This is a genomic window from Campylobacter sp. RKI_CA19_01121 (assembly GCF_025771295.1).
In the GTDB taxonomy this organism is placed as follows: Bacteria; Campylobacterota; Campylobacteria; order Campylobacterales; family Campylobacteraceae; genus Campylobacter_D.
Genome location: NZ_JAKMQA010000010.1, coordinates 1 through 57,671, shown reverse-complemented (window position 1 = coordinate 57,671; position 57,671 = coordinate 1). Strand labels below are relative to the sequence as shown.

The following is a 57,671-nucleotide window of genomic DNA, read 5'->3' as shown; positions in this document are numbered from 1 at the left end:
TATACTGTTAGGATTTTTATGTTACCTGAATGGGATAAAAAATATAGCATTAATAATGAAAAAATTGATGAACAACATAAAAAACTTTTTGAACTTGCTGCTAGAGTTGAAGAAATTTCAGATAGACCAATTTATCAAGTAGAACTTAAAAAGATAGTTGCTGAATTTTTTCACTATATTAAAATTCATTTTCAAGATGAAGAAAACTACATGACTGAAATTAATTATCCTTACTTAAACCAACATAAACTCATGCATAAACAAATCACAAAATCTATGATAAAACTCATACAAAGCATAAAAAGCACTAATGATTTAAAAGAAAAATTATACATAGTGGTTAATTCATGGCTTATAGAACATATCATTCAGCATGATATGATGATAGAGTATTGGAAACAAAGTACACAAATACAAAATTCTTCAGATAGCTTTGAAGAAGAAAAACCAAAAATAAAAAATTTCTTATATCAATGCCAATGCGAAGGTAGAATTCATAAAGTTCCTTATGAAATTCATTTAAAAATGCAGTATTCTAAAGTACAATTTAAATGTAAAAAATGCTCTACTAATTTAATTTTATGTAAAGAAAAAACCGAAATTTAATAAAAATTAATCATAATTTAAAATATTGTAAATTATAATACATCAAGAACTCTCCCACAAACCAAACAAGGGGTTTTAGTATGTTACCAAAATGGTGCGACAAATATAGTATTCACAATGAAGAAATCGACAAGCAGCACCAAAAACTTTTTGAACTTGCTGCTAATGTTGAGATGATTTCAGATAAGCCTATTCATAAAGGACAGATTAAATTTTTACTTGCGGATTTTTTCAATTACATGAAAGAACATTTTGCTGAAGAAGAAAAATATATGGCAAAAATAGGCTATCCCGAACTTGCTAATCATCAAAAAATTCATAAAAGTATCATACAATCCATGATAGATTTGATCCAAAATTTAAAAAGCACTAATGATTTAAAAGAAAAACTCAATATTATTGCATCCAAATGGCTTTTAGAGCATATTTTAAGAGAAGATATGAAAATAGAAAAATGGCACCAAGCCCAACTTAGTAAAAAAGACAAAAATACAAACTTAGGAGAATTGCAAGAATTTTATGAATACATTTGTTCTTGCGCAGATAAAATTCACAAAGTTCCTTATGAAATTCACCAAAAAATACAAACAACTAACACAAATTATAAATGCAAAGCTTGTCAAGAAGCAATAAGACCAAAATAAAGGCTAGACAATGAATAAAAGATACACTCTAACTCTTTCAGAGGAACTTTACGAGCGCTTAAGTCAAACTGCAAAATTTTCTAAAAAGAAAAAGGCTGAAATTTTACGCAATGCTTTAGAAAATTATCTTGATGAAATGGAAGATTTTGTTCCTGCTATAGAGGCTTTAGAAGATTTAAAAGATGGAGATAGTAAAAAATTAGACAGTGTTATTAAAAAATTAAAATGCTAACTCAGTTTCCAAACATTAACTATCAAAGAGCATAATTACATCTGTAAAAGCAAACATTCATAGATAACTCCTTAGTTTTTAAAGATCTAGTTTTTTACTAGATCTTTAAAGATATATAGTTTTAAATATGAATGAGATTATTTATAAAATATAAAATTAGGAATAAAATTAAATTATAATTTTAAAGATTTAATTTAATATAGTTTGATTATCTAAACTATAATCATTATATACTAATAATTTATAGTATAACAACACACTACAACTTCAAATATATCCCAATAAATATATATTTTTGTTTACTTTAAGAATTCTCATATAAAACTATGATATAATACAAGTCATAGTTTTAATTTTAATAAGGAGAATTCTCATGAAACTAGTTAAACTTAGTTTAGTAGCAGCTTTGGCTGCAGGTGCTTTTTCAGCAGCTAACGCTGTTTCACTTGAAGAAGCTATAAAAGATGTTGATGTATCAGGTATGTTCAGATACAGATTTGAATCTGATAGAAGAGACATTGGTAACACAATTGAAGATGGTTACAACAACTCTAAAGAAAACAAACACAGATTTAAATCTCAATTAAACTTCAAAGCAGCTTTAGATGATAATTTCAAAGCTTTTGTTCAATTCCAATACAGCACAAATGAAGCTGGTTTTGGAACAGGCAATGGAACAAACACTCACGATACTTTCGCTGTGCAACAAGCTTACTTAGAATATACAAATGAAGCTTATGCTACAAATGTAACTTTCGGTAAAATGGAAGTTGGTTCAATTTGGACTGATGATTTAGTAGGAACAGGAGCTAAAGTTCTTAACAATTCTATCGAAGGTTTAACTTTTGCAGGTTATTGGTTTGATAGCTTTAACGCTGAAGATGATGGTGATACTGCTGCTTCTTTAAGCACTAAAACAAATAACAAAAACCAACATTTCCCTGTTATCAACATGGCTAAATCTTCACTATACGGTGCTGCTGTATTAGGTGATTTTGATCCATTTGCTTTCCAAATTTGGGCAGCTTACTCAAATAATTATGCATTCTTATACGCAGTAGATGCTAGCTATAAATTTGCATTCAATGATGCTAATTTTAAAATCCAAGCTCAATATTTAGGAAATAGCATTGATAGTGATACAGAAAAACGCTTAGATGCAGATAATAGCAACTTCTACGCTGCTCAAATTCAAGCAAATATTTCTGCTTTTGATTTCCAAGCAGGTGTAGTTGGCTATGGTGAAAAAGATAAAAACACCATTGTTGTATTAGAAGATAAAGGTAGAATAATCGCTCCAGGTGAGCAAATTTTCTATTCTCACGGTAGTAGACTAACTGGAGATATGGGTGAAAACTTCTTCTATTTTGCAGGTTTAGGTTATACTTTTGCTGAAACTGTAAGAGTAGGATTTGACTATATCGGTGGTAAAACTGAATATGCAGCAGGCATCTCTGATACAGATAAAAACGAATACATTGCAAGAGTATCTTATGCTTATAGTCCAAAACTCACATTTAGTGGTTTCTATTCTTACTTAACCGAAGACTTCAATATGAATGGTGTTCATGATAGTGATGATCAATTCATCAGACTTGAAGCTCTATACAAATTCTAATTATAAAAGCTAAGCCAAAAGGCTTAGCTTGCTATATCTAAAATTATCTCTTCTTTTAATCCTTGTATTTTAATTTCTTTTATTTTTAATTCATTAGGTAGATTTTCTAATAAAGCTTCTTTGCTATGTATGTTTTTACTTGCTAGTATTCTTAATATTTTACCCCTATAAGCCTTTGCAAAATGACTTAAAGTTTTGGAATTTTTTAAAAAAGTGAGGGTAAAGTGAGATTATTTATTTTTTTTAGATATAATCGAGCTTTATTTATATATTAAAAAAGGTTATATTTATGTTGCGCTTGTTTATTGTAAGTGTTTTGTTTTTTAATTCACTATTAGCTTTTAATGTAAAATCTTTATTTACTTATACTTTTAATGATAACATTAGTTATGACTTAGGAAAAGCTAAAGAGATATATTTTAAAAACAAATGTAATACTTGTCATGGAGAGAATGGAGAAAAAAATTCTTATGGCAAAAGAGCTCTTAAAGACTTAAGTCCAGAAGAAATCAAAGGTGCTTTGAAAGATTATGCTAATGGATATTTTAAAAATCAATCAAGCGATAATATCCAAATGAGTTTGTATGCTAAAAAATTAAGTGATAGTGATATGAATCACATCATAGCTTATTTAAAGGGACAAAATTTTTCTATAGAGCTTAATCAAAAAGATCTTTTAGAAGAAGAGCCAGCACCAAAAACTAAACACAATACATTTTTAAAATAACAAAAAGGAGTTTTCATGAAAAAAAATCTACTGTTAGCTAGCTTACTTTGTGCTAGTTCAATTTATGCTGCAGAGGTAAAAATAGGGGTTGTTTTGCCGCTTACTGGCGCTTTAGCAGCCTATGGTAATGATGTATATGAGGGTATTAAACTAGCCAATACTTTAAATCCAAATTTAAAAAATGGAGATAGTATTAAAATTATAGCTATTGATACTAAAGGTGATAAAATAGAAGCAGCAAATGCTACTACTAGACTTATCTCTCAAGATAAAGTTTTAGGTCTTATAGGCGAAGCTGTTACACCAAATACTATGCAAGTTTTATCCATAGCCGAAGAAAGAAAAGTTCCTGCTATAGCTCCAGTTGCCTCAGGCGATAAGCTTTTAGATAAAAAAAGCTATGCTAGTAGAGTTTGTTTTATGGATAGCTTTCAAGGAGATAAATTTGCTAATTATGCCTATAAAGATTTAAATTTAAAAAGCGTGGTTGTTATAGTTGATCAAAGCAATGTATACTCATTGGGTCTAGCAAGAGCTTTTGAAAAAGAATTTAAGCAAAATGGTGGAAAAGTACTTAAAAAATTAACCATTTCTTCGGGCGATAAGGACTTTAAAGCTATTGTTTCTCAACTTAAAAGTATCAATCCAGACTTTGTTTATATGCCAATTTATCACCCAGAAGCTGCCTTAATAGCAAGACAAGCAAAAGCGGTTGGATTTAACAAACTTTTAAGCGCAGGAGATGGGGTAAATAATAAAACATTTATAGAGCTTGGTGGTGATGCTGTCAATGGAGTAGTATTTACTGATAGTTTTGATTATAATAATCCTCCAACAACTTTATCTAAAAATTTCATCAATGCTTATGAAAAAGATCATGGTACCAAAGAACTTCCAGCATTTTCTGCTATGGGAGCTGATGCTTATTATGTAATGGTAAATGCAATGAATGAATGCGCTAGTAATCTTAATGCACAATGCATTAATGAAAAAATTCACTCAACTAGTAATTTTGAAGGTGTGGGTGGGGTTATAAGCATAGATGCTAGTGGTAATGCGAGTCGTTCTGTAGTTATAAAAGAAATACAAGATCAAAAACAAGTATATAAAACTATTATCAATCCTTGAAAGGTAAACTATGAAAAAAATTAGTATAGCTATATTATCTGTCATAGCTTGCAATATTATACAAGCAAAAGAAATCAACATTGGCGTAGTTTTACCTCTAACAGGTTCTACGGCAGCATATGGACAAAGTGCTTTAGATGGAGTGAAAATTGCAAATTCCATGAAAAACACTCTAAGTAATGGAGATAAAGTAAATTTAGTAGTAGTAGATACAAAAGGTGATAAAATAGAAAGTGCCAATGCTAGCACAAGATTGGTTTCGCAAAACAAAGCTTATGCGCTAATTGGTGAAATGCTAACAGCTAATACTTTACAAGTGATAAGAATTGGCGAAGAAAAAAAAATCCCAGTGGTTGCTCCTGCAGCTACTGCTGATAAAATTTTAAATAAAAAATTATATGCTAGTAGAGTTTGTTTTATGGATAGCTTCCAAGGGTCATCTTTAGCTAATTATGTAAAAAATAAACTTAACTATACTAAAGCTGTGATAATTAGCGATCAAAGCGCGGATTATTCTTTGGGTTTAACTAGAGCCTTTGAAAAAGAATTTAGCAAGCAAGGTGGAAAAATTTTAGATAAATTTAGAATCACAGCAGGCGATAAAGACTTTAAAGCTATTCTTTCACAAATTAAAAATTTAAAACCTGATTTTATTTATCTTCCAGTATATTATACCGAAGCTTCTTTATTTGCACGTCAAGCAAAAGCAATGGGTATAAATATCCCTATGGGTTCAGCAGATGGAGTTGCTGATGAAACCTTTATTAATTTAGCTCAAGATGCTGCAGAAGGATATTTATTTACCGATAGTTTTGATTATAACAACCCACCAACACAACTTTCAAAAGACTTCATACTAGCTTATGAAAAAGAAAAACAAAGCAAAGAAGTTCCAAATTTCACAGCTATGGGTGCAGATGCGTATTTTGTGATTTTTGAAGCTATGCAAAAATGTGTCAATGATTTTAACAGTGAATGTATCAATAACAATATCCACTCTACTTCAAAATTTGAAGGTGTTAGCGGAGTAATTAACATTGACAAAACAGGCAATGCTACGCGTTCAATTGTTATAAAATCAATAGAAAATCAAAAACAAATTTATAAAGATACGATTCTTCCGTAAATAAAATTTTAAGAGGTTCAATGGATAGTTCTTTAATTTTACAGCAAATTATAAATGGTTTTAGCTTAGGTAGCATGTATGCACTTATTGCTATAGGCTATACAATGGTCTATGGTGTTTTAAGATTGATTAATTTTGCACATGGCGATATCATGATGGTAGGTGCTTACTCAGCTTTATTTTGTGTCACAAGTATGAATGTGCCTTTTCTAGGAGCTCTTTCTTTGGCTATGTTATTTGCAGCAGCTTTAGGTATAGCTATTGATAGAGTAGCTTATAAACCTTTACGAAAAGCACCTAGAATTTCTTTACTTATTACAGCTATAGGCATAAGCTTTTTAATACAAAATGTATTTAATGTCTTATTTGGTTCAACCCCAAAATATTTTCCTGTGCCAAATTATCTTGAAACAGTGATTAATTTTAATAATATCAGCATTAGCATTAATAGTATTTTAGTGCCTATTTTGACATTTTTTATACTATTAGTGGTTTTATTCATACTTTATAAAAGCAAATATGGCATTGCTATTAGAGCTTTAGCTTTTGATATTCATACTGTAAATTTAATGGGAATTGACGCAAATCGTATTATCGCTATTGTATTTGCACTAGGCTCAGCTTTAGCCGCTATTGGTGGTATTTTTTGGGCTGTTAGTTATCCTTCTGTTGAACCTAGCATGGGAACTCTTATAGGACTTAAGGCATTTGGCGCTGCTGTTTTAGGTGGTATTGGTTCGGTTGCTGGAGCGGTATTAGGTGGTTTGATTATAGGATTTACAGAAGTTGTTGTAGTTGCTATTTTCCCTGATCTTTCTGGTTTTAAAGATGCTTTTGCGTTTATCTTTTTAGTATTGATTTTGCTTTTTAAACCAACTGGAATTTTGGGCATAAATTTTGAAAAAAGTAGGTTTTAAGATGGTTGCAAGAAAAATTACACATTTAAGTTTTTTTATCATAGCACTTGCTTTTCTTTTTGTATCTCCTTATTTTTTCAATGATTATAAAATAGGAATTTTAAGCAATATTGCTATTTTTGTTATCTTAGCAGTAAGCTATAATCTTATCAACGGGGTTACAGGACAATTTTCACTAGAACCAAATGGCTTTGTAGCTATAGGAGCTTATGTTGCAGCTTTAGTATTACTTACAAGTGAAAGCAAAATCGACCAGTTTTCTTTAGAAGATCCAAGTAGCTTTATTTTGATGATACATTCACCAAGTTTTATTGTGGCTTTACTTGCTGCTGGGCTTTGTGCTATGCTTTTATCTTTAGTTTTGGCTTTTGCAGTATTTAGAGTTAGAGGGGATTATTTAGCTATTGTAACACTAGGTTTTGGTATTATCATTAAACTTATGGCGATTAACTTTGCTTCTGTTACAAATGGCTCTTTGGGCTTAAACGACATTCCTAAACACACTACTTTATACTGGAGTGGTGGGATTGCTATATTTTCAGTTGTTATCATCTTAAATATTGTTAGCTCAAAATTTGGTAGAGCTATGAAAGCCGTAAGAGATGATGAAGATGCGGCACTAGCAATGGGTATAAACACCTTTAATATTAAAACCTTAGCCTTTAGTACTTCAGCGTTTTTAGAAGGTGTTGGGGGAGGCTTGCTTGCTTGTGCGCTAGCTTCAGTTTCACCTGAGCAATTTGACTTTTTATTTACCTTCCAACTTTTAATCATCATTGTTTTAGGTGGCTTAGGTTCAACTACTGGTGCTATCATTGGGGCTATTTTAGTAATAGGCGGAAGCGAGTATTTAAGATTTTTAGATGAAAGTATGAATATTTTTGGTTATGAAACCCCTGCTATGCCTGGTCTTAGAATGGTTGTATTTTCCATTGTATTGATCTTGGTAATGCTTTTTGCAAGAAGAGGAATAATGGGCGATAAAGAACTAACAGATATTTTATTTAAGTTTTCTAAAAGGAAGAAGAAATGATTTTAGAACTTAAAGAAATTCATAAAAATTTTGGCGGAGTTAACGCTATAACAAATACTTCTTTTGCTATTAGAGAAAGTGAAATTTTTGGGCTTATAGGTCCAAATGGCGCAGGAAAAACTACGCTATTTAATATTATTACAGGAAATTATAAGCCAAGTAGCGGAGAAGTCTTTTTTCTAGGAAAAAAAATTGATCATTTAAAACCACACAAAATAGTTCATCTAGGCATAGCAAGAACTTTTCAAAACATCAGACTTTTTTCAAGCATGAGTGTTTTGGAAAATGTATTGATTGGTTTTGATCAAAGTATTAAATATAATATTTTCGAAGCCTTTTTACATCTTGGAAGATTTTCCAAAGCAGAAAAAAATGCAAAAAAAGCAGCTTATGAAATTTTAGAACAACTCAATATTGCTCATTTGGCTGATGAAAAAGCTACTAGTTTAAGCTATGGTCAGCAAAGAAAAGTTGAAATAGCAAGAGCTTTAGCAACAAACCCTAAACTTTTATTGCTAGATGAGCCTGCAGCAGGTATGAATTCTACAGAAAGTGATGATTTGGCTGAGTTAATTTTTGACATAAGAGATAATAAAAAAATTAGTGTTTTACTTATAGAGCATGATATGAAATTTGTAAATAAGCTTTGTGATAGGGTTATGGTGCTTGATTATGGTAAGACTATTTTTGAGGGAAAACCAAACGATGCGGTGCAAAACCCTGAAGTAATTAGTGCATATTTGGGAGATTTTAATGCTAGTAGTTAAAGATTTACATGTTTATTATGGTTTGATTGAAGCTGTTAAAGGTATTGATTTTACTATAAAAACAGGAAGTATAGTTAGCTTAATAGGCTCAAATGGCGCAGGAAAAACCTCAACACTTAATGCTATGCTAAATTGTGTTAAAAAAACTGGCGAGGTAACTTTTCTAGGTTATGACACTCAAAGACATTTACCGCACACTCTAGTTCAAAAAGGCATTGCTTTAGTACCTGAGGGAAGAAGAGTTTTTATCAATCTTACTATAGAGGAAAATTTAAAAATTGGTGCTTTTAATAATGCAGAAAATTATGAGCATTTAAAAAATCAAATGTATAGACTTTTCCCAAGATTAAAAGATAAAAAAAATGCCCTTGCAGGAACTCTAAGTGGCGGAGAAGCTCAAATGTTAGCTATCTCAAGAGCGCTTATGAGTGAGCCAAAACTTTTAATGCTTGATGAGCCTTCATTAGGTCTTGCTCCAAAAATAGTTGGAGAAGTTTTTGATATTATAGTCAAATTAAAAGAAGAAGGAATCACCATTTTATTAGTAGAGCAAAATGCATTTTCAGCTTTAAAAATCAGCGATTATGCTTATGTTTTGGAAAATGGCAAAATTGCTATGCATGCACCTGCAAAAGATCTTATCGGCAATGATGAGATTAGAAAAAAATACCTTGGAGCTTAATTCATGAAAAAACAACTTTTAGCTTTTGGGGATATAAAAATTTCTATTTTTTTGTTTTTAATTTTTGCCCTATTTTGCGCCCTAGCTACTTTCATAGAAAGTGCTTATAATACACCAACAGCATGGGCGATGATCTATGGCTCTTCTTGGTTTGGCTTTATACAACTCATACTAGGGATTAATCTTTTAGCTGCTCTTTTTAAATACAAAATGTTTAATAAGAAAAAAATACCACTTTTAATCTTTCATATCTCATTTTTATTTATATTACTAGGCTCAGCGATGACTAGATATATGGGATTTGAGGGAAATTTGCACATTAGAGAAAATGAAAAAAACAATATCATTGAAACTTCAAAAAGCTATATTTACATAGCAACCTTAAAAGATGATAAAGTATATAGCGCTTCAAAATCTGAATATATCGCAACCTTGCCTTTTGTAAATGATTTTTCATTTGATTTAATCTTGCCTGATGAAAAAGCTCAAATTGCATATGAAAATTTAATCTTAGATGCAAAAGAAGTTTTTATTGATGATAACAATTCTGCTCCACTTTTATCCTTAATGCTTTCACAAAATAATGAATCCAAAGAATTGCTTTTTCAAGCAGGAGATATTGAAAATATCAGTGGCGTTAATATAGCATTTTTAAATGACTCTGTTCCAAGTCCTTATATAAAAATCGATAAAGAATTAAAGCTTAGTGCTGATTTTGATTTAAAATACATGTCAATGAGTGATGGCAAAGAAAATATTTTAAAAGCAAACCAAAAAGCACAAGCTAAAGATTTAAGATTGTATTCTTTTAATGATATTAATTTAGTGGTTAAATTTGCTTCTTTGCATGGTAAAAAAACCTTAGAAGGTATCAATCAAGCCCAAGATGAAAGTTTTTTTACTTGGTTTAAAAATAGTTGGATAGAGCTAGGACGCAATGCTTTGATTTCTTTATTTGGCGAGGCAAAATACTGGAATAATTCTTTATTAAATAACTTCAAAGATTTTGCTCAAAGCACTAAATATATGCCAACTCAACTTTCAGATAATGCCATTAATGCTTTAAAATTAAAACTAAACTACAAAGGAGAATCCAAAGAAGTTTTCCTAGTAGAATACAACTCACCTATTCGCATTGATGTAGCAGGTCAACCTTTCTTTTTAAGATGGGGCCCTAAAGGAATAGAAATGCCGTTTGAAATGTACTTAAAAGACTTTGAATTAGAACGCTATCCTGGATCAATGTCGCCTATGTCTTATGCAAGTTATGTAGAAATTGACAATGCTAACAAGAAACTAGAGTATAAAATTTTCATGAATAATGTTTTAGATTATGAAGGTTATAGATTTTACCAAAGCTCATATGATCAAGATGAACTTGGTACCATACTTTCAGTCAATAAAGATCCAGGTAAAATTCCTACATACATAGGATATTTTTTACTCACACTGGGAATGTTTTTAAATGTTTTAAATCCTCATTCAAGATTTAGGACTTTAGCTAAATTAATCAATCAAGACACCTTGAAAAGAACAAGCGCGATATTGGCATTTATATTAGTTTTTTTTGCAAGCCAAAATACTTATGCAAATGAACCCATCAAGGTAGATGAAACACATGCTAAAGAACTTGCTTCTTTGATAGTGCAAAAGCCTGATGGTAGAATGGTTCCTTTTAATACTTTAGCCATGGAAGTTTTAGAAAAAATACATAAAACAACGACCTTCCAAGGACAAAGTGCTGAAGCAACAATCATATCAATGATTTTTGATGGTAGTGCATGGTATGATAAAGATATTATTTTTATGCCAAGCAGTCGTTTGGTTAATGAAGAAATTTCTAAAATTTTAGAAATTGAGCCTAGAGCCTATACTAGTTTTAAAGATTTTTTCACTACAGATTCATATAAACTACAAAAATATGTAGAAAATGCTAATAGAAAAAATCCAAACCGCAGAAGTGTTTTTGATAAAGAAATCATCAAGCTTGATGAAAGGGTTAATATTGTAAATTTAATTTTCTCAGGTGATATTTTTAGATTTATTCCTTTACAAAATAGCACAAATAATCAATGGGTGGCACCACGTGAAGCTTATATAGGATTAAAAGGTGAAGAAGGTGCAGAAGTTAAAAGTATTTTAGAAAACTATTTTAATGCAGTTAGTAATTCCATTGTACATAATAACTGGGATGAAGCAACTAAAAACTTAAATGCTATCAAAAATTACCAAGAAAAATACGGCCATGAAGTTATGCCTAGTGCTAAAAAAATTAGCACAGAAATCTTTTTTAATAAAAGTCAAATTTTTGTAAATCTTACCCCTCTTTATCTTTGTGCTGGATTTTTGCTTTTAATTATAGTTTTTGTTAAGATGCTACTGCCAAAAATACGCATTGATTTTATTTTTAAATGTGTTTATGTATTTAATATCGTGGCATTTTTCATCCATACTTTAGGTTTGGCTTTGCGTTGGTATATAGCAGGTCGCGCACCATGGAGCAATGCTTATGAGAGTATGGTTTATATAGCTTGGGCTTTATCATTATCTGGAATTTTCTTTTCCAGAAAAAGCCCTATTGCACTTTCTTTAACTTCTATTTTAGCAGGGGTTACTTTAGGTGTAGCTCATCTTAGCCAAATGGATCCACAAATTACCAACTTAGTTCCTGTGTTGCAATCATACTGGCTAACTATACATGTTTCAGTTATTACTGCTAGCTATGGATTTTTAGGACTATGTGCATTATTAGGTATATTTGTACTTGTTTTACTATGCATGCTAAAAATCAATGGTAAACATAATGAAAATATTTTAAGAAATATTACAGAAGCAACAAGAATCAACGAAATGGCTATGATCTTAGGACTTTGCTTACTTACAGTTGGAAATTTCTTAGGTGCTATATGGGCAAATGAAAGCTGGGGAAGATATTGGAGTTGGGATTCCAAGGAAACTTGGGCTTTAATTAGTATTTTAGTTTATGCGGCTATTTTACACATTAGAATGGTGCCAAAATGGGCAAATCAATACACTTTTGCAGTTTGCTCTATGTTTGCATACTGGGTGATTATTATGACTTATTTTGGAGTAAATTACTTTTTAACTGGTATGCACTCTTACGCAGCAGGAGATTCAGTAAAAATTCCTGATTATGTGTATTGGGGCTTTTTATTTATGGTGGCATTAAGCATAGCAAGTTATTTCAAAAAATCTTATGCAAAAAAATTATAGGAAAGTTTTAAATGAATAATTCTCTTTTTGTATTTTTGATTATTGCTTTAGTTATTGTTATTATACTTGGAATTCTTTTAGTTTTATTTTTTACACACAAAGATAAAAACACCAATAAATCAAATATCACTAAAACTCCAAAAATAATTAACATTGAAGATTTTATATCTAAAGCTAATGATGCAAAAAATTCTCAAGAAATTCAAGCTTTGATTTTGCAGTTTTTAAATTCACAAAAATTAGGATCTAATCCAAAAGATAGCGCCACTAAAAGAAAACTTGATTTTATTAGTGCTATTTCAGCAAATGCCAATGCCACTCCTAAGAATATTTCGTTTTTAAATAATGAATTAAAAAAAAGATATAAAACTTTAAAAAACGAAATAGATGCTTATGAGCAAATAGGTTTAGCAAAAAGAAAAATGAGACAATCTTAAGGTTTTTTGATGAAAAATATTAGAAATTTCTCTATTATAGCTCATATTGATCATGGAAAAAGTACACTAGCTGATAGAATTATTAGCGAATGTGGTGCAATTAGTGACAGACAAATGAGTGCCCAAGTAATGGATACTATGGATATAGAAAAAGAGCGTGGTATAACTATAAAAGCTCAATCTGTGCGTTTAAATTATAAATTTAATAATGAAGAATATGTATTAAATTTGATAGACACTCCAGGTCATGTTGATTTTTCCTATGAAGTAAGTCGCTCTTTGGCAAGTTGCGAGGGAGCTTTGCTTGTTGTTGATGCTTCACAAGGAGTAGAAGCTCAAACTATAGCCAATGTTTATATAGCCTTAGAAAACGATCTTGAAATCATACCAGTGATAAATAAAATAGATCTTCCTTCAGCTGATATAGAAAAAGTTAAGCACGAAATAGAACATATTATAGGCATTGATTGTTCAAATGCAATTTGTGTTAGTGCAAAAACAGGTATAGGTATAAAAGAACTCATAGAAACCATCATCATAAAAATTCCTGCGCCAAAAACCGATGATGAAGCACCTACTAAAGCTTTAATTTATGATTCTTGGTTTGATAATTATCTTGGAGCTTTAGCTTTAGTTAGAATTTATGAGGGAAATATAGCTAAAAATGATGAAGTTTTAGTTATGAGTACAGATAAAAAACATCTTGTACAAGATCTTTTTTACCCTCACCCATTAAGCCCTATAAAAACCAAAAAATTAGAATCAGGTGAAGTAGGTGTTATCGTGCTTGGACTTAAAAATGTTGCTGATGTTCAAGTAGGCGATACCATAACACTAACCAAAAATAAGGCAAAAGAAGCCATTGGTGGTTTTGAAAAAGCCAAAGCTTTTGTTTTTGCAGGATTATATCCTATAGAAACGGATAAATTTGAAGATTTAAGAGATGCTTTAGATAAATTAAAACTCAATGATAGTTCTATTACCTATGAACCTGAGACATCGCTAGCTTTAGGGTTTGGTTTTAGAGTTGGTTTTTTAGGTCTTTTACATATGGAGGTTATTAAAGAAAGACTTGAGCGTGAGTTTAACCTTGATTTGATTGCTACTGCTCCAACTGTTACTTATGAAATTTATCAAACCGATGGAGAAGTTTTAAAAATTCAAAACCCAAGCGAGCTGCCTCCAGTAAATAAAATCGATCACATAAAAGAACCTTATGTAAAAGCAACTATCATAACCCCAAGCGAATATTTAGGAAATTTAATCACTCTTTTAAATCGCAAACGTGGTATGCAAGTTAAGATGGATTATATCACCCCTGAGCGTGTTTTACTTGAGTATGATATACCTTTAAATGAAATCGTTATGGACTTTTACGATAAACTCAAATCACTTACCAAAGGTTATGCTAGTTTTGATTATGAGCCTATTGAATTTAGAGTGGGTGATCTTGTAAAGCTTGATATTAAAGTAGCCGGTGAAAATGTCGATGCACTAAGCATCATAGTGCCAAATGAAAAGGCACTAAGCAAAGGTAGGGAGCTAGTAAAAGCGATGAAAGAAATCGTCCCAAGACAGCTTTTTGAAGTTGCTATCCAAGCAAGCATTGGAAATAAAATCATCGCAAGAGAAAATGTAAAATCTATGGGTAAAAATGTAACTGCAAAATGCTATGGCGGGGATATTACTAGAAAAAGAAAGCTTCTTGAAAAACAAAAAGAAGGTAAAAAAAGAATGAAAGCTATTGGCAAAGTACATTTACCTCAAGAAGCATTTTTAAGCGTTTTAAAAATAGACTAAATCCCTAGTTTAAAACTAGGGATATAAATTTATGCATTGATATCTAAAGAATTTCCACCCAATTCATTGATTTTTTGAGTTACTTTTTCAATAGCTTTATCAATTGTTTCATAGCTGATATCAGGAAGTTTGCCACCCCACATTTTTTCCGCTTGCGCAAATCCTGCTTTTAGACCTTCTAAACCTTTTTGAAGTTTTTCCATATCATCACCAGCTCCATTAATAACAAAATCAGCCAATCTTTGAGATGTTTTTGCTACACCAAAGTACCCATCTTCCCCAATAAGCTCTTTTGCCTCATCAGCATTTAAACTAAGTATATCTTTACCTTCATACCCTATAGCTTTAAAATCTACATTTGATAAAATAGCCGTTAAAGAATCCTTAGACTGAGCTCCTTGAAAAATCCCAGCTTGAGATAGACCATTAGATGAACTCATGCTAAATGCTTGTTGCATAAAACTCATAGCATAAAGTTCTGTTATGCCTTTTCCGCCTATACTAGCAAGCTTACTAAGCTTATCCTCATCAATATCTTTTGTGCTATTAGCGCTTTTAGTATTGGCATCTTCAAGCTTAGTATTCGAATCAGCCTTCCTATTGCTAATCTGTGACTCCACTGCCACACGTGAATACGAATTTATTTGCATCCTTGCTCCTTTTTTTGTGGGTTTATAAAAATCGGATAAAAATTATTAAATTTTATATTAAGAAATTTATAACCACTACTATAATATAATTTCTTTTATTTATTGTATTTTTAAAATTTAGGTGATATAAATGCTTTTTAGAGATTTTTTTATAATCATTGTTGATCCGTATTTTAAAGATATCATAGAAGGTATAGAATCTCTTTATTAAATTTATTTTATCTGCATAATCTAAATAAAATAATTTTTAATAAGGAAAACCTATGTCAATACATAATTTTTACACTACATTAAATCCTACCAAACTATTTATAAAATGCGCCCTGCCAAATATGGCTAGTATGGCTTTTATTTATCTTTATGTGATTATTGATGGAATTTTTGTTGGAAAATATCTAGGTTCAGACGCGCTTGCTGCTATGAATTTAATGATGCCTTTTATCATGATAAGCTTTGCTTTGGCTGATATGATAGCCATAGGTTCATCAGTGCAAATAGCAATTAATCTAGGTAAAGGAAAAATTGAAAAAGCAAGGGCTATTTTTTCTTTTTGCATAGTTCTTATTTTTGCAATTTCTTGTTTAATGGGAATTTTAGGATTTTTTTTAGCAAAAGCATTAAGTGCTTTTATGGGAGCTGATGAGAATATTCAAAGCTTATCTACTGAATATATGCAAATTTTTGCTGTTTTTGCTCCCTTTACAATGTTAGCTTTTGCTATGGATAATTATCTTAGAATATGCGGAAAAACTTTTTATAGCATGGTAGTTAATGTTGTTACTGCTTTGAGTAATATTTTTCTTGATTGGCTTTTTATAGTGGTTTTTGATTGGGGACTTTTTTCAGCAGCTTTAGCAACTTGCATAGGTATGTTTTTAGGAAGCGTTTTGGGGATATTACCTTTTGTTTTTAAAGATTTAGTTTTAAAATTTAAAAAGCCAATAATCAAGCTACAAATACTAAAAAATATACTTTATAATGGCTCATCTGAATTTTTTTCTAATATTTCTAGCTCTTTTTATACCATCTTAGCCAATGCTTTCTTGCTTGAACTTTCTGGAAGTACAGCTGTTGCAGCATTTTCAGTGATTTTATATCTTAGTACTTTTGTTTTCATGCTAGTTTTGGCCATGTGCGATGCTATGCAACCTGCGTTAAGTTATAATTATGGACACAAAAATATTGCAAGAATTCAAGCTATTTTTAAAAGAATGTTTTTTGCTTCTTGGGGTATAAGTACAATAGTGTTTTTATTTGTTTATTTTTTCAATAACCTTATAGTAAATGTTTTCAACAAAGATAACAACCAAGATTTTATCCATATAGCACAAAATGCCTTAATATTTTTTTCTTTTTCGTTTTTATTTTCCTGGTTTGGAAAACTTTGCGCCTCATTTTTCACAGCACTTGATAAACCTTTGCTTTCTTTAGGAATTTCTATTTCCCAAAGTCTTATTTTTCCATTTTTATCTTTATCTATACTAACGCAATTTTTAGGGATTAATGGAGTTTGGCTAGCTACTTTAGTTGGCGATATTTGTATGATTTTTATTGCTTCAATTTTACTATATAATACTTTTAAAAATCTAAACTCTTAGCCAAATTTAAACAAGAGTTTAGATCTTGCTTTTCACATATATATAAATTTTTAAAATTATGGAGCTTTAAAGCTGTACTTTGACCTATAACTACAACTTTATCTTCGTTTTTTAATGCAAAAAATTTCAAAAATTGCTCTATACTTGAAGGAGCACTAAAGATAAAAACACTAGGATGTTGTATTTTTAACTCATCTTTTTTAGGCTCTATGGCTACGTTTTCATAAGCAATTAATTGTTTTAAAGAGATATTTTCATTTAATAAAACTTCATCAAGGCCTGAGCTAATTTTCTTAGCTCTTAAATAAAGACATTTTTTATTTTTAAACTCAGATAAAAACTCGCTAGCTAAATTTTTACCATAAGCTTTACTGGGATATTTGATATTTTTAAAACCAAGTTCTTTTGCAAAATCAGCACTTTTTTGCCCCACAGCATAAAGTTGAATATCAAAATTAATTTTACTTTTACTTGACATTAATGCTTTGAGTGCATTCTTAGAGCTAATGATCAAGCAATCAAATTCTTTTAAATTCACTTCAAAATCAAGAAATTTGATTTCATTTAATCTTATAGTCTTAACGCCATCAAATTCTTTATCCCCTATAAAATAAATCATTATTTTCCTATAAAAGTTTTATCAAAACTTGATCTTAAATTTAAAGTTGCCATATAAGGATCACTTGCTTGCATTATTGCTCTAACCACAGCTATACCTTGTATATTACAGTCTTTAAGCAAATTTAAATTAGTTTCATCTATCCCACCTATAGCTACAATAGGTAAAGAACTTAAACTAGCAATTTCTTTTAATCCATCTATACCAAGTACAACACAATCTTGCTTACTAGGCGTAGCAAAAACAGCCCCTACTCCAAGATAAGTAGCGCTTTGAGTGTTGGCAAGCTCACTTTTATGATTAATCGTAAGTCCTATGATTTTATCTTCGCCTAAAAGTTCTCTTGCTTTTTTTAAAGGCATATCCTTTTGTCCTATATGCACTCCATTTGCATTCACAGCCATGGCTATATCGATTCTATCATTTATCACAAAAGGCGTATTATATGTTTCACACAAAGTTTTAACTTTTAAAGCAAGATTATAAAATTCTAAAGTACTAAGATTTTTTTCTCTAAGTTGTAAAATATCAATCTTGGCTTTCAAAGAAGCTTCTAAAATATTTAAAAACTCACTTTCACTTTTCTCACCCTTGCTTGCAACAAGATAAATTTTAAATGATTTCATATTTAGCTCTTTTTTTAATTTCTTCATCATTTAAATTACTTAAAGCATCGATTAAATTCACTCTAAAACTACCACTCCCACTAGAAAGTTCTTGAGCGATTTCACTAGCTATACCAAAACTCAATAAAGCATATAAACTAGCTTGAAATTTATCTTCCAATGCTCCTGCAAAAACTCCACACAAAGAAGCGCACATACAACCTGCTCCAGTTATTTTAGTAGCCATGATTGAGCCATTATAAATTTTAGCAATATGCTCTTGATTTATAATATAATCAATTTTTCCAGTTATAGCTAAAACACGCTTAGTTTTATATGAGTATTCTCTAGCTTTTTCTAAAAACTCATCATTAATTACAAAAGTACTATCAACCCCTCTTGCTTTACCATCTAAACCTATAACACTAGCCATTTCAGATGCATTTGCTTTAACAATACTAATACCTTTTAGATTAAGCAATTCAAAATTAATCCCATCTCTTGCCTTACTCACACCCAAAGCAACAGGATCAAAAACTATAGGTTTATTTAATAAAGCATATTCTTTGGTTGCTTTTAACATAGAATTTGCTACAAGCTGGTTAATAGTGCCTGTATTTAATACTAAAGCTGAGCTTATTTTAGCAAAATCAGTTTGTTCTTCATAAAAATCAGCCATAGCAGCACTTGCTCCCATTGCTATAGTTACATTCGCACAATCATTAGCTGTAACATAATTAGTAATATGATGAATCAAAGGATTTTTTTCTCTTACTATTTTAATCATTTTTATTCCTTATCAAATTGATAAAAATGATTTGTTGGACCACAACCTTTTCCAAGTGCTAAGGAATTTAATATAGCCCCATATACATAATCTTTAGCAAGCTTTATAGCTTCATGCTTTTCTTTACCTAAGGCAAGATTACTAGCTATAGCTGAACTTAATGTACAACCTGTACCATGTGTGTTTTTTGTGTTGATTTTTTCTGCTTTAAAAATACTAAATTTCTTTCCGTCATAAAAAACATCATTAGTATTATCTTTACTATGCCCACCTTTAATCAAAACACTTTTTGCACCTTCTTTGAAAAGCTTTATAGCAGCTTTTTTCATATCCTCTTCATTAAGTATTTTAAAATCACATAAAAATTCAGCCTCAGGTATATTTGGCGTAAGTACATCAGCTAAAGATAAAATTTCATCTTTAAAAAACTGACAATTTTCCAAAGGCATTAAAGCATAGCCATTTTTTGCAAACATCACAGGATCAATCACTACATTTTTGGCTTTAAAGCGTAATAAATTTTCTTTTACACAAGTTATAATTTCTTTTGAACCTAGCATTCCAATTTTCACAGCAGCTGGCTCTATGTCTTCATAAACTGCTAGCATTTGTTCATCTATTATCTTGGTGGGTATATCAAAACAAGAAATCACTCTTGCAGTATTTTCAGCCACAACGCTTAAAACTACACTCATACCAAATAAATCATGAGCGCTGAAAGTTTTTAAATCAGCTTGTATGCCAGCCCCACCGCTACAATCACTTCCTGCTATAGTTAAGATAGGAATTTTAGTTTTTGTTTTTGCTTGTATCATTTTTATCCTTTTTTATAAAAAAGGAAAGTTTTTGCAAGAATTCAAAGTTCGCATTACCAAACTTCTCAAGGGTCGAAGTCTAACTTCCTCTCAGCAAAAGCTCCCCATTAATGAAAAATTATATCTTAGTTTTAATTAATCTTAAAAAATATTTTGAAATACTGCTATAATTTTGAAAAAACTACACAATTTTTGAGGAAAAAATGACTAAAATTATTTTTGTTTGCTTAGGGAATATTTGTCGTTCCCCTATGGCTGAATTTATTATGAAAGATCTTTTAATAAAAGCAAATTTAAACGATAAATTTATTGTTTCTAGCGCAGGCACTTCAGGTTATCATGATGGAGAGGATATGCACTATAAAACCAAAGCCATGTTAAATAGTAAAAATATCAACTCCAAGCCATTTTGCAGTCAAAAGCTAAGCTTAAAAATGTGTGAAGAAAATGATCTTATTATCGTTATGGATAATTCTAATTATAATGATGTAGTTAAAAATTTTCCAAATTTTAAACACAAAATTCACAAAATCACTTCTTATGCTTTAGAATTAGGATATGATGAAGTTCCTGATCCTTGGTATAGCGGAGATTTTAATGAGACTTATACTATACTCTCGCAAGCATGCTCTAAACTCTTAAAAACATTAATATAAAAATTTATCATTTAGATAATATTTGTACATTTTTGATTTTAATGTTATAATAAAACCAAATTTCAACATTGCAAATAAAAAAAGGAGGTTATTTAATGAAAAGTATTAAATTAAAAATTTCATTAATTGCTAATATTATAGCTATCATCTGTTTGATAGTACTTGGAATTATTAGCTTTATTTTTACAAAAAAAGCTTTAAATCATGAGGTGGTTAAGGCTGAAACTAACTATGTAAAAGTTGCAGAAAAATCAATGAGAGATTTTAAAAGTCTCCATACTCATTCTTTAGAGCAACTTTCTCAAGCTATTTTAAGACTTCCATATAACGAACTTAATACCCAAGAAAAGCTTATGGAAAACACAGGTGATTTACTTAAAACCGTTAGAGATATAAACAGCTATTTGGCTGTCTATATAGCTCAATCAAATGGAGAATTAATAGTAAGCGATCCAGATAGTGATAGTAAAGGATTAGACTATGGAATTTATGGAAAAGCTGACAATTATGATGCTACCACAAGAGAATTTTATATAGAAGCTAGAAAGAAAAATGGTTTATATATCACAGCAGCTTATATTGATGCAACAACAGGATTGCCATGTTTTACCTATGCTATGCCCTTAATTAAAGATGGTAAATTTATAGGGGTATTAGCAATTGATGTTTTAGTTAAAGACTTACAAGAAAAATTTAACGAATTACCAGGAAGAACTTTTGTATTTGATCATGCATATACTGTATTTGCATCAACTGATAAATCATTAGTTGGCGGAGAGCAAAATCCAGATATAGTTACAGTAGCTAAAGCTTATGAAAATGCTGGAGATTATAACATTTTTAATTATACTACTCAAAATGGTGGCGATAGATTTGGTATTTGTGTAAAAATTGATGGTTATACAACTTGTGCTGGTGAAGATGTAGAGGTAATAGAAACCCCTGCACTAAAAATAGCTTACATTCAAACTATTATTGTTATTTTTACAAGTATTATAAGTATTGTTTTACTTTATTTCATCATCTCTTATTATCTATCACCTTTACAAGCTATACAAAATGGTCTTAGTTCTTTCTTTGACTTTATCAATCATAAAACTAAAGATTCTGCTATGATAGATGTTAAAAGTAACGATGAATTTGGAGTAATAGCAAAAGCCATTAATGAAAACATCACTAAAACTAAAAATGCATTAGAACAAGATGCTAAAGCAGTAGAACAATCAGTAGAAACCGTTAGAGAGGTTGAAGGTGGCAATTTAGCAGCAAGAATCACTGCTATGCCAGCACACCCTCAATTGCTTGAACTTAAAAATTATCTTAATGAAATGCTTGCTGTATTAGAACAAAAAGTTGGTTCTAATATGAATGAAATTAATAGAGTATTTGATAGCTATAAAGCCTTAGACTTTACAACAGAAGTTGCTAATGCTAAAGGTGGGGTTGAAGTAACAGCAAATGCTTTAGGTCAAGAAATAGTAGCTATGCTAAGACAATCATCTGAATTTGCTAACTTACTTGCTAGTGAAAGTGGTAAATTACAAAGTGCTGTTAAGAACTTAACTGATTCTTCATCAAGCCAAGCTTCTTCTTTAGAAGAAACAGCAGCAGCATTAGAAGAGATTACTTCTTCTATGCAAAATGTATCTCATAAAACTAGTGAAGTAATTGCTCAAAGTGAAGAGATTAAAAATGTTACTTCTATTATTGGAGATATTGCTGATCAAATTAACCTACTTGCATTAAATGCAGCTATTGAAGCAGCACGTGCTGGTGAACATGGACGTGGCTTTGCTGTTGTTGCTGATGAAGTTAGAAATCTAGCTGAAAGAACTCAAAAGTCTTTAGGTGAAATAGAAGCTAATACTAATATCTTAGTTCAATCTATTAATGAAATGGGTGAAAGTATTAAAGAGCAAACTACAGGTATTACTCAAATAAATGATGCTGTAGCTCAAATTGATCATGTAACTCAAGAGAATTTAAAAATAGCTAATGATAGTGCTATAGTAGCTGATAATGTAAATAAAATAGCTAGTGATATCTTAGAGGATGCTAGAAAGAAAAAGTTTTAAATAATTAACTAAACCCTTAATGGGTTTAGTTTAGTTGATGAAGGATTTTAAGCAAACTCCATCTACATTTAATTCATAAGCTTTTTTCAGGTTATTTTTTAAAGTATCAAGCAAAAATAAAATTTTAGAATCAAACATATAAAACTCGGCCATCTTTGATGCAATTTTTGCCAAATTTTCATCTTTTATTAAAATGTATTTTGCACCCAATGCATTAGAAAGTAAAATTTCTTCTTCGTTTTTAACAAAAATACCAAAATCTACTTTTTCATCTTTTGCATTTTTAATAACTGATTCATCATATTCAAAACAATTCACATTGGTTTTAATAAAAATATTTTCATAATGACTAAATTTTTGCATATTTATCAAAGGATGTCCAAAAATTAACATAGCTTTTCCTTTACTTTTAAAAGACAATAATTTCTAAAACCGCGGTTGAAAATTTTATAATCTTTCATTCCTTGTAGTTCATCATAAACCTCGCTACCTTTATAAAGCAAAAATGAAGTTTTTTCATCATAAAAACCATTTGAAATTTCAATCAAAGGTTTTATATCCATCAAAGCCCTTGATGTGATTAAATCTACTTTGAAAGGTGGATGATTTTGTAATTTTTCTTTTATGATATTTATATTTATCAAATTAAGCTCAGTTTTAATCACTCTTAAAAAAGAAGCCTTTTTAACACTGGGTTCAAATAGAAAAAAATTACTATTTTCCAAAATACATGCTAAAAATATTGCAGGAAAACCAGCCCCACTTCCAACATCAACAACCCTTTTTTTATCAATCAAATCACAATAGTCTAAAATTTTTATACTATCAATAATATTGTCGTCTATGTTTTCAAGATGAGTTAGATTATGCACAGCATTAAATTTTTTTAACAACTCTTTATAAAGCGCGATTCTTTGGTAAAAATCATCTTTATTTGCAAAATCTTTTAAAAAATTTAATTGCTCTTCATAAATTTTCAATTTAAATGCCCCATTTGCGTATGTTTAATTTCCAAATAATCTTTATTAAAACGATTTGCTTCAATTAAAATAGGAATTCTTAAATTTACTTTCCCTTTTAAAGAGCTAAGTTTTTCAGGATTATTAGTCAAAAGATTAATCTTAGTAATCTGATAATGTTTAAGTATAAAATCTACTATTTCATAACTACGCTCATCTGCTTTAAATCCTAATTGATGATTTGCCTCTATAGTATTAAAACCCTTATCTTGTAAAGCATAAGCATTAATTTTATTAAAAAGTCCTATACCTCTTCCTTCCTGTCTTAGATAAATCACCATACCACCATGCTCTTGGATATATTTTAATGAAAAGTCAAGTTGCTCACCGCAATCACATTTTAAACTTCCTAAAACATCACCTGTTAAACATTCTGAATGGATTCTAATATTAACTTCTTTTTCTAATTTTCCTTTAAAAATACAAAGATGTTCTTTGTCATTTTCTTTAAAACTTTGTATATTAAATTCTCCAAAACGAGTGGGAAGTTTTGCTATTTCAGAAATTTGAATAGTCATTATTTTCTTCACCTTTTTACAAAAAATATGCTAGAATTTAAGCAATTTTAACAAACAAAAAGGAAATTTATGTTTAAACGCTTTAGAAGATTAAGACTAAATGAGAATATTAGAAGTCTAGTAAAAGAAAATACTTTAAATTTAGATGATTTAATCTACCCCCTTTTTGTTGTAAATGGTACTAATATTAAAAATGAAATCGCATCTATGCCAGGTGTGTTTCAAATGAGCTTAGATGAAATTTTAAAAGAATGCGAAGAACTAATTAGTCTTGGCATTAAAGCTATTATTTTATTTGGTGTGCTAGAAAGTTCTAAAAAAGATAGCTGTGGAAGTGATGCATTGAGCGATGATGGTTTGATTGCTACAAGTCTAAGAGCTATTAAGGCAAAATTTCCTAATTTAGTAGTGATTACCGATCTTTGTTTTTGTGAGTATACTGATCATGGTCATTGTGGTATTATTGATCCAAAAAGCAAAAGTGTGGATAATGATTTAACTTTAGAAATTTCAGCCAAACAAGCTCTAATTCATGCCAAAAATGGCGCTGATATGATAGCACCAAGCGGTATGATGGATGGCATTATTGAAACTTTAAGAAAAACTTTAGATGAAAATGGTTTTGAGAATTTACCTATTATGGCTTATTCTACTAAATTTGCCTCAGCTTATTATGGACCTTTTAGAGATGTGGCTGATTCTGCGCCAAGCTATGGGGATAGAAAAACCTATCAAATGGATTTTGCTAATGGTAAAGAAGCCTTATGCGAGAGCTTAGAAGATGAAAAACAAGGTGCTGATATTTTGATGGTTAAACCAGCACTTGCGTATTTAGATGTAGTTAAAGATATAGCAAATCATTCCAAACTTCCACTTTGTGTATATAATGTAAGTGGTGAATATGCTTTATTAAAAGCAGGTCAAAAAGCAGGTGTGATTGACTATGAAAAAATAGTGCTTGAAACTATGCTTGCTTTCAAAAGAGCAGGAGCTAAGCTTATCATAACTTATCATGCAAAAGAAATTGCAAAATTATTAAACAAGGAGTAAGATTGGATAGTCTAAGTAAAAAAAGTTCTCAAGATATCATTAATGAATTATCAAATTATTTGGGTATAGAAAAACACAATCAAACCATATTTCATCTAACTCATATAAACGAAAAAGAAAAAAAATTAAGCTTAAAAAATGGCCATGAATTAGCACCTGAACCATGGTTTATAGTAGATGAAAATGGCGAAGTTAAAACTATGTTTTCAGTAAAAACCCTAATTGAGTTTTTACAAAATGCCAAAGAGGTGCAAAAAGATAATTTTGAACTCAAATTAGAAAAGGCTATTTATCAACAAATTCCTATTGATTTTAACGATGTTTGGACGGTTGCTATGGATGAGATTAAACATCAAGTTGCCAAAGGCGTAAAAGAAGTAAATATTGATTTAGATCAACTAATTAGCAATATTCATGCTAAACATCCTAATTTGTTTATTAATATGAAAGAAATGATGCAAAAGGTAAAACCAAATGAAAGATTATAAAAGCTTTGTTAAATACTCCAAAGCAGGCCCAAGATATACATCTTATCCTACTGCAGTGGAATTTAACACTCAGTTTAAATATGAAGATTATATACAAATTTTAAAAGATCAAAAAGCACAATTGTCTTTGTATTTTCATTTGCCTTTTTGTAGAAGCGCTTGCTATTTTTGTGGTTGTAATGTAATATATACTGCTAAAGAAGAAAGCAAAGAAAGATATTTAAACTATCTTTTTAAAGAGCTTGATCTTTTAGCAAATATCATCAACACCCAAAGAGAAGTAGCTCAAATGCATTTTGGTGGTGGCACCCCTACTTTCTTTTGCGCTAAACAATTGCAAAGTTTGATTTTAAAAATTAAAAGTGTTTTTCCAAATTTTACCCAAGATAGTGAAGTAAGCTGTGAGATTGATCCTAGATTTTTAAATGAAGAACAAGCTGATGTTTTGATTCAAAATGGTTTTAACCGTATCAGTTTTGGCGTGCAAGATTTTGATGAAAAGGTTCAAAAGGAAATTCATAGAATTCAACCTTTTGAATTAACCAAAAATGCAGTAGATATGGTAAGAAAAAAGGGAATTAACTCAGTAAATATGGACTTAATTTATGGCCTTCCTTATCAAAGCCTAGAAAGTTTTAAGCAAACTTTAGAAAAAGCATTACTAATCAATCCTGATCGTTTTGCTATTTTTAACTATGCACATGTGCCTTGGCTTAAAAAAAATATGAGAAAATTTGATGAAAGCACATTACCAAGCCCTGATGTAAAACTTCAGATTTTAGAATACTGTGAAAAATTTTTAACTCAAAATGGTTATAAAATGATAGGAATGGATCATTTTGCAAAACCACAAGATGAACTTTTTAAAGCTTTAGAAAATGGTAGCTTGCATAGAAATTTCCAAGGCTATACTACAAAAGGTGGAACTGATTTAATTGGCATTGGCTTAACAAGTATAGGCGAAGGACAAAGACATTATATGCAAAATTTCAAAGACATGCCAAGTTATGAAAAAGCTATTGATGAAGGTAGATTACCTTGTGAAAAAGGTATTATGCTTGATGATGATGATGAATTAAGAAAAGCTGTTATTATGGAACTTATGAGTAATTTTGCACTTAATATAAAAAATATAGAAAATAAATTTAAGATTGATTTTTTTGAATATTTTAAACAAGATTTAAAAGAACTTGAAGAACTTGGCGAATTTGTCACTATAGATAAAAACCATATCAAGGTTAATGAAACAGGAGTACTTTTAATACGTAATATTGCTATGTGTTTTGATAAATATTTAAAACGCATTAGCGAAGACAAAAAAGTATTTTCTAAAACGGTTTAATATGCTAAATGTTAATGAAATTTCTAATGCTTGCGTAAAATGTGGCAAATGCATACCAGTTTGTACTATACACGAGATAAACCGCGATGAGAGCACTTCTCCTCGTGGTTTTTTGGATTTAATTAGTGCTTATAAAAATCAAGAACTAGAACTTGATAAAAATCTTAAAAAAACTTTCGAATCATGTTTTTTATGCACAAATTGCGTTGAAGTTTGTCCAAGTCATTTAAGAGTAGATAGTGCTATTGAAAAAGCGCGCTTTGATATAGCTCAAAAATTTGGCATAGCATGGTATAAAAAGCTTGCTTTCTTTTTTTTAAGACACAGAAAGATTTTAGATATCTTAGCAAGATTAGGCTATGTTTTTCAAAGTTGTGCTTTTAGCTTGCAACATAAAAATTTAGGAATGAAAGCTAAATTTAGCCTACCATTAATCAAAAAAGACCGCTTATTGCCTTCTTTAGCTAAGAAAAGTTTTTTAGCCTCTAATCCTGATTTTATAAACAATCAAGGCGAAAAAACTATAGGACTTTTTATAGGTTGTTTATCTAATTATTCCTACACTAATACAGGTTTTGCCTTGCTTGAAATTTGTAAACATCTTAAAATTAATGTAGATTTATTAAAAAATCAATCTTGTTGTGGTGCTCCTCATTATTTTACCGGAGATTTTAACAGCGTAGAAAAATTAGCTAAAAAAAATATCATTTATTTTGAGGAAAAATTAAAAACACTAGATTATATCATTATCCCAGAAGCGACCTGCTCTGCGATGATTAATATAGACTATGAACATTTTTTCCATATGCAAAATGATGAAGAATGGGCAATAAGAGCTAAAAATATTTCCAGTAAAATACTACTTGCAACAAAATATTTTTATGAATACACTAATTTAGAAGAACTTTTAAAAACAAAGAAAAAAACAAATACAAAAATCGCATATCATGATCCTTGCCATGCAAGAAAAATGCAAGGGGTTTTTAAAGAACCAAGAGCTTTACTAAAGCAAAATTATGCTTTTAAAGAACTTATCAAGTCAAATGAGTGCTGTGGTTTTGGTGGAGTTAGCATGCAAACTGATCATTATGAAAAAGCTTTGCAAGTTGGCATAAAAAAAGCTCAAAACATACAAAAAAGTAATGTAGAAATCATTAGTGCAGAGTGCTCAGCTTGTAGAATGCAAATTTCAAATGCATTAGAGCATGAAAAAATTTCCACAAGATTTTTACACCCATTAGAACTTATAGCTAAAACACTTCAAGATTGAAAACTAATCTTGATGTTTAATATCTTCAATGTTTGATCTATTTTTTTCTATTAAAATTCTATTTTGTTCTATGTTTTCACTATTTTTCTTGCATTCATTTTTTAAAATCTCTATATTTTTATGCAAAATCTTTATTTTTCTTTCATAACGATTAATCAGCAAAAACACTATAAATAAAAATAAAATTAAAATAGCCCAATTTAAAAATGCCATATTTATCCTTTCTTTAGATATATTAGTACTTTTTATCTTAAATTACAATTCTTTTTAAATTTGGAGAAAGTTTTACTAAAATTTCATAATTAATAGTATTAAAAAAGTTGGCCATAACATTTGCATCATTCATAACACAAATTACCTCACTATCATTCTCGCAAGAAAAGCTATCCATAGACATTTTTCCAAGTATTTTTTTACCATTAGGAAGAAAAAAATCTTTTTTACCATCATAACGCAAAAGCCCATCAGCATAACCTAAATCATAAGTTGCTATTTCGATATCTTCTTTTGCACTATACATTCCACCATAACCAACACTTTGACCTTTTTTTAACACTCTTTGGCTTAATTTTTCAGCCCATAAACTCAAAACCCTACGCAAGTCTTTATTAAAATGCGCATAACCAAACTGTACAAGCCCTACTCTACAATACTCATCATCTTCTAAAGTATTTGCTCTAAATAAAGCTTCAGAATTATGAGAATGAAATACTAAGTTCTTAGCCTCTTCTTGTAATAAATTATAAATTAACTTTTTAGCGTATTGAAATTTTTGTTTTTGCACAAAATAACTTGCATCTACTTCATCACTTCCTGCAAAATGCATCATCACTCCATGAAGTATCAAATTATTACTTTTTAACCCTTGCATCACTTCTTGAATTTCTTCAAGCAAAATTCCATTTCTATGCATGTTTGTATCTATGACTAAATGAATTTTTGTATTTTTTTTAAGCTTTTTTATGTCATTTTTTGCATTTAATGCATAAATAAATTTTTCACTTTCATTACCATGTGGTTGATGAGATAAAATTAAGATATTATCAAAAATATTTTCAAGCTCTTTTGCTTCAGCTTCATTTTTTACGGCTATAAAATTTATACCTTTTGCTCTAGCTATAGGAGCTAAAAGTTTAGCTCCATGACCATAAGCATTATCTTTAAAAACACAAATTACTTTTTCATAACCTCCAGCCTTAGAGGCTATTAGGTTAAGATTATACTCATAAGCTAAGCGATCGATTTTTATATAAGCCATTATTGTTCAGCTAAAATTTGCATTTTATCTTCAACTAGCTTAACATAAAGAACTTTTTCTCCTTTGAATTTATAATTAGTACTACGATAATCTTCATAAAATCCTATTCTAAAAATCTTCTCATTTTTTTCATTTGGATAAGGACTTATGCTAAGATCTGAAAATTTAATAGTTTTTTCTTCTTTTTTAGCAAAAATTCTTTGTTTGTTTTTTGCAAACTGCTCATATGAAAATTTATTTTTATGTTTGAATATTTTTTGATCATAAAAAGATAAGTATTTGTCAATGTCACTTTTTTGCCAACTGTCTTTCCAAACAAATAAATTTGCTAACAAAATAGCAACTTCTTCATGGTTTGTTCTTACTTTATTTTTTTCTTCTGTCATTGCATATGATTTTCTATCAGCGACTAATTTATTAAAATCTTCTAGTAAATCATTTTGTACAGCAATGCAGCCTCTAGTTTTATAAGTATCCAAACGCGTTCCATCTAAAGGATATCCATGAATCCAAATTCCACCACCTGTTTTACCTAAAGTTTTATCTAAAACGTTTGGATAAGTTGTCGCAAAAGCAAATGGTCCATAATATGGGTCACCAGGATAAAATTTCTTTCCAAGCTCATAAAAACCTATAGGAGTTTTTAAATCCCCTTCTATTTCTTTATCTCCAGCCAAACCAGTTAAAACATCTTTTTGAATAAATTTCTTTTCTACTTTTCCATCATTATAATGATAAACTCTAATGATTTTGTCGCTTTTATTAGTCAATACAATAGCCACATTTTCTTCATAGTAACCAAGACTAACATTTTTATCTTTTATCTCATCAAGCCAAAAATCTTTCTTGCTTAATTCTTGCTCTAACACCTTTTCAACTGCATCAATACCTTGATTTAAATAAATTTTTGCAAGATCGCTTGCATTTACAAATACAACCAGACTAAATAATACTAATATAGTTTTAAACAATTTATACCTTTCTATTAAAATTTAAAACAACAAAGAGATAATTATAATATTTTTACAATAAATATATTTTTAATTTTTTCCGTGTATAATGTTTATGATTGACTAAAAAATATAAAGGAATGATAATGAAAAAATTACTTAGTTTAGCTATATTAAGCACCTTTGCTATTGCAAATGAAATCACTATAAATGATCCTTATGTTAGACAAACTCCGCCAAATTCTAAAACAACAGCAATTTTTTTGGAACTTAAAAACAACTCTGATAAAGATATAAAACTAATAAAAGCTCAAAGCTCATTAAGTGATACAACTGAAATTCACGATCATATCATGGAAAATGGTAAAAAAATGATGGTGCAAATCCCTCAAATTACCATAAAAGCCAATTCAAGCGCTGAACTTAAGCCAGGTGGCATGCATATTATGATACTAAATCTTAAAGAAAATATCACACCTCAAACCAAAGCTAATTTAACACTTTATTTTGATGATAATAGCACAATTGAACTAAAAGATATTAAGTCAAGAAGTATTAAAAAATAATGAAAAATCTACTTATCTTTGCCCTAGCTATAATCTTTGCTATATGCGGGGCTTATTTTTATACTAATTCAACAAATTCTGGGAAAAAAAGAGAGTTAATCACCACTCTAACGCCTTTAGCATGCGATCTAAACATCCAAGAGTGTGAGTATAATTTTAAAGATAAAAAAATCTTGATAAATTTAAATCCAAAGCCTATAACTACACTAAATGAACTTGATTTAAATATCACTAATTTAGGTGAGTTTAAAAAACTAAACGCTAGAGTTTATGGACTTAATATGTATATGGGAGATATTGTTCCACAATTTAAAAAAATCAACAACACTTATCATGCTAAATTAGTTTTAAGTTCTTGTACACTAGATGTGATGCGTTTTAGAATAGAGCTTTTTGATGATGAAACTCCACTAGATTTTTATTTTGACTTTGATGTAAAAAGGTAAAGTATGAAAAAAATAAATATTTTTTTATTAATTGTGGTAATTTTTGGGGTGTTTTTTATATCAGTGCAATATTTTGAAAATAACAAATACAATTTTCACTTAAATTCTGAAAAAGGCATGCTTAGTTTAAAAGATTTTATCGGTAAAAAATTGATTGTATATTTTGGTTATACATATTGTCCTGATGTTTGCCCTAGTGAACTTGCCTTAATTGCCAATGTTTTAGAAAAAATGCCAAATAAAGAAAAAGCTCATGTGGTGTTTATCTCACTAGATCCAGCAAGAGATAGCAATCTAACTCAAACTAGTCAATGGGTAAAATATTTTTATCCAAATTCTACCGCTTTAGTTGCTAAAGATGAAAAAGAATTAGAAAAAGTTACTAAAAATTATGGTGTGGTATATGAAAAAATCAATCTTAAAGATTCTGCTATGGGATATTCTATAGCGCATAGTGGTGAATTTTATCTGATCGATGAGAATGGAAAATTTATTAAAACCATAAAAGATATTAGTTATGAAAGCTTTTTTAACGAAATTCAAAAATTCTTAAACGAATAAACTTTTACAATTTATTCGTTTCTTAAAGTATCTAAAATATCTACTTGAGTTGCTTTTTTGGCAGGATAATAAGAAGATAAACTTACAATCACAATAGCTCCAAAAAGTGTAATACAAAAATCAACTAAAGAAAGTTCTAAAGGCAATTTACTCATACCATAAACATCACTTGGCAAAGAAATAATATCAAAATTTCCAAGTACCCATAAAGCTATAGCTGCAAGAATCACACCTGCTATAATACCACTTCCACCTATTAAAAACCCTAAAGAAAAAAAGGTTTTTTTAATCTCTAGCTTACTAGTACCTAAGGAAAGCAATAAAGCTATTTCGCTGCGTCTATTCATCACTATCATCAATAAAGAGCTTACTATGTTTAAACTTGCAACTAAAATAATCAACATTAATACTATAAACAAAGCCCTTTTTTCTAAAGCAAGAGCTGCAAAGAAATTCCCATTTTGTTCCCACCAACCGATGCTAGCATATCTTGCACCCAAAAAAGCATCAATTTGTTTAATATATTCAAAGGGTTTATTTGAATACACATGCACTCCATCATAATTTCCTTGAGGATATGATAAAATTTTAGCTAAGGCTTTAGCATCTGTATACATATAAGCTTTATCATAGGCTAATAACCCTGAAGAAAAATCAGCCTTAACATCAAATCTTTTAACCTGCGGGATAAGCGAAAGACCACTAGCATTTAGATTTGAAAAAATTAGAGTTATTTTTTCATTATCATCTAGTCCAAATTCATCTTTTAAACCCTTACCAATTAAAATATCAAAATTATCTAATTTTTTATCTCCTAAAGCTTGAGCTACTACTTCATTGATCTTTTTTTCATCTTCAAAATTAACCCCAAAAAGCATACCGCCTTCTAATTTTAAATCATTTCTTGCTATGACTTGAGTAGCAATATAAGGACTAAATAATAAATTTGGAAATTTGATTCTTAATTCTTGTAATAATTTATCATCCACACTTGCTCCAAAACGTGGCAATATAGTGATAGGATAATTCATGGTAAAAAGTTTTCTTTCAAATTCCTTATCAAAACCATTCATAATAGCCATTGCAACTAAAAGCACGCAAAGCCCTATACTCACGCCTAAAAAGGCTAAAATTTTTGAAAGCATGATAAAGGGTTGATCTTTATCAAAACGCAAATATTTAAATAATAAATAACGAGGGATACTTTTTTGCATTTTATACTCTTAATATTTTTTTAAGTATTTTAACTTGATTTTTATAAAAGCTAGCTTTGTATTTATTTAAGATAATATACAAAAGCACTATTATCATGAAATTCAACTATAAATCTTAAAGGTAAAATTCTTACATAAGTTTCACTTTGAGCGCTTGCTTGTTCACTTTTTACAAAATCTTTTACATCTATTTTTGCATTAAAAAAGCAATCAATTAAATCATTTTTGTGAGCATTTAAAAAATTAAATTTATCTAATTTTGTCATTTTCTCTTCATCTACCATGCCAAAATCATTGCGCACTAAAGACTTCAAGTCACTTGATGTATAAACTAACTCACAAGCATATTCTAAATTCTTTTTTTTGCTCTTGGTCATAGCCATAGAAATAGTTTCATTTTGATGAAAAAGGATTAAATTTTTATTAGAGAGTTCTGCCCAAAATATAAATTCATCTTGGGCAGTAGCATTAAAAATTATAAGGATTAATAAGCAAACAATTCTTTCCACTTGTCAGCATCGATTTTAAGTTCTACATTTACTCTATAAAGACCATCTTTAAAGTCTTGATCAACTACACTTGCATTTTTAATCAAACCATTTACTTGTGCTGTAATAGTTGAACTTTTAAGCATTGCATCTTTTACTGTATCTTTACCATTAACTCTTACACCATATAACTTACTAGCTAATTGTCTATAAGCATCAGTAATTGCTGCTCTTTTAGCTAAAGCCAAAGCTTGACCAACAGAAACTGTATTTAAAGGAGCAATACCCTCACCCACTGCTGTAAAAGTTAAATCATTGTCTGTGCTTGTATCATTTGCAAGCATTTTTTCTTCTCTAATGATATTACGCACATCATCTTTGTCTACTTTTTGAACTACAACATCAGAACTTGCAGCTTGAGTAGCTTGAGCTTGAGCAGGTTTCGCACCTCTTTGATCTAGTGCACACGCACTAAAACCTAAAGCCAAACAAAACATAAAAATAACTTTTTTCATTTTTACACCTTCAATTTATTTGATATTATTTAAGATAGCAAAAAGCATTCCAGAATTTTACTATTCTAAATTTAAATCCATATTAGTTTCAGCATCTAATTCCTCATCTTCTTCTTTAGGACATTTAGCAATGCTTACCACTTCATCATTTTCCACATTAACGACAATCACACCACTTGTGTTTCTACCTGCTTTTCTAATACTTTGCATATCAACGCGTATCATCTTACCACTGCTTGTTAATGCCATTAAATCCATACTTTCGTCGACTATGACTATTCCGATTAAATCTTTTGTTTTAGCAGTAAGCTTCATACATATTACACCCTTACCACCTCTACTTTGAAGTCTATATTCACCTGCATCAGTACGCTTACCTATACCTTTTGCACTTACGCTTAAGATTTCTTGAGCGTCATTTTCTATAACAACAGCACCCACAACTTCATCATCTTTTTCTTTAAATTTAATCGCAGTCACCCCTCTACTTACACGGCCAATCTCTCTAACTTTAGCAAGTGGGAATTTAATACACATACCTTTTTTAGTAACCGCAAAAAGCATTTTACCACTAACAATTTCAAGCTCTTCGCTATTTTCATTTGTTTCAATTTCCAGATTATCTTCTGCTTCTAAGTTTTCGTCTGTATTTATATTTACAATTTCACTTTCATCTCTTGCTACAATAATTGCAGTAACAAGCTCATCATTTTCATCTAGATTAATCGCTTTTACACCCACGCTTCTAATATTTTGATATTCGCTTAAATTTGTGCGTTTTACGATACCATTTTTAGTAAAGAAGCACAATGATTTGCTCTCATCAAAATCAGTAGTTGGAATAATTGCCATGATTTTTTCATCTGCTTGTAGATTAATGAGATTAACCACAGCTTTGCCTTTAGCAGTTCTACTTCCTTCAGGAATTTTATATACCTTAAGCCAATAAAGTTGCCCACGATCGGTAACAAACATCAAAGTATCGTGTGTGTTTGCCGTAAAGAAGCTTTCTATAAAATCATCATCATAAGTTGTAACTGCGACCTTACCTTTACCGCCGCGTTTTTGTTTTTCATATTGCTTACTTGGGACACGCTTAATATAGCCACGATGAGTAATGGTAACTACCATGTTTTCATTTGGTATTAAATCTTCTATATCAATATCATCATAATCATCTTCAATTTGAGTGATTCTTGGCACATCAAATTTTGTTTTGATTTCTTTCAACTCATCTTTGATTAAATTTTCAAGCAAAATTTCGCTTTTTAAAATTTGATCAAGTCTTTCAATTTCTGCTAATAATTCTCTTAATTCATTATCGATTTTTTCTCTTTCAAGTCCTGTTAAACGACCTAATTTCATATCTAAAATCGCATTAGATTGAAGCTCGCTTAAGCCAAATTTTTGCATTAATAAATTTTTAGCCGTTGGATTATCAGGAGAGTTTTTAATCAAAGCTATCACTTCATCAATATTATCTAGTGCAATTTTTAAACCTTCTAAAATATGCGCTCTAGCTCTAGCTTTTTGCAGCTCATAAATAGTTCTTCTAATAATTACAGTTTTTCTATGATTTAAGAATAAATTTAAAAGTTCAATTAAAGAAAAAACTTTTGGTTCTTTATTATGTATAGCAAGCATAATCACACCAAAAGTGCTTTCCATAGTGGTAGATTTAAAAAGATTATTTAACACAATCTCGCTCATAGCATCGCGTTTTAACTCAATTACTACGCGAATTCCTTCTCTATCACTCTCATCTCTAACTTCAGCAATGCCTTCGATTTGTTTTTCTTTAGCAAGTTCAGCAATTTGCTCTATCAATCTTGCTTTATTGGTTTGATAAGGAAGTTCATCTATTACAATAATATCTTTATTAACTCTTTTTTCAATATGGGTTTTTGCTCTTACTTTTACCCTACCACGACCTGTGCGGTAAGCTTCTATAATACCCTTTTTACCAAAGATAATACCACCGGTTGGAAAATCAGGACCTTTAATAAATTGCATTATTTCTTCTAAACTTGCATTTTTATTATCAATTAAATAAAGCAAACCATCAATAAGCTCATTCAAGCTATGCGGAGGAATATTAGTAGCCATACCTACTGCAATACCACTTGAACCATTAAGTAATAAATTTGGCACCCTAGCAGGTAAAACATCAGGTTCACTCATAGAATCATCATAATTTGGTATAAAATCAACCGTATCTTTTTCTATATCACGCAAAAGTTCTTCAGCTAAAATCGTCATCCTAGCTTCAGTATAACGCATTGCAGCAGCGCCATCACCGTCAATAGAACCAAAGTTTCCTTGCCCATCTACGCTTGGATAACGCATAGAAAAATCTTGTGCCATTCTTACTAAAGCATCATATACAGCTGTATCACCATGTGGATGGTATTTACCGATAACATCACCCACTATACGCGCTGATTTTTTGTATGCACTACGACTTCCAACACCTAAATCATTCATAGCATATAAAATTCTTCTATGAACAGGCTTAAGCCCATCTCTAGCATCAGGTAAAGCACGGCCTATAATAACACTCATAGAATAATCTAAATAACTACTCTTTATAGAACTTTCTATATCTATATTTTCAATATCTGAATCTTTAGTAAAAATATTTTCCATAAAAATCCTTAAAATTAATCTTTATATTTTAGCAGATTATTCTTTTGCATTAGCTAAAACTAAAGCAAAAAGTACTTCGATATTATTTTTTTCTAAAAGCTCTCTTGCTTCAAGCAAACTTAATCCCGTAGTTACAACATCATCTACTAAAATCACAGGATATTTTGGACGCTTTAAAAGCTTATAAGATCTTTTATTATCTTTACGAAATTGCAAACTTTTTCCACTATATTTAAATTCTGAATTAGCTTGCAAAGCATGATACATAGGTTTTATAAATTGAGTTTTTAAATGTTTGGTTAAAATAGCAGTATGAGAGTAGTTTTTGTATGTTTTATCATCCAAGGCTATGGCATTAATTTCACAAGAGGGTTGAAAAAAATCTTTAAATTTAGCAAAACTTAGTTTTGCAAGCGCATTTAAAACAAAATATCCTTGAAATTTGTGTTTAAAATAAATTAGATGTTTAATTTGTTCATATTGATAAAAATAATAAACCTTAAAACCTTTATCAAGTTCTCTTATACCTAAAGAATATTCTAAAAGCTCTTCCTTGCAAGCTGGACAAAAGCTCGCAAAGGAAAATCCATGGCAACTAAAACACCTCACAAAGAGCTGATAATATCTGCAGATTTATTAGCTACTTGCTTTATAAGAAGCTGAGTGAAGAAAGGCAGATCTTTAATATTATAAAAACCTTTAACTTCTTGTTTAGTTTTAATGTTAATAGTTTTATTAGTGTTAATATCTTTTAATGTTAGCTGACTAGCAATAATTGAAAATAAAGAATTAGAATCAAATTTAGAATAAAAATCATTAAAACTCAAATCTACTCTTAAAACATAAGGAGAATCTTGTGTATTTTCAACCACTACTATACCTCTATTTTCTAATTCTTCTTTTAAAAACATATAAAAATAGTAGTTAAAATTTTCATTAATATAATAATTATTTCCATTAGAAGAAGAATATTTCAAATTCTCATTTAAATCATACACTCTATGAATATAAACTTTTTTCAAAGAAGCACTTTTATCAATTGTTCTTTTATTTGTACAATACTTAAGTCCTACATCACTAATATACACAAGACCTTTAATTTTTGCTTCATATGCTTTAGAATCAGAAGGATTATAACACTGTGCTTGGATTTTTATAACTTCATTAACCTTAGCTACACCTTGATTTTTAGGGTTTATAGCACAAGCGCCAAAAAACAAAGCTAAAATACATACGAATATTTTTTTAAACATTATCTTTCCTTAAAAGCAATCATCTTTTTGATTAAGATGATTTTTAATCAGCAAAAATTATACCAAAAACAAATGAATTTTACTAAAAATTACTTTTTTTCACACAAAAATAATTTTGTAAAAAAAAATTATATAAAAATTAATATTTAAAAGAAAATTCATTTAGAATATGTTACAAAACTACAATATTTTAAAGGAGTTGTTAAATGAGTTCAAACACAAAAACACTTATAGTTATTGCTGATTTAGTGTTGTTTATCGCTTTGCTTTATTTCTCCCCTTTTGGCGAAACTAAGGTAAACCAAGGATTATCCCTGTTGATCTTTATCGCTATATTGTGGCTTAGCGAAGCTTTGCATGTTACTATTACAGCTATTTTAGTACCTGTTTTAGCAGCCATCTTAGGATTATTACCTACTGCTAAGGCTTTAACAGGCTTTGCTGATTCTAATATCTTTTTATTTTTTGGTGGTTTTGCTCTAGCAGCAGCCATGCATCATCAAAAGCTAGATAAGCTAATTGCGCATAAAATTTTAACCCTGGCAAAAGGACATTTAGGTTTATCAAGTTTATATATTTTTATCACTACTGCATTTTTATCTATGTGGATGAGCAATACTGCAACCGCAGCCATGATGCTTCCGCTTGCTATAGGCATGCTAGCTTCACTTGATCCACAAAAAGATAGAAATACTTATGTTTTCATTCTTTTAGGTATAGCTTTTAGTGCAAGTATAGGTGGTATAGGCACTATAGTGGGAACTCCACCAAATGCCATTGTTGCTACTCAATTACACATTAGTTTTGCACAATGGCTAAAATATGGTATTCCTATTGTTTTAATCTTTTTACCTGCAATGATTTTGATTTTATATTTTATGTTTAAACCAAGATTTAACCTACAAGTTGATTTACACACTGAAAATATAGAACTTACAAGACCTAGAATCATCACTTTAATAATCTTTTTAGTAGTTGCACTATCTTGGATTTTTAGTGGTAATATAGGTCCTATCATCACAAGTATTTTTGGACATAAAATAGCAAATCTTGATGCGATTATTGCCTTGCTTGCGGCTGTTTTAGTATGTGCTTTTAAAGTAATTGATTGGAAAAATATACAAAAAAATACTGATTGGGGCGTGTTAATGCTCTTTGGTGGAGGTATTACTCTAAGTGTAGTGTTAAAAGATTCGGGTGCTAGCAAGGTTATGGCTGATACCATTATTTCATTTATAGAAAATGGACATTTATTTGTTATAGGCTTAATCATAGCATTTTTTATAGTGTTTTTAACAGAATTTACCTCAAATACTGCTTCAGCAGCCTTGCTTGTACCTTTGTTTATCTCTATAGCAGATACTTTAGGTGTTCCTGCTTTAGGACTTGCTTTAATTATTGCTATTGGCGCTTCTTGTGCTTTCATGCTACCAGTTGCTACACCACCAAATGCTATAGTTTTTGGTACTGGCCATATCAAACAACAAGAAATGGTAAGAGTAGGAATTATACTAAATATATTCTGTTCAATTAGTCTTGCAATAATTGCATATTTCTTCTGGTTATAATCTTTTAGTCCTTTTGGACTAAAAGATCTTTACATCTTAAAATATATTTTTTTACATTTTCACTTTTATACAAAGCTTCTCTTATACACACACCTGCTAAATTTAAATCTTTTAAGTGGTTTATAGTTTGAGTATTTATGCCACCTATGGCATAAATGGGTATTTTTGAAACTTCTAACAAATCTTTTAAATTCTTAATACCTTTTGGAGCTAAATCAGCCTTACAAGAGCTTTCAAATACATGTCCAAAAAAAGCATGACTTACTTTAAGCTTATAAGCTAAATCTAATTCTTCTTTAGAATGGATGGAAGTACCCAAAAGCTCAAATTTTTTATAGCTTTGTAGGCAATTTTGTAAAACAAATAAAGGAGCATGAAAAAATTGATGATTTAATTTTAAACAAACTTCATAATGATAATGCAAAAAGCAAATCTTTTGAGTTTTATTAAAAATTTTTAATACTTCTTTGGCTAATTTAGCGTATTCTAACTCATCTAAATGTTTTTCTCTAAGCACTAAAGCATCAATACTACTTTGGCTTAGTTTTTCAATAAAATTTAAAAAATCTTCTTGTGTGTTTTGACTATCGCTAATAGCAATGACTTTTTTATCCCACATAAATACTATCGCTCATTATAGCTTGCAAATTTGCATTTTTTAACATAGCTAAAACCTCATCAACACTACGCATATCACTAATTTGAAACTGATCATCACCTTTTTTATCGCCTTGATGCTCACCTACTCCCACGCTCACACCTGCACTCATTTTAGTAGCTCCAAGTTTAATAACCCCGTCTCTAAATCCTGCTCTTTCACGCGTAGAAATCGTAATACCTGCAAAAGGTAAAAACAATCTATAAGCACATAAAACTTGCAAAAGTCTTGTTTCACTTACATCTTTTGGATGAATTTTTTTATTATTAATAATAGGTCTTAATCTAGGGATAGACAAAGCTATTTCAGCATGAGGGTATTTTTGCTGTAAAAAATACGCATGCAATGCCGTAGCAAAAGCATCTTTTCTAAAATCATCTATACCAAGTAAAGCTCCAAAAGCAACCCCTCTCATACCCGCTTTTAACGCTCGCTCTTGCGCATGAAAACGATACTCAAATACACTTTTTTCACCTTCAATATGAATTTTAGAATAAGTTTTTTGATTGTAAGTTTCTTGATAAACACTTACATATTCACAACCCTTCTCATGAAGCAATGCATACTCATCTACATTCATAGGATAAACTTCAATCCCAACGACCTTAAAATACTCTTTTGCTATCTCACAAGCTTTGGCAAGATATTCTACGCTAGCATACTCCCTGCCCTCACCCGTTAAGAGTAAAATTTCTTCCAAACCACTTTTTTTAATCTCTTGCATTTCTTTGTGAATTTCAGCCTCATTTAGCTTAGCTCTTTTAATGTTATTTCCTTTTTGAAACCCACAATAAGTGCATTTGCTATTGCAAAAATTAGAAAGATATAAAGGTGTAAAAAGCAAAATGGAATTTCCAAAATATTTTTGAGTAATCTTGCTTGATTTTTGTGCCAAATCTTCTATAAAATCTTCCGCTGTGCTTGAAAGCAAGGCTTTTAAATCTTCTAAGTTAAGATAATCTTTAGCTAAAGCTTGTTTTACATCAAAAGCGCTAAATTTACTTTCATCAAAATTTTCAACTTCTTTTAAAACCTTAGTTAAAATTTCACTTTCAATACTTTGCATATGAGGATATTTTTGCATTTTAATCTCTTAAAAAACCACTCAAAGGCGAGCTTGCACTTGGCGTGCTTTCATTTGCTATGCCTGCTAAATACGCATTATATCCTGCCTCTATAGCTAAAGCAAAAGCCTTTGCCATTTTTGATACATCTTTAGCTTGAGCTATGGCAGTATTTGCCATCACTGCACTTACTCCCATTTGCATGGTTTCACAAGCTTGTGCGGGATTTCCTATGCCTGCATCAACTATAATAGGCAAACTAATTTCATTAAGTAAAATTTGTATAAATTCTTTAGTTTTTAAGCCTTTATTGCTTCCTATGGGAGCTCCAAGAGGCATTATAGCAGCAGCTCCTGCATTAGCCATAGCACGTGCTGCATATAAATCAGGATACATATAAACTAAAGGTGTAAAACCCTCATTTGCTAAAAGTTCTACTGCTTTTATACTTTCATAATTATCCGGTAATAAATATTTACTATCGCTAATTACTTCAACCTTAATCATATCTCCACAACCAAGCTCTCTTGCAAGTCTTGCTATACGCAATGCCTCATTAGCATTTCTTGCACCTGAAGTATTTGGTAAAAGCTTAATATGCTTTGGGATAAAATCAAGTATATTTTCTATACCTTTATCATTTACCCTACGCAAAGCTAAGGTGATAATCTCAACTTTTGCTTCTTCAATGGCTGATTTTATAAGCTCAAAAGAAAATTTCCCAGAACCTAGAATAAACCTAGAATTAAACTCATATTTTCCTATTTTTAATTTTTCCATTACTCACTCGCTAAAAGTTCTAAAACTAAATTTGCTTGATGTCCTGCGCAAATATTTACACGCGGTGCCATAAGTCCATTGCCTACTTTTGCCTCATTTTTTAAATCACCACAAACATAAAAGTTTTTTGCGATTTTTCTTGTTTGTATGCTATTACTATCTCCATATCCTGCTAAGCCAGAAGCACAAATTAATGTTTTTTGAGGATAATGTTGGTGAAAATTTTGTGCTAAAAGAGCTTTATATTTTGCACTATCAAAGGCTTCACAAACAATATCATCATTTGTAAAAAGTTCGGATATATTTCCTTTTTCTATTTTTAAAACTTGTGCAAATACTTCTATAAAAGGATTAATCTTGCTAATTTGATCTTTTAAAGCTTCAGCCTTAAATTTACCCAAATCTTCCACTATATAAGCTTGGCGGTTAAGATTGCTTGGCTCCACCACATCAAAATCAATCAAATGAAGCCTACCAACCCCACTTCTTGCTAAATTTATAGCTATATGCGATCCAAGCCCACCAAGCCCACACACTGCTACACTTGCCTTTTTGAGTTTATCATGAAGCTTTGGAGTATGTCTTGCTCTCATCATCGCATCAAGAGCTTCATATGGTGGTAAAGTATTTTTTTCTATACAAAAAAGTTCATCATTTTCTTTTAGCTCCAAACTTTCTTTTGTCGCAAAACCATTGATTATCCATACATCATTTTCATTTTTACTCACACTTTGAAAAAATTCCAAAGTGTTTTTAAAATGCGTGTCTATCATACTACCATTAAATTTAATTCTCATCAACCACCACCTACAAAAGTAACAATCTCTACTTTATCATTTTCTTTTAAAATTAGATTTTCAAATTTATCCCTTGGGATAATTTCTCCGTTTAATTCTAAGGCGATAAATTCTATTTTTAATTGCTTTTCTTTAACATAATCCATAAATCTAAGCTCTTTTAACTCAAGCTTTTGTCCATTGATAATCACGTTTTTTCCTAGTTAAAATTCTCTAATAAATCTTTAAAAACTAAATACAATTTTTCAAGCTCTTCTATACTCACTCTCTCATCAATGGCATGAATTCTATCATTACACACACCAAATTCTACTACCTTCACACCAAACTCAGCAAAATATCTTGCATCGCTTGTGCCACCTTTGGTGTTAAGTTCTGGTACTATTTGGGTGATTTTTTGCACACTTTCATTTAGTTTTTGTACGATTTTAGAATCACTTTGTGTTAAAAAAGGCTTTGAGCTTTGATTTATGCTTAATTCATAATCAAGTCCTTCACAAGTCTTTTCTACATAAGCTTTTACATCTTCTAAGCTAGTTTGTGGAGAATTTCTTACATTAAACATCAGTTTTAAATCATTTGGAGTTACATTGCACACTTCCATACCACCGCGTATATCAGTAATAACAATTTTAGATGGTGCAAATACCTCATCGCCTGGATCAAGATCAAATCCTGCTAAAAATTTCAAAGCAAAAGCAAAATTATGCACAGGATTAATGCATTTTTGTGGGTATGCTACATGACCTTGCTTGCCTTTAATGAGTAATTTTGCATTGATAGAGCCACGACGCCCTATTTTAATACTATCTCCAAATTTTTTATCACAAGTTGGCTCAGCAACCACAGCAAAATCAGGTAACATATCTTTTTCTTGCATAAATTTAAGCACTTCAAGCGTACCAAATTTAGCCTCGCCTTCTTCATCACTTGTTAAAATCAGCGAAATTCTTCCTTTGAAATTTTCCACTTCCTTAACCGCACACATAAAAGCAGCCACACCACTTTTCATATCTTGCGCGCCTCTTACATAAATAAACCCATCTTTTTCTAAAGGCTCAAAAGGATCACTACTCCAACCCTCTCCCGCAGGCACTACATCCACATGCCCACCAAAAGCCAAATGTTCCCCATCATCGCTAAATTTTTTAGTCAGCAAAAGATTTTTCACACCTTCTTTTTCTATAAAAAAAGCTTCAAAATCACTTAACTCCACTGCGATATAATTTAATGCTCCATCATCATCTGGAGTGATGGATTTAAATTTACTTAATTCTTTAAAAATTTCAACTACTTGCATGTTTTATCCTATAAAAGCTTTATACAGCATAGAAAGAGCAAAATACTCTAAAATAAATGCTGAAAAAAGATTGATATAAAATATATGTTTATTTCTTACAAGGGCTTTAAATTTAGACACAAAAAACGATAGAGTAAAAATCCAAAATACAATAAAACCCACCAAACCAAAAAGCAAAACAAAAGAGTTTTTACTCTGCATGCTAAGCCCTGCTACACTCACCCAAAAGCCTATAACATAAGGATTTGTAACATTTAAGAAAAATCCTTTACTAAAACCTTTTAAAGGATGTGTTTTATTTACCTTGTTAAGATCGACTTTTCTTGTTTTTCTTAGCATTAAAAATACCATAAAACTCAAAAAGAAAAAGCCAAAAACAGCTAGTATTTTATAAAAAAATTCATTATTTGCAAAGCTTAAAAGCCCAAGATTAATCAAAATCAAAAAAAGTATATCAGCACTTAAAGCGCCAAGCCCAACACAAAAAGCATTTTTAAAAGAAGATAAAGCAGTATTTAAGATCAAAATATTCACAGGCCCAAAAGGCACAGACACACCCATACCCAAAACTATACCTTGTAAGATTACTTCTAGCATTTTGCTTCCAAGAAATTTTCTATATCGATTTTGATTTTATCAATAGCCGTGCAAACATCTTCTATATAAACTTTTGTGAAATTACTTTCTAAATATTTATCCTCATCAAGATTATTTAATACACTTTGCTTACATACTCTTGCATACTCTCCCACGGGTAAAACCTGCCCACTTGTGCCTATACATACAAATAAATCACAATTTTGTAATTTTTCATATAAAATTTTATAATTTGGCGCCATTTCTTCAAACATCACTATATTGTGCCTTACACTTTTGCTTTGACATTTAGGACAAATTTTACCATCACTACTTTCATAGCCTATGTTAAAAATATTTTCACACTCTAAACACCTAAGTTCAGGTAAAAAACCGTGCAAATGCACCACTTCTTCACAACCTGCTCGCTCTAATAAATCATCTACATTTTGCGTTAAAATACTAATTTGTTTTGGAAATTTTTGTTTTAATAAAGCGATGATTTTATGTGCATGATTTGGCTTAACACTAGCTAGTTCTTTTCTTCTTTTATTATAAAATTCCAAAACTTTTTTAGGATTTTTTCTAAAGCCAGTTGCAGAGCAAACTTCCATTACATCATGCTCTTCCCAAAGCCCACCACTAGCTCTAAAAGTTTTTATACCACTTGGAGCGGATAAACCCGCTCCACTTAAAATCATCACTTGTTTCATTTAATAAACCTCATTATTGTTTTAAAGGTTTTACTATAATTTTACTTAAAGCTTAACCACCTTAGCGCCAAAACCACCTTGATTAATCGGAGCGTCATTAAAGCTTTTTACACTTTTGTGGGCTTTTAAAAACTCTTTTACCGCAAAAGCTAGTTTTCCCGTGCCTATACCATGATAAACTATCACCTCATCAAAACCTACTATCAAAGCATCAGAGATAAATTTATCTAATCTTTCAAGTGCCTCATCACTTCTTAAGCCGTGTAAATCTAAAGTCATATTTAAAGCACTTGGGCGGGTTATATTGACACTTGATTTTACCTTTTGTGTAGGGGTTTGATTGCTTTTTTTAAGAAGCTTTAAAGGCACACGCAAACTCAAACCATCACTTTGAATCATCGCATCATTTTTTGAAATTGCAGTGATTTTACCTTTGATTTTTTCATATTTAACAAAATCCCCTACTCTAAGCTCTTCATTTTGCTCCATACTTGGTAATACAATGCTTTTTTTAAGCTCATTGGCTTTGTTTAAACTTCTTTGTTTTTCTTTGATATCTTTTAGATTTATCGTTTTTTTAGCTTCTTCTATGGCTTTGTGATATTTAAATTCTAAATTAGAAACAAGCTTTTTAAATTCTTGCTCATTTTTTTCTTTTTGATCTTTAAGTGAAAGTAAAATTTCATCTACCTTAGCTTCTTTTTTCTCAAGCTCTTCATTTTTCTTGCGTAAAGAAAGTTCAAGATTGATATTTTTACTTACCATTTCTTCTAAATTTTCTTTATCTTCTCCATAAAGCTTTTTAGCATTTTGCACTAAATTTGCTCTTATACCATATCTTAAAGCCGTTTCAAATGCATAAGATTTGCCTATAGTGCCTTTTAAAAACTCATATTTTGGGCGCGATAATTCCTCATCATACAAAGCAGCGATAAGTTCTACTTGTGAATTTTTAGCTAAAAGCATAGCAAGGCGTTTGTGGTGGGTTGTAATGATGATTTTATTATCTTGTTCTAAAAGCTTAGAAATAAGCTCAGTATATAAACACGCTGCTTCTTCAAAATCTGTTCCAAGCTCTATCTCATCAACCCCTAATAAAACATTTTTCTTACCTAAAAGCTTAGAAAAATGCAACATTCTTCCTGCAAAAGTAGAAATATCATTTTTTACATTTTGTGGATCTTCTAAAATCGCATCAAATTCTTTGAAATTGCCTATTTGGCTTTTTTGTGCGTTAATTTTCATAGGAAGCAAATGCTTTGCGAGTAAAGCTGCACTTAAAATTCCTTTTAAAAGCATAGACTTACCACCTGCATTTACACCCGTGATGATTAAAACTTTTTTGTTAAACTCTATATTAACACTTTTTGCATTTTTTAAAGCCGGATGTGCGAAGTTATATAAGCTTAAATTATTAGAACTATCAGCTAAAACAAACTCATAATCATGTTTTTTAGCCATCAAAACTCTAGCGCTATAATGATCAAATAAATCAAAAGCATTATTGATAAATTTCAAAAACATCAAATTTTTATAAAAAATCAAGCTGATTTTTTTAGCATATTCATAAAAAATTTCTTCTTTGGCATCTTTGATTTCATCTATTTGACTTTGGATTTTTTCTACACTCAAAGGCACCGCATAAAATCCGCCACTACTACTTCTACCTATGATTTTTGCTTTTAAGACATGATTAAACCCACCGCGTAAAAGCAAGGCCTCCATACCATTGATAAGATGAATTTGCGTATCAATTAAATAAGCACTAAGATTTTTAGTATAGGTGAGTTTTTTAAACTCAGCTACCAAGCTTTCTTTTTTCATTTTTAGAGCTAAATTTAAATTAACAAGTCTTTCATCAACACTTTCTTTAATCTCACCCTTTTCATCAAAATACTCAAAAAGTTCTAAAATAGCCTGTGGAATTTCTATTTTTAAAAGCCATTCTTTTAAGCTTTCTTCAAATTTTAAGCCCTTTAAGTATCTAAAATACATACAGATTTTAATAAATTCAAAGCTTTGGCTTAAATGTAAAATTCCTTGCTTACTAAGATGAGTTAAAGCACTATTTAGCTCTTCTATCATAGGTGGAGGATTAAAATCAATCAGCGAAAGCTCATTAATCCTTTTATAATGAAGCTTGCTATCACCTTGTAAAAAAATTTCTTTATCTCTTGCAAAAAGTCCCCTAAAGTCTTCTATATAACCATCTAAATCTAGCTTTTTAAAAAATTGCTCTTGCATTATTTATCTACCTTGCAATCTTTTATATCAAAAACATAGGCTTTAAATTGTTTATTTTTACCATTTGAAATAAAACTTTGCGTTCCATGCTCAAAGTTAAAATACTCTTTAGTGACATTAACATCTTTGCAAATTAGACTTTGTCCTTGTAAAAATGCATTGAGTGTTTCTTTTTTTAAAACACCACTTCTTGTAGCACTTAGCTCAATTTTAATCGCAAAAGCAATCATCAAAATCAATACTAAAATCAAAAGATAATTGCTAATCTTACCTATTTTTTTACGTAAAAAAACAAAAAAAAGCAAAATCGCAAAAAAAGCTAAGATATATAAAAAAATCTTAAACATACTTTCCCCTAAGCTTTGTGCTTATATCTCCTGCGCCAAAGCCAATTACCAAACCATTTTCGATCAACTCATCATCAAGATAAATAGCGCTTTCTTCTCTTTTGATTTCTTTTATAAATTTAGCTTTTGGAAAGTATTTTTGCATATTAATTTCTATCTTAGCTTCCCCTGCTGCATACACAGGTAAAATATAAAGCTCATCAACATTTGCTAAAACCTCACTAAAATACTCTATATTTGCACTTAAACGCGTATAACGGTGAGGCTCAAAAATAGCTATAATTTTTTCATATCCAGCTAGCCTTGCATACTCACTTGCTGCTTTAAGTGTTGTTTTGATTTCTGTTGGATGGTGTCCATAATCATCAATCAAAGCCATATTTTCATTTGCAAATAAAATATCAAATCTTTTTTTAATCCCTTGATATTTTAAAAGCTTAGTTTTTAGCTCTTCTATATTTATAAATTCACTCGCAGCCAAAATAGCCAAAGCAGCGTCCATCGCTACATGCTCACCCATACCAAAAACACTAAATTCACCTAAATCTTTAAGCGTAAAATAGGTTTTTGGCTTAAAATTTTCTACTTTCATGTAAATATTTGTGATATCTTTACTTGGATAAAGCTTTTTTGCATTATTTAAATTTAAACTTGATAAAAACTCATCTTCAGCATTAATCACTTGAATTTTAGACAAATGCAAAAAGTCTTCATAAGCTTTGTGTAGTCTTGCAAGATTGTTTCCATAATGATCTAAATGCTCTGCTTCAACATTAGTCACTATAGCTAAATAAGGATTTGAGTTTAAAAAAGAACTATCACTCTCATCAGCTTCAAAGATGAGATTTTCACTTTCTTTATAAAGCATATTAGTGCCACTTTCTTTTAGCACCGCACCAATAATCACAGAAGCTTCTATCAAGCTTGCTAAAATGCTTGAAGTTGTACTTTTGCCATGAGCTCCCGCAACCGCAAAAACTCTTTTGTCTTTTAAAATCATAGGCAAGGCTTCTTTTCTTGAAAGCGTTGTGATGTTTTGCTTTTTTGCGCTAGTTAATTCTTCATTATCTTCTTTAATAGCAGCTGAATACACCACCAAATCCACATCTTTAATATTGTCTTTATGATGAGGAATTTTTATATCTATGCCTTCTTTTTCTAATTCTTTTGTGATTTTACTTTCTTTGATATCAGAACCACTAATCTTAAAGCCTTGTTCTTTTAAAAATCTCGCCAAAGCTGAAATTCCAATACCACCTATACCTATAAAATGAATTTTTTGCATTCTTGCCTCAAATTTTTTGAAAATTTAAGGCAAAATTCTATCATTTGTTTACTAAAAATAAAATATAAAAAGCCCTTAAAGATAAAATCTACTCATTGTTTTTACTTTTGAAAAAACTAAAATAAATTTTATTCTTCGTAATTTTTTATAAGTTTATCAAAGCCCCATAAATTTCTAGCTTCATTTGCTTTGCTAACTTCTACTACAAGCATTTCTTCTTGATCGCCAAGTTGCTCTTGCACCTCTCCAAAAGCATTGATAAAAAAGCTATCTCCATAGAATTTCCAATCATTTTCTTGCTTTGGGCTACCTATGCGATTAACCCTTAAAATGCTTGTTGAGTTTAAAAAGGCTCTTGTTTTTAAAAGCTCTAGCCATCTTTGATTGCTTTCAAAAGTACTAGCTGTAGGAATGATGACTAAGTCTATCTTTTTTTTCATAATCATTTGCCAAAAGATATCAAAATGTGCCTCAAAGCCAAAAAGCAAAGCGCATTTTAAACCCTCATGCGTGAAAGTAAAAAGTTTAAGTTTATCAGTTTTTTTATTATTAAAAAATTTTTCTTCATTCCAGTGTGCATAAGGCATTAAAATTTGTTGCTCATACGCTTTTACATTTTGTGGGCTTACTTTTAAGCATAGTTTTTTTAAGCCATCATTTTCTACACTTATGAACGGTGCAATGATGTTTAATTCATACTTTTTAGAAAGTTTTATCAAGCTTGCTTTTTTGCTTTGACTTTGTTCTTTGATCATACTTTTTGGCATAGTTTTTAGCTCACTAAAAAAGCTATTTAAAACATACTCACCCAAAACCACCAAATTCGCACCACTTTCCTTAGCAGCTTTTAGATAATAATCAAGCCTTGATTCACTCAAAGCCAAAGTGGGAAATTGTAAAGCTACAACACTACTCATCTACTTGCTCGATTTCTAATTTAGCATTTTCAAGCATAGTTCTTGCTTGCTTGATACTTTTTAAACCTTCTTTATAAATTTCTACGCAAGTTTTAAGGTCCAAATCTTTATCATTAAGTTTTTCCAAAGAAAGCTCGGCTTGTTTGATATGATCTTCAAATTCCATTAATTACTTACCTTATAATTTGGTGCTTCAGCAGTGATAGTTACATCATGCACATGGCTTTCTTTTAATCCTGCTGCGGTGATTTCTACAAATTCAGCTCTTTCTTGGAAAGCTTTGATATCTACTGCACCTACATAACCCATAGAAGATCTAAGCCCACCTAAAAGTTGATGCACTACACTTTTTATACTTCCTACATAAGGCACCCTACCTTCAATACCTTCAGGCACAAGTTTATCTTGAGCTGTACCTTCTTGGAAATATCTATCTGAACTTCCTTTTTGCATAGCACCTAAGCTTCCCATACCACGATAACTCTTATATTGTCTTCCTTGATAAGTAAATAACTCACCTGGACTCTCATCAGTTCCTGCTAAAAGTGAACCTATCATCACACTACTTGCACCCGCTGCAATAGCTTTTGCAATATCGCCTGAATATTTTATACCCCCATCAGCGATTACTGGCACGCCGTATTTACTTGCTTCTATTGCGCATTCATCTATAGCTGAAATTTGAGGCACACCCACACCAGAAACAATACGTGTAGTACAAATACTACCAGGCCCTATACCTATCTTAACAGCGTCCGCGCCTGCTTCACATAAATCTTTAACCGCTTTAGCACTTGCAACATTTCCTACTATCACATCCACATTAAACTCAGCCTTAATTGCTTTTAATGTATCAATAATACCTTTAGAATGCCCATGTGCACTATCCATTACTATAACATCAACTTCAGCTTCCACTAAAGCCTTTACGCGATCAAGCTGACCTACACCCACGGCTGCAGCTACTCTTAATCTTCCATAGGCATCTTTATTTGAATTTGGATATTCTTTACGTTTTTTTAAATCTTTTATAGTAATCAAACCTTCTAAACGATTATTTTCATCTACGATTGGAAGTTTTTCTACTTTATTAGTAGAGAAAATCCTTTCTGCATCATCTAAAGTAGAGCCTTTTTTAGCAGTGATTAAAGGCATTTTTGTCATTACATTTTCTACTAAATTATCAAAATTAGTTTCAAATCTCAAATCACGATTAGTTAAAATTCCTATTAGGGTTTTATTTTCATCTACCACAGGAACTCCTGAAATTCTATATTCAGCCATGAGTTCTAGCGCTTCTTTAACGCTTGCTTTAGCCCCTATGTAAATAGGATCCATAATCACGCCACTTTCGCTTTTTTTAACTCTTTTTATCTCTCTAACTTGTGAAGCTATATCCATATTTTTATGGATCACCCCTATACCACCAAGTCTTGCCATCATAATAGCTGCTCTATGCTCAGTAACCGTATCCATAGCAGCTGAAATTAAAGGCATATTTAAGGTAATATTTTTTGTAAGTTTTGTTTTGATATCTACTTCTTTAGGTAAAACCTCAGAATATTGAGGAACTAGCAAAACATCTTCAAAAGTCAAAGCGCGTTTTATGATTTTCATAATTTTTCCTTTATTTGTTTTTGATAATTTCTTCCAAGCTTAAAGCACCATCTAACAAAGTTTGCTCATCATAAGCTTTACATATAAGCTGAGCAGAGATATTAAGTCCATTTTCATTTTTTCCTACAGGCACACTAATACCACCAAGTCCTGCTAAATTCACTGAAATAGTAAATACATCTTCTAAATACATTTGCACCGGAGTTTTAATATCATTAAAGCCAAAAGCAACACTTGGAGCAACTGGCATAAAAATCAAATCACAATCATTTAAAATTTCTTCATATTTTTGCTTGATAAATCTTCTAGCTTTTTGTGCTTTGATATAGTATGCATCATAATACCCACTACTTAAAACAAAGGTTCCTAGTAAAATTCTTCTTTTTACTTCCTCGCCAAAGCCTTCACTTCTGCTATTTACATACATTTGGCTAAGATTATCACATTTTTCGCTTCTTCTACCATATCTTACACCATCATAACGACTCAAATTTGCACTTGCTTCAGCTGCTGCTATGATATAATAAGCTGCAACATCAAATGTAGAATCCATTAAGTCTTTATAAACAATCTCATGTCCATTTGCTTTTAACATATCTATGGTTTTTAATAAGGCTTGTTTTACATCATCATTGGTTTGTTCTACATAGTTTTTAATCACAGCTATTTTTAGCTTTTTATTTGCATTTAGTTTTGGCGCAGTTGGTTCAAAAGCTATGTTTGCACTTGTACTATCTTTTTCATCATAACCTGCAATAGCATCATACAAAATCGCAGCATCTTCAACATTTTGCGTTAAAACTCCGATTTGATCAAGACTTGAAGAATACGCTGCTAAACCATACCTACTAACTCTTCCATAACTTGGCTTAAACCCAACACAACCACAAAAAGCAGCAGGCTGTCTTACCGAACCACCCGTATCTGAACCCAAACTTGCTAAAGCTATCCCTGCAGCAACTGCAGCAGCACTCCCTCCACTACTTCCACCTGGGACTTTGGTATTATCAAGTGGGTTTAAAGTCTTACCATAAAAAGAAGTCGCACTCGTACTCCCCATAGCAAACTCATCCATATTGCATCTTCCAAATGGAGCAAAATTATTTTTGCGTAAATTTACAATAGCACTTGCATCATAAGGAGCCACATAGCCTTGTAAAATTTTAGAACCACAAGTTAATTCCCAATCTTTTACGCTAATATTATCTTTTATAGCTACTGGCACACCAGCACCTGAAGTGCTTAAATCTTTATTTAAAAACTGCTCCACATAAGCACCCAAATGCTTTTGCTGATATGCTTTTTCATTTAATTCTTTTTTTAGATTTTCTAATTCTTCATTTGAAAATTTCAAAGCTTCTTTTAAAGTTATCATTATTTATCCTTAAATTTTTTAACCAAATAAAACAAAAAAAGCGTGATAAATAAAAAGCCTAATAAAGTAATCACTACCACGCTAAAAGGTAAAGCTTGCTCAAACATTTTTTGCTTTTTCCACGCTATTACATCTTGGACATAAGCATTCTTCTTCTTTTGCTAAAAACTTCCAACATCTTGGACACTTGTGTAATGAAGAACGCACGATTTTAAAACTATGATCATCTATTTTAAACTCACTCAAAGCTTCTTTTTCATCTAAGCTTTCTACCAAGCTCACCATAAACCAATCAGCTACTTCTTCAATATCTTCACTCAAAAGCTCATTTGCGCTTGTTTGTAAGCTTAGTTCTAAAGTTGATTTGATAATTTTGTCTTTTTTTAATACATCAACAAGTTCAAAGAATTTTTCTCTTGATTTTATAAATAAATCATCTTCGATTTTATACTCATAATCAAAGCCATTTTTTAACACCAAATCAAACACATCTTTAGCATTTTCTTTAATAGCCACATTTGCATGCTCTAAAGCTTCATCTATAGTATAAGTTAAACTTGGAGCTAAAAGCGTAAAAAGCTTTCTAGCTATTAGCACCATAGCACTTTGCGCACTTACTCTCTTTGTGTCATCTTTTGCATTACAATATAATCTATCTTTACACACATCTAAATAAATTCCACTTAAATCCGCACTTAAGAAATTTAAAAGCACACTAAAGCCCTTTGCAAATTCATATTTTTCAAAAGCAGCTTCACATGCTTCAAAAGCAACTTTCGCACGCATTAAGATCCATTTGTCTAAAAGTGTGAAATTTTTTGTTTCTAAAAATTCCATATCATTAGTATTTGCAAGTAAAAATCTTATAGTATTTCTTATCTTTCTATATTGTTCGCTTACTTGTTTTAAGATATTATCTGAAATTTTTAAGTCCGTTGAATAATCACTAAGCATTATCCAAAGTCTTAAAATTTCTACCCCATAATTTTTAGCTACATTTTGAGGTAAAACCACATTGCCTTTTGATTTACTCATTTTTTGACCTTTCTCATCAACGGTAAAGCCATGAGTAAGTATGTTTTTATATGGGGTTTTGTGATTAATCGCAGTGGAAATTAAAAGTGAGCTTTGAAACCATCCACGGTGCTGATCGCTTCCTTCAAGATACATCGAAGCTTGGTATTCTCCTGCGTCATATCTAGCTGAGTTTAACACTGCCTCCCAAGTACTACCACTATCAAACCAAACATCTAAAATATCATAAACTTTTTCTAAATTATTTGGATCATATTTGCTATTTAGCGGTAATAAATCTTTTATTTCTAAATCCCACCACGCATCAGCTCCATTTGCTTCAAAAATTCCCACCAAATGATCTAAAACATCATCATCAAAAATCACTTCTTTGGTGCTTTTATCTCTAAAAAATGCGATAGGCACACCCCAATCTCTTTGTCTTGATATACACCAATCAGGACGATTTTCTATCATAGAGCTAAGTCTTTTTACTCCACTTTCTGGGTAAAATTTCACATTATTTAATTGCTCTAGTGCTAGCTCTCTTAAAGATTTTCCATCTAATTTTTTCTCATCCATTAAAATAAACCATTGTTTTGTAGCTCTATAAATAACTGGTTTATGTGTTCTCCAACAAAATGGATAAGAGTGTGTAAATTTAGAACTTTCAAGCAAAGCTTCGCCAAGTAGTTCTAAAATACGCTCATTTGCTTTAAAAATATGAAGTCCTATAAATTCATTTAGCAAATGTTCTGGTAAAAGTCCTTTAATTCTTAGCGTTTCATCATAACACCCACCATCATCTACTGGCATAATCACCTCAATACCATATTTTAAGCACACATAGTAATCATCCTCACCATGTCCTGGTGCAGTATGTACAAGCCCTGTCCCGCCTTCCATTAAAACATGATCGCCTAAAATAAGAGTGGATTTTCTTTGATTGAGTGGATTAATAGCACTTAAATTTTCAAATTCAGAACCCAAAAGTTCTTTTTGAATTTTTCCTTGAGTGAAATTTTTATTGATCATATTTTCAAGCAAGGCTTTAGCAAAAATATAACCTTCTTCAGTGATAACATATTTTTCATTTGGATTTAAAGATATAGCTTGATTTGCCGGTAAAGTCCAAGGTGTGGTAGTCCAAATTACCGCTTTTGCTTTTTCAACTCCTAATTTTTCAACCGAAGTTTTATCAAGCTCAAATGCTACAAAAATAGAATAATCTTCTTTATCTTCATACTCTACTTCAGCTTCTGCTAGCGCACTCTTAGCAGCCCAGCTCCAAAAAACAGGCTTGCTTCTTTCTAACAAAAGTCCTTTTTTAGCGATTTTACATAAAGCTTTGTAAATATCTGCTTCAAAAGCATTTTTCATAGTCAAGTATGGCTCATCCCAATCAGCAATCACACCCAAAGACTTAAATTCATCTCTTTGGATATTTACAAATTCTCTCGCATGCTCTCTACAAAACTCACGAATTTCTTTTTTGCTTAAACTTTGCTTTTTATCTTTAAGTTTAACTTCAACTTGCTGTTCTATCGGCAAACCATGACAATCCCAACCCGGAGTAAAACGCACTTTTTTACCTTGAAAATAATGCATTTTGATGATGATATCTTTTAAAATTTTATTTAAAGCATGGCCAATATGCAAATGTCCATTAGCATAAGGAGGTCCATCATGCAGAGTAAAACTCTCACTTACCCCTTGTCTTTTTTGTTTCATTTTCTCATAAGCATAGTTATTTTCAAACCACTTGCTAAAACGCTTAGGCTCAAGCTCTGCTAAATTTGCACGCATTGCAAAAGTCGTATTTGGAAGCAATAGCGTATCTTTATAATCCATATAATCCACCTTGAAAAATTTAAAAATAGTAAATTCTACTTAAAATACTTTTAATTTGCACTTATTTTTTTGTTATAATCGCAAGAAAAAAAGGAAAATCATGAAACATCTTATCATCATTATAGGTAGTGAAATTATTATTAATGAAAATTATATGCATTATATACAAGAAGAATACAAAAAGCGGTTTTTAGAACTTCATGAGTTAAAATTTATAAACAAACCTGATAAAGAACTTCCTTTTTTACTTGAAAAACTTTCTAAAGAATATGATTATATAACCATTTTTAGCATTAGCGAATACTATGCAACCATAGCTAAAATCATAGCAACCTTAAATGATGATGTTTTAATCTTAGAAAATGATACTTTAGTACCTTCAAAAGCTTTACGTGAAAAAAATTCCTTTTTAAGCTCTTTTGAAAAATGCTATATTAATTTATTAAACATAAATATAGAGCAAAAATTGCCTATGATTTTACAAAATCCTGAACTTGATTATGCCTATTTTTGTCTTTTAGATATAGATGAAATGAGTGCAAATATCTTACTTAATACACTTACTACTTCTTTTGAAATTCAAACTAGCTCAAGTGCATTGTTAGATAATCTCATTTGTATTAGAGCAAGCACTAGTCAGTATGGAAAACTAGAAGGCTTTTTAAAGGGAGTTTTTAAACTTTTTACGGGCAAAGTATTTTTAGGGAATGATCCTATTAAATTTATAGCTAAAAAACTTTTAGAAAAAAACTTAAAAATTTCCTTTGCAGAAAGCTGCACAGCTGGACTTTGCGCTTCAAAATTAGCTGAAAATTCAGGAATTTCTAGCATTTTTGAAGGCTCTTTGGTGACTTATTCTAATCGTTTGAAAAATTCTTGGCTTGGGGTGAGCAATGATACCTTAGAAAGTGTTGGAGAATACTCTGATCGTTGTATTTATTTTATGCTAAAAGGGGTTTTTAAAACTACAAATTGTGATTTTGCTTTAGCGCTTAGTGGGGTAGCTGGAGAAGAAAATGATAAAAATACCAAAGCAGGCACCATCTACATAGGAGCTATGTATAAAGATGGAACCTTTTTACAAGAATGCATTCACATACAAGGCAATAGAAACTACACAAGAGAGCAAGCTAGTTTGGCTGCATATTGTTTAATGCTTAGATTAAAACCTGAAATTTTCTTTGGTGTTTAAACAAAAAATGGTGTATTTCAAAAATACACCCCA

59 protein-coding genes and 1 pseudogene are annotated in these 57,671 nt (G+C 30.5%); 27 read left to right on the top strand and 33 right to left on the bottom strand.

Going from position 1 to position 57,671, the window contains the following annotated elements:
- Positions 1 to 18 precede the first annotated feature (18 nt).
- From L8T90_RS06500 to lepA, 14 genes are all read left to right on the top strand, one after another.
- Positions 19 to 606, top strand: a complete 588-nt coding sequence (locus L8T90_RS06500) for a bacteriohemerythrin (protein ID WP_263737039.1) — start codon at positions 19 to 21, stop codon at positions 604 to 606.
- An 80-nt stretch (positions 607 to 686) separates the two neighbouring features.
- A complete protein-coding gene (locus tag L8T90_RS06495) occupies positions 687 to 1,250 on the top strand; it encodes a bacteriohemerythrin (protein ID WP_263737038.1) in 564 nt (187 codons plus the stop codon).
- A gap of 10 nt (positions 1,251 to 1,260) precedes the next feature.
- On the top strand, positions 1,261 to 1,482 hold the full coding sequence (locus L8T90_RS06490; protein ID WP_263708933.1) for a ribbon-helix-helix protein, CopG family: 222 nt from the start codon (positions 1,261 to 1,263) through the stop codon (positions 1,480 to 1,482).
- 373 nt (positions 1,483 to 1,855) lie between these two features.
- Positions 1,856 to 3,100: a major outer membrane protein gene (locus tag L8T90_RS06485; RefSeq protein WP_263737037.1), complete on the top strand. Its 1,245-nt coding sequence runs from the start codon at positions 1,856 to 1,858 to the stop codon at positions 3,098 to 3,100.
- A 289-nt stretch (positions 3,101 to 3,389) separates the two neighbouring features.
- On the top strand, positions 3,390 to 3,827 hold the full coding sequence (locus L8T90_RS06480; protein ID WP_263683269.1) for a c-type cytochrome: 438 nt from the start codon (positions 3,390 to 3,392) through the stop codon (positions 3,825 to 3,827).
- 15 nt (positions 3,828 to 3,842) lie between these two features.
- Positions 3,843 to 4,955, top strand: a complete 1,113-nt coding sequence (locus L8T90_RS06475; RefSeq protein ID WP_263737036.1) for an ABC transporter substrate-binding protein — start codon at positions 3,843 to 3,845, stop codon at positions 4,953 to 4,955.
- A gap of 10 nt (positions 4,956 to 4,965) precedes the next feature.
- Positions 4,966 to 6,081, top strand: coding sequence for an ABC transporter substrate-binding protein (locus L8T90_RS06470; RefSeq protein WP_263737035.1), 1,116 nt, complete (start codon positions 4,966 to 4,968; stop codon positions 6,079 to 6,081).
- Positions 6,082 to 6,101: 20 nt separating this feature from the next.
- A complete protein-coding gene (locus L8T90_RS06465; RefSeq protein WP_263683266.1) occupies positions 6,102 to 6,998 on the top strand; it encodes a branched-chain amino acid ABC transporter permease in 897 nt (298 codons plus the stop codon).
- A 1-nt stretch (position 6,999) separates the two neighbouring features.
- Positions 7,000 to 8,031, top strand: coding sequence for a branched-chain amino acid ABC transporter permease (locus L8T90_RS06460; protein WP_263728217.1), 1,032 nt, complete (start codon positions 7,000 to 7,002; stop codon positions 8,029 to 8,031).
- Positions 8,028 to 8,798, top strand: a complete 771-nt coding sequence (locus L8T90_RS06455) for an ABC transporter ATP-binding protein (RefSeq protein ID WP_263737034.1) — start codon at positions 8,028 to 8,030, stop codon at positions 8,796 to 8,798. Before L8T90_RS06460 ends, L8T90_RS06455 begins: the two co-directional genes overlap by 4 nt.
- On the top strand, positions 8,785 to 9,480 hold the full coding sequence (locus tag L8T90_RS06450) for a high-affinity branched-chain amino acid transporter, ATP-binding protein (protein ID WP_039618807.1): 696 nt from the start codon (positions 8,785 to 8,787) through the stop codon (positions 9,478 to 9,480). Before L8T90_RS06455 ends, L8T90_RS06450 begins: the two co-directional genes overlap by 14 nt.
- Before the next feature lie 3 nt (positions 9,481 to 9,483).
- Complete coding sequence (gene ccsB / locus L8T90_RS06445) at positions 9,484 to 12,714, top strand: c-type cytochrome biogenesis protein CcsB (protein ID WP_263737033.1); 3,231 nt, start codon at positions 9,484 to 9,486, stop codon at positions 12,712 to 12,714.
- Between the two features lie 11 nt (positions 12,715 to 12,725).
- On the top strand, positions 12,726 to 13,151 hold the full coding sequence (locus L8T90_RS06440; protein ID WP_263664243.1) for a hypothetical protein: 426 nt from the start codon (positions 12,726 to 12,728) through the stop codon (positions 13,149 to 13,151).
- A 9-nt stretch (positions 13,152 to 13,160) separates the two neighbouring features.
- Complete coding sequence (gene lepA, locus L8T90_RS06435; RefSeq protein WP_263737032.1) at positions 13,161 to 14,951, top strand: translation elongation factor 4; 1,791 nt, start codon at positions 13,161 to 13,163, stop codon at positions 14,949 to 14,951.
- 29 nt (positions 14,952 to 14,980) lie between these two features.
- Here lepA and L8T90_RS06430 read toward each other — a convergent pair whose 3' ends face one another.
- Positions 14,981 to 15,601 carry a hypothetical protein gene (locus L8T90_RS06430; RefSeq protein WP_263664244.1) on the bottom strand — a complete coding sequence of 207 codons (621 nt, stop codon included), beginning with the start codon at positions 15,599 to 15,601 and terminating at the stop codon, positions 14,981 to 14,983.
- Between the two features lie 269 nt (positions 15,602 to 15,870).
- On the opposite strand from L8T90_RS06430, the gene L8T90_RS06425 reads away from it, so the two are divergent.
- On the top strand, positions 15,871 to 17,199 hold the full coding sequence (locus L8T90_RS06425; protein WP_318529537.1) for an MATE family efflux transporter: 1,329 nt from the start codon (positions 15,871 to 15,873) through the stop codon (positions 17,197 to 17,199).
- Here L8T90_RS06425 and L8T90_RS06420 read toward each other — a convergent pair.
- The 4 genes from L8T90_RS06420 to thiD are packed head-to-tail and all read right to left on the bottom strand — an operon-like array spanning position 17,180 to position 20,022.
- Entirely contained in the window at positions 17,180 to 17,821 is a 642-nt protein-coding gene (locus L8T90_RS06420) for a uroporphyrinogen-III synthase (protein WP_318529940.1), read from the bottom strand. The two genes, L8T90_RS06425 and L8T90_RS06420, sit on opposite strands and share 20 nt — an antisense overlap.
- Complete coding sequence (gene thiE, locus L8T90_RS06415; RefSeq protein ID WP_263728223.1) at positions 17,818 to 18,444, bottom strand: thiamine phosphate synthase; 627 nt, start codon at positions 18,442 to 18,444, stop codon at positions 17,818 to 17,820. The genes L8T90_RS06420 and thiE overlap by 4 nt, the downstream gene beginning before the upstream one ends.
- Complete coding sequence (gene thiM / locus L8T90_RS06410) at positions 18,431 to 19,210, bottom strand: hydroxyethylthiazole kinase (RefSeq protein WP_263728224.1); 780 nt, start codon at positions 19,208 to 19,210, stop codon at positions 18,431 to 18,433. Before thiM ends, thiE begins: the two co-directional genes overlap by 14 nt.
- A gap of 2 nt (positions 19,211 to 19,212) precedes the next feature.
- Positions 19,213 to 20,022 carry a bifunctional hydroxymethylpyrimidine kinase/phosphomethylpyrimidine kinase gene (gene thiD / locus L8T90_RS06405; protein WP_263679696.1) on the bottom strand — a complete coding sequence of 270 codons (810 nt, stop codon included), beginning with the start codon at positions 20,020 to 20,022 and terminating at the stop codon, positions 19,213 to 19,215.
- 206 nt (positions 20,023 to 20,228) lie between these two features.
- Here thiD and L8T90_RS06400 point away from each other — a divergent pair, with 206 nt between their 5' ends.
- The 3 genes and pseudogenes from L8T90_RS06400 to L8T90_RS07945 all read left to right on the top strand — a co-directional run bounded on the left by L8T90_RS06400 (position 20,229) and on the right by L8T90_RS07945 (position 22,756).
- Positions 20,229 to 20,681: a low molecular weight protein-tyrosine-phosphatase gene (locus L8T90_RS06400; RefSeq protein ID WP_263703117.1), complete on the top strand. Its 453-nt coding sequence runs from the start codon at positions 20,229 to 20,231 to the stop codon at positions 20,679 to 20,681.
- Between the two features lie 95 nt (positions 20,682 to 20,776).
- A pseudogene (locus L8T90_RS07950) lies at positions 20,777 to 21,487 on the top strand (cache domain-containing protein); the annotation flags it as partial.
- Positions 21,488 to 21,793: 306 nt separating this feature from the next.
- A complete protein-coding gene (locus L8T90_RS07945; protein ID WP_412175006.1) occupies positions 21,794 to 22,756 on the top strand; it encodes a methyl-accepting chemotaxis protein in 963 nt (320 codons plus the stop codon).
- Between the two features lie 30 nt (positions 22,757 to 22,786).
- Here L8T90_RS07945 and L8T90_RS06390 read toward each other — a convergent pair whose 3' ends face one another.
- From L8T90_RS06390 to ribA, 3 genes are read right to left on the bottom strand one after another with little or no spacing between them, the layout of a single operon-like run.
- Positions 22,787 to 23,149, bottom strand: a complete 363-nt coding sequence (locus tag L8T90_RS06390) for a hypothetical protein (protein ID WP_263664190.1) — start codon at positions 23,147 to 23,149, stop codon at positions 22,787 to 22,789.
- Positions 23,143 to 23,730 carry a 16S rRNA (guanine(527)-N(7))-methyltransferase RsmG gene (rsmG, locus tag L8T90_RS06385; RefSeq protein WP_412175005.1) on the bottom strand — a complete coding sequence of 196 codons (588 nt, stop codon included), beginning with the start codon at positions 23,728 to 23,730 and terminating at the stop codon, positions 23,143 to 23,145. The genes L8T90_RS06390 and rsmG overlap by 7 nt, the downstream gene beginning before the upstream one ends.
- A gap of 2 nt (positions 23,731 to 23,732) precedes the next feature.
- A complete protein-coding gene (gene ribA, locus L8T90_RS06380) occupies positions 23,733 to 24,293 on the bottom strand; it encodes a GTP cyclohydrolase II (protein WP_263679656.1) in 561 nt (186 codons plus the stop codon).
- 69 nt (positions 24,294 to 24,362) lie between these two features.
- On the opposite strand from ribA, the gene hemB reads away from it, so the two are divergent.
- Genes hemB through L8T90_RS06360 form a run of 4 tightly spaced genes read left to right on the top strand, consistent with a single transcriptional unit; the run spans position 24,363 to position 28,443 of the window.
- Positions 24,363 to 25,343, top strand: a complete 981-nt coding sequence (gene hemB, locus L8T90_RS06375; RefSeq protein WP_263664193.1) for a porphobilinogen synthase — start codon at positions 24,363 to 24,365, stop codon at positions 25,341 to 25,343.
- Positions 25,344 to 25,345: 2 nt separating this feature from the next.
- On the top strand, positions 25,346 to 25,831 hold the full coding sequence (locus L8T90_RS06370) for a DUF2603 domain-containing protein (RefSeq protein ID WP_257397313.1): 486 nt from the start codon (positions 25,346 to 25,348) through the stop codon (positions 25,829 to 25,831).
- On the top strand, positions 25,818 to 27,173 hold the full coding sequence (gene hemN, locus L8T90_RS06365; RefSeq protein ID WP_263737028.1) for an oxygen-independent coproporphyrinogen III oxidase: 1,356 nt from the start codon (positions 25,818 to 25,820) through the stop codon (positions 27,171 to 27,173). The genes L8T90_RS06370 and hemN overlap by 14 nt, the downstream gene beginning before the upstream one ends.
- 1 nt (position 27,174) lies before the next feature.
- Positions 27,175 to 28,443, top strand: a complete 1,269-nt coding sequence (locus L8T90_RS06360) for a (Fe-S)-binding protein (RefSeq protein WP_263737027.1) — start codon at positions 27,175 to 27,177, stop codon at positions 28,441 to 28,443.
- Between the two features lie 3 nt (positions 28,444 to 28,446).
- Here L8T90_RS06360 and L8T90_RS06355 read toward each other — a convergent pair whose 3' ends face one another.
- Genes L8T90_RS06355 through L8T90_RS06345 form a run of 3 tightly spaced genes read right to left on the bottom strand, consistent with a single transcriptional unit; the run spans position 28,447 to position 30,687 of the window.
- A complete protein-coding gene (locus L8T90_RS06355; RefSeq protein WP_012661838.1) occupies positions 28,447 to 28,656 on the bottom strand; it encodes a hypothetical protein in 210 nt (69 codons plus the stop codon).
- A gap of 37 nt (positions 28,657 to 28,693) precedes the next feature.
- Positions 28,694 to 29,701 carry an alanine racemase gene (locus L8T90_RS06350; protein WP_263737026.1) on the bottom strand — a complete coding sequence of 336 codons (1,008 nt, stop codon included), beginning with the start codon at positions 29,699 to 29,701 and terminating at the stop codon, positions 28,694 to 28,696.
- On the bottom strand, positions 29,701 to 30,687 hold the full coding sequence (locus tag L8T90_RS06345) for a L,D-transpeptidase family protein (RefSeq protein WP_412175004.1): 987 nt from the start codon (positions 30,685 to 30,687) through the stop codon (positions 29,701 to 29,703). The genes L8T90_RS06350 and L8T90_RS06345 overlap by 1 nt, the downstream gene beginning before the upstream one ends.
- A 110-nt stretch (positions 30,688 to 30,797) precedes the next feature.
- On the opposite strand from L8T90_RS06345, the gene L8T90_RS06340 reads away from it, so the two are divergent.
- Genes L8T90_RS06340 through L8T90_RS06330 form a run of 3 tightly spaced genes read left to right on the top strand, consistent with a single transcriptional unit; the run spans position 30,798 to position 32,224 of the window.
- Positions 30,798 to 31,217 carry a copper chaperone PCu(A)C gene (locus L8T90_RS06340; RefSeq protein ID WP_039668649.1) on the top strand — a complete coding sequence of 140 codons (420 nt, stop codon included), beginning with the start codon at positions 30,798 to 30,800 and terminating at the stop codon, positions 31,215 to 31,217.
- Positions 31,217 to 31,663, top strand: a complete 447-nt coding sequence (locus L8T90_RS06335; RefSeq protein ID WP_263683239.1) for a hypothetical protein — start codon at positions 31,217 to 31,219, stop codon at positions 31,661 to 31,663. Before L8T90_RS06340 ends, L8T90_RS06335 begins: the two co-directional genes overlap by 1 nt.
- A 3-nt stretch (positions 31,664 to 31,666) precedes the next feature.
- Positions 31,667 to 32,224: an SCO family protein gene (locus L8T90_RS06330; RefSeq protein ID WP_263703067.1), complete on the top strand. Its 558-nt coding sequence runs from the start codon at positions 31,667 to 31,669 to the stop codon at positions 32,222 to 32,224.
- 11 nt (positions 32,225 to 32,235) lie between these two features.
- Here the strand turns inward: L8T90_RS06330 and L8T90_RS06325 are convergent, their stop codons facing one another.
- The 6 genes from L8T90_RS06325 to mapA form a co-directional block, all read right to left on the bottom strand.
- The gene (locus L8T90_RS06325) at positions 32,236 to 33,438 is read right to left on the bottom strand and encodes an ABC transporter permease (protein ID WP_263737024.1); all 1,203 of its coding nucleotides are present in this window, start codon (positions 33,436 to 33,438) and stop codon (positions 32,236 to 32,238) included.
- Positions 33,439 to 33,500: 62 nt separating this feature from the next.
- Complete coding sequence (locus tag L8T90_RS06320) at positions 33,501 to 33,947, bottom strand: hypothetical protein (RefSeq protein ID WP_263679646.1); 447 nt, start codon at positions 33,945 to 33,947, stop codon at positions 33,501 to 33,503.
- Positions 33,923 to 34,441, bottom strand: coding sequence for an LPP20 family lipoprotein (locus tag L8T90_RS06315; RefSeq protein WP_257397303.1), 519 nt, complete (start codon positions 34,439 to 34,441; stop codon positions 33,923 to 33,925). The genes L8T90_RS06320 and L8T90_RS06315 overlap by 25 nt, the downstream gene beginning before the upstream one ends.
- Before the next feature lie 60 nt (positions 34,442 to 34,501).
- Positions 34,502 to 37,087, bottom strand: coding sequence for a DNA gyrase subunit A (gene gyrA, locus L8T90_RS06310; RefSeq protein ID WP_263737023.1), 2,586 nt, complete (start codon positions 37,085 to 37,087; stop codon positions 34,502 to 34,504).
- Positions 37,088 to 37,123: 36 nt separating this feature from the next.
- On the bottom strand, positions 37,124 to 37,696 hold the full coding sequence (locus L8T90_RS06305; RefSeq protein ID WP_263737022.1) for a ComF family protein: 573 nt from the start codon (positions 37,694 to 37,696) through the stop codon (positions 37,124 to 37,126).
- On the bottom strand, positions 37,693 to 38,340 hold the full coding sequence (gene mapA, locus L8T90_RS06300; protein WP_263737021.1) for an outer membrane lipoprotein MapA: 648 nt from the start codon (positions 38,338 to 38,340) through the stop codon (positions 37,693 to 37,695). Before mapA ends, L8T90_RS06305 begins: the two co-directional genes overlap by 4 nt.
- A 206-nt stretch (positions 38,341 to 38,546) precedes the next feature.
- Here mapA and L8T90_RS06295 point away from each other — a divergent pair, with 206 nt between their 5' ends.
- Positions 38,547 to 39,908 carry a DASS family sodium-coupled anion symporter gene (locus L8T90_RS06295; RefSeq protein WP_263707265.1) on the top strand — a complete coding sequence of 454 codons (1,362 nt, stop codon included), beginning with the start codon at positions 38,547 to 38,549 and terminating at the stop codon, positions 39,906 to 39,908.
- Positions 39,909 to 39,912: 4 nt separating this feature from the next.
- Here the strand turns inward: L8T90_RS06295 and L8T90_RS06290 are convergent, their stop codons facing one another.
- The 16 genes from L8T90_RS06290 to ileS form a co-directional block, all read right to left on the bottom strand.
- On the bottom strand, positions 39,913 to 40,527 hold the full coding sequence (locus L8T90_RS06290) for a thiamine phosphate synthase (protein WP_263737020.1): 615 nt from the start codon (positions 40,525 to 40,527) through the stop codon (positions 39,913 to 39,915).
- Positions 40,517 to 41,650, bottom strand: coding sequence for a 2-iminoacetate synthase ThiH (thiH, locus tag L8T90_RS06285; protein ID WP_263725400.1), 1,134 nt, complete (start codon positions 41,648 to 41,650; stop codon positions 40,517 to 40,519). Before thiH ends, L8T90_RS06290 begins: the two co-directional genes overlap by 11 nt.
- 1 nt (position 41,651) lies before the next feature.
- Positions 41,652 to 42,410, bottom strand: coding sequence for a thiazole synthase (locus L8T90_RS06280; RefSeq protein WP_263737019.1), 759 nt, complete (start codon positions 42,408 to 42,410; stop codon positions 41,652 to 41,654).
- On the bottom strand, positions 42,410 to 43,210 hold the full coding sequence (thiF, locus tag L8T90_RS06275) for a thiamine biosynthesis protein ThiF (RefSeq protein ID WP_263737018.1): 801 nt from the start codon (positions 43,208 to 43,210) through the stop codon (positions 42,410 to 42,412). Before thiF ends, L8T90_RS06280 begins: the two co-directional genes overlap by 1 nt.
- Positions 43,207 to 43,398: a sulfur carrier protein ThiS gene (gene thiS / locus L8T90_RS06270; RefSeq protein WP_066006795.1), complete on the bottom strand. Its 192-nt coding sequence runs from the start codon at positions 43,396 to 43,398 to the stop codon at positions 43,207 to 43,209. Before thiS ends, thiF begins: the two co-directional genes overlap by 4 nt.
- 8 nt (positions 43,399 to 43,406) lie before the next feature.
- On the bottom strand, positions 43,407 to 44,507 hold the full coding sequence (gene dapE, locus L8T90_RS06265; RefSeq protein ID WP_263725404.1) for a succinyl-diaminopimelate desuccinylase: 1,101 nt from the start codon (positions 44,505 to 44,507) through the stop codon (positions 43,407 to 43,409).
- Positions 44,508 to 44,510: 3 nt separating this feature from the next.
- Positions 44,511 to 45,104 carry a LysE family translocator gene (locus tag L8T90_RS06260; protein WP_263737017.1) on the bottom strand — a complete coding sequence of 198 codons (594 nt, stop codon included), beginning with the start codon at positions 45,102 to 45,104 and terminating at the stop codon, positions 44,511 to 44,513.
- Positions 45,098 to 45,796, bottom strand: a complete 699-nt coding sequence (locus tag L8T90_RS06255; protein ID WP_263737016.1) for an SIR2 family NAD-dependent protein deacylase — start codon at positions 45,794 to 45,796, stop codon at positions 45,098 to 45,100. Before L8T90_RS06255 ends, L8T90_RS06260 begins: the two co-directional genes overlap by 7 nt.
- Before the next feature lie 45 nt (positions 45,797 to 45,841).
- Positions 45,842 to 48,040, bottom strand: coding sequence for an endonuclease MutS2 (locus L8T90_RS06250; protein WP_263737015.1), 2,199 nt, complete (start codon positions 48,038 to 48,040; stop codon positions 45,842 to 45,844).
- A complete protein-coding gene (locus L8T90_RS06245) occupies positions 48,040 to 48,387 on the bottom strand; it encodes a hypothetical protein (RefSeq protein ID WP_263725407.1) in 348 nt (115 codons plus the stop codon). Before L8T90_RS06245 ends, L8T90_RS06250 begins: the two co-directional genes overlap by 1 nt.
- The gene (murC, locus tag L8T90_RS06240; RefSeq protein ID WP_263737014.1) at positions 48,380 to 49,672 is read right to left on the bottom strand and encodes a UDP-N-acetylmuramate--L-alanine ligase; all 1,293 of its coding nucleotides are present in this window, start codon (positions 49,670 to 49,672) and stop codon (positions 48,380 to 48,382) included. The genes L8T90_RS06245 and murC overlap by 8 nt, the downstream gene beginning before the upstream one ends.
- 128 nt (positions 49,673 to 49,800) lie before the next feature.
- Positions 49,801 to 50,589 carry a carbon-nitrogen hydrolase family protein gene (locus L8T90_RS06235; protein WP_263737013.1) on the bottom strand — a complete coding sequence of 263 codons (789 nt, stop codon included), beginning with the start codon at positions 50,587 to 50,589 and terminating at the stop codon, positions 49,801 to 49,803.
- The gene (xseB, locus tag L8T90_RS06230; protein WP_039628709.1) at positions 50,582 to 50,755 is read right to left on the bottom strand and encodes an exodeoxyribonuclease VII small subunit; all 174 of its coding nucleotides are present in this window, start codon (positions 50,753 to 50,755) and stop codon (positions 50,582 to 50,584) included. Before xseB ends, L8T90_RS06235 begins: the two co-directional genes overlap by 8 nt.
- Positions 50,755 to 52,206 carry an IMP dehydrogenase gene (gene guaB, locus L8T90_RS06225; RefSeq protein ID WP_263664221.1) on the bottom strand — a complete coding sequence of 484 codons (1,452 nt, stop codon included), beginning with the start codon at positions 52,204 to 52,206 and terminating at the stop codon, positions 50,755 to 50,757. Before guaB ends, xseB begins: the two co-directional genes overlap by 1 nt.
- Positions 52,207 to 52,216: 10 nt before the next feature.
- Positions 52,217 to 53,581, bottom strand: a complete 1,365-nt coding sequence (gatA, locus tag L8T90_RS06220) for an Asp-tRNA(Asn)/Glu-tRNA(Gln) amidotransferase subunit GatA (protein WP_263737012.1) — start codon at positions 53,579 to 53,581, stop codon at positions 52,217 to 52,219.
- Positions 53,582 to 53,680: 99 nt separating this feature from the next.
- The gene (gene ileS, locus L8T90_RS06215) at positions 53,681 to 56,446 is read right to left on the bottom strand and encodes an isoleucine--tRNA ligase (protein WP_263737011.1); all 2,766 of its coding nucleotides are present in this window, start codon (positions 56,444 to 56,446) and stop codon (positions 53,681 to 53,683) included.
- A 100-nt stretch (positions 56,447 to 56,546) separates the two neighbouring features.
- Here ileS and L8T90_RS06210 point away from each other — a divergent pair, with 100 nt between their 5' ends.
- The gene (locus L8T90_RS06210; protein WP_263737010.1) at positions 56,547 to 57,638 is read left to right on the top strand and encodes a CinA family protein; all 1,092 of its coding nucleotides are present in this window, start codon (positions 56,547 to 56,549) and stop codon (positions 57,636 to 57,638) included.
- The last annotated feature ends 33 nt before the right edge of the window (positions 57,639 to 57,671 follow it).

Excerpts from the sequence above, each read along its gene's own strand:
- L8T90_RS06500 (WP_263737039.1), top strand. The coding sequence starts at position 19 with ATGTTACCTGAATGGGATAAAAAATATAGCATTAATAATGAAAAAATT.
- L8T90_RS06495 (WP_263737038.1), top strand. The coding sequence starts at position 687 with ATGTTACCAAAATGGTGCGACAAATATAGTATTCACAATGAAGAAATC.
- L8T90_RS06490 (WP_263708933.1), top strand. The coding sequence starts at position 1,261 with ATGAATAAAAGATACACTCTAACTCTTTCAGAGGAACTTTACGAGCGC.
- L8T90_RS06485 (WP_263737037.1), top strand. The coding sequence starts at position 1,856 with ATGAAACTAGTTAAACTTAGTTTAGTAGCAGCTTTGGCTGCAGGTGCT.
- L8T90_RS06480 (WP_263683269.1), top strand. The coding sequence starts at position 3,390 with ATGTTGCGCTTGTTTATTGTAAGTGTTTTGTTTTTTAATTCACTATTA.
- L8T90_RS06475 (WP_263737036.1), top strand. The coding sequence starts at position 3,843 with ATGAAAAAAAATCTACTGTTAGCTAGCTTACTTTGTGCTAGTTCAATT.
- L8T90_RS06470 (WP_263737035.1), top strand. The coding sequence starts at position 4,966 with ATGAAAAAAATTAGTATAGCTATATTATCTGTCATAGCTTGCAATATT.
- L8T90_RS06465 (WP_263683266.1), top strand. The coding sequence starts at position 6,102 with ATGGATAGTTCTTTAATTTTACAGCAAATTATAAATGGTTTTAGCTTA.
- L8T90_RS06460 (WP_263728217.1), top strand. The coding sequence starts at position 7,000 with ATGGTTGCAAGAAAAATTACACATTTAAGTTTTTTTATCATAGCACTT.
- L8T90_RS06455 (WP_263737034.1), top strand. The coding sequence starts at position 8,028 with ATGATTTTAGAACTTAAAGAAATTCATAAAAATTTTGGCGGAGTTAAC.
- L8T90_RS06450 (WP_039618807.1), top strand. The coding sequence starts at position 8,785 with ATGCTAGTAGTTAAAGATTTACATGTTTATTATGGTTTGATTGAAGCT.
- ccsB (WP_263737033.1), top strand. The coding sequence starts at position 9,484 with ATGAAAAAACAACTTTTAGCTTTTGGGGATATAAAAATTTCTATTTTT.
- L8T90_RS06440 (WP_263664243.1), top strand. The coding sequence starts at position 12,726 with ATGAATAATTCTCTTTTTGTATTTTTGATTATTGCTTTAGTTATTGTT.
- lepA (WP_263737032.1), top strand. The coding sequence starts at position 13,161 with ATGAAAAATATTAGAAATTTCTCTATTATAGCTCATATTGATCATGGA.
- L8T90_RS06430 (WP_263664244.1), bottom strand. The coding sequence starts at position 15,601 with ATGCAAATAAATTCGTATTCACGTGTGGCAGTGGAGTCACAGATTAGC.
- thiE (WP_263728223.1), bottom strand. The coding sequence starts at position 18,444 with ATGAAATCATTTAAAATTTATCTTGTTGCAAGCAAGGGTGAGAAAAGT.
- thiM (WP_263728224.1), bottom strand. The coding sequence starts at position 19,210 with ATGATTAAAATAGTAAGAGAAAAAAATCCTTTGATTCATCATATTACT.
- L8T90_RS06400 (WP_263703117.1), top strand. The coding sequence starts at position 20,229 with ATGACTAAAATTATTTTTGTTTGCTTAGGGAATATTTGTCGTTCCCCT.
- L8T90_RS07945 (WP_412175006.1), top strand. The coding sequence starts at position 21,794 with ATGATAGATGTTAAAAGTAACGATGAATTTGGAGTAATAGCAAAAGCC.
- L8T90_RS06390 (WP_263664190.1), bottom strand. The coding sequence starts at position 23,149 with ATGTTAATTTTTGGACATCCTTTGATAAATATGCAAAAATTTAGTCAT.
- ribA (WP_263679656.1), bottom strand. The coding sequence starts at position 24,293 with ATGACTATTCAAATTTCTGAAATAGCAAAACTTCCCACTCGTTTTGGA.
- hemB (WP_263664193.1), top strand. The coding sequence starts at position 24,363 with ATGTTTAAACGCTTTAGAAGATTAAGACTAAATGAGAATATTAGAAGT.
- hemN (WP_263737028.1), top strand. The coding sequence starts at position 25,818 with ATGAAAGATTATAAAAGCTTTGTTAAATACTCCAAAGCAGGCCCAAGA.
- L8T90_RS06360 (WP_263737027.1), top strand. The coding sequence starts at position 27,175 with ATGCTAAATGTTAATGAAATTTCTAATGCTTGCGTAAAATGTGGCAAA.
- L8T90_RS06355 (WP_012661838.1), bottom strand. The coding sequence starts at position 28,656 with ATGGCATTTTTAAATTGGGCTATTTTAATTTTATTTTTATTTATAGTG.
- L8T90_RS06350 (WP_263737026.1), bottom strand. The coding sequence starts at position 29,701 with ATGGCTTATATAAAAATCGATCGCTTAGCTTATGAGTATAATCTTAAC.
- L8T90_RS06340 (WP_039668649.1), top strand. The coding sequence starts at position 30,798 with ATGAAAAAATTACTTAGTTTAGCTATATTAAGCACCTTTGCTATTGCA.
- L8T90_RS06335 (WP_263683239.1), top strand. The coding sequence starts at position 31,217 with ATGAAAAATCTACTTATCTTTGCCCTAGCTATAATCTTTGCTATATGC.
- L8T90_RS06330 (WP_263703067.1), top strand. The coding sequence starts at position 31,667 with ATGAAAAAAATAAATATTTTTTTATTAATTGTGGTAATTTTTGGGGTG.
- L8T90_RS06325 (WP_263737024.1), bottom strand. The coding sequence starts at position 33,438 with ATGCAAAAAAGTATCCCTCGTTATTTATTATTTAAATATTTGCGTTTT.
- L8T90_RS06315 (WP_257397303.1), bottom strand. The coding sequence starts at position 34,441 with ATGAAAAAAGTTATTTTTATGTTTTGTTTGGCTTTAGGTTTTAGTGCG.
- gyrA (WP_263737023.1), bottom strand. The coding sequence starts at position 37,087 with ATGGAAAATATTTTTACTAAAGATTCAGATATTGAAAATATAGATATA.
- mapA (WP_263737021.1), bottom strand. The coding sequence starts at position 38,340 with ATGTTTAAAAAAATATTCGTATGTATTTTAGCTTTGTTTTTTGGCGCT.
- L8T90_RS06295 (WP_263707265.1), top strand. The coding sequence starts at position 38,547 with ATGAGTTCAAACACAAAAACACTTATAGTTATTGCTGATTTAGTGTTG.
- L8T90_RS06290 (WP_263737020.1), bottom strand. The coding sequence starts at position 40,527 with ATGTGGGATAAAAAAGTCATTGCTATTAGCGATAGTCAAAACACACAA.
- thiH (WP_263725400.1), bottom strand. The coding sequence starts at position 41,650 with ATGCAAAAATATCCTCATATGCAAAGTATTGAAAGTGAAATTTTAACT.
- L8T90_RS06280 (WP_263737019.1), bottom strand. The coding sequence starts at position 42,410 with ATGGAAAAATTAAAAATAGGAAAATATGAGTTTAATTCTAGGTTTATT.
- dapE (WP_263725404.1), bottom strand. The coding sequence starts at position 44,507 with ATGCAAGTAGTTGAAATTTTTAAAGAATTAAGTAAATTTAAATCCATC.
- L8T90_RS06260 (WP_263737017.1), bottom strand. The coding sequence starts at position 45,104 with ATGCTAGAAGTAATCTTACAAGGTATAGTTTTGGGTATGGGTGTGTCT.
- L8T90_RS06255 (WP_263737016.1), bottom strand. The coding sequence starts at position 45,796 with ATGAAACAAGTGATGATTTTAAGTGGAGCGGGTTTATCCGCTCCAAGT.
- L8T90_RS06250 (WP_263737015.1), bottom strand. The coding sequence starts at position 48,040 with ATGCAAGAGCAATTTTTTAAAAAGCTAGATTTAGATGGTTATATAGAA.
- L8T90_RS06245 (WP_263725407.1), bottom strand. The coding sequence starts at position 48,387 with ATGTTTAAGATTTTTTTATATATCTTAGCTTTTTTTGCGATTTTGCTT.
- murC (WP_263737014.1), bottom strand. The coding sequence starts at position 49,672 with ATGCAAAAAATTCATTTTATAGGTATAGGTGGTATTGGAATTTCAGCT.
- L8T90_RS06235 (WP_263737013.1), bottom strand. The coding sequence starts at position 50,589 with ATGAGTAGTGTTGTAGCTTTACAATTTCCCACTTTGGCTTTGAGTGAA.
- xseB (WP_039628709.1), bottom strand. The coding sequence starts at position 50,755 with ATGGAATTTGAAGATCATATCAAACAAGCCGAGCTTTCTTTGGAAAAA.
- guaB (WP_263664221.1), bottom strand. The coding sequence starts at position 52,206 with ATGAAAATCATAAAACGCGCTTTGACTTTTGAAGATGTTTTGCTAGTT.
- gatA (WP_263737012.1), bottom strand. The coding sequence starts at position 53,581 with ATGATAACTTTAAAAGAAGCTTTGAAATTTTCAAATGAAGAATTAGAA.
- ileS (WP_263737011.1), bottom strand. The coding sequence starts at position 56,446 with ATGGATTATAAAGATACGCTATTGCTTCCAAATACGACTTTTGCAATG.
- L8T90_RS06210 (WP_263737010.1), top strand. The coding sequence starts at position 56,547 with ATGAAACATCTTATCATCATTATAGGTAGTGAAATTATTATTAATGAA.